The sequence below is a fragment of the Vibrio tubiashii ATCC 19109 genome, from assembly GCF_000772105.1.
Taxonomy (GTDB): Bacteria; Pseudomonadota; Gammaproteobacteria; order Enterobacterales; family Vibrionaceae; genus Vibrio; species Vibrio tubiashii.
This window is the reverse complement of the sequence record NZ_CP009354.1, coordinates 57,672-115,342: the sequence shown is the minus strand read 5'-3', so window position 1 is coordinate 115,342 and position 57,671 is coordinate 57,672. Positions and strand designations below refer to the sequence as shown.

Annotated in this window: 54 protein-coding genes and 1 riboswitch (2 of these 55 cut by a window edge); of the genes, 25 read left to right on the top strand and 29 right to left on the bottom strand. The window is 46.6% G+C overall.

What is annotated here, in order from left to right; all coding sequences use genetic code 11:
• Both rpmB and radC read right to left on the bottom strand, forming a co-directional pair.
• Positions 1 to 189: the 5' portion of a 50S ribosomal protein L28 gene (gene rpmB, locus IX91_RS00540; protein WP_004743834.1), read on the bottom strand. 48 nt of this gene lie to the left of the window's left edge; the window shows 189 of its 237 coding nt (coding positions 1-189); the start codon lies at positions 187 to 189; the stop codon falls past the left edge of the window.
• A 276-nt stretch (positions 190 to 465) separates the two neighbouring features.
• Positions 466 to 1,134, bottom strand: coding sequence for a RadC family protein (radC, locus tag IX91_RS00535; protein ID WP_071881237.1), 669 nt, complete (start codon positions 1,132 to 1,134; stop codon positions 466 to 468).
• Between the two features lie 239 nt (positions 1,135 to 1,373).
• Between radC and coaBC the strand changes: the two genes are divergently transcribed.
• The 4 genes from coaBC (at position 1,374) to lpxM (ending at position 5,256) form a co-directional block, all read left to right on the top strand.
• Entirely contained in the window at positions 1,374 to 2,579 is a 1,206-nt protein-coding gene (gene coaBC / locus IX91_RS00530; RefSeq protein WP_004743838.1) for a bifunctional phosphopantothenoylcysteine decarboxylase/phosphopantothenate--cysteine ligase CoaBC, read from the top strand.
• Positions 2,580 to 2,701: 122 nt separating this feature from the next.
• Positions 2,702 to 3,292, top strand: coding sequence for a nucleoid occlusion factor SlmA (gene slmA, locus IX91_RS00525; RefSeq protein WP_004743839.1), 591 nt, complete (start codon positions 2,702 to 2,704; stop codon positions 3,290 to 3,292).
• Between the two features lie 5 nt (positions 3,293 to 3,297).
• Positions 3,298 to 4,248, top strand: a complete 951-nt coding sequence (locus IX91_RS00520; RefSeq protein WP_004749982.1) for a Kdo(2)-lipid IV(A) acyltransferase — start codon at positions 3,298 to 3,300, stop codon at positions 4,246 to 4,248.
• 15 nt (positions 4,249 to 4,263) lie between these two features.
• Positions 4,264 to 5,256, top strand: coding sequence for a lauroyl-Kdo(2)-lipid IV(A) myristoyltransferase (lpxM, locus tag IX91_RS00515; protein WP_004746067.1), 993 nt, complete (start codon positions 4,264 to 4,266; stop codon positions 5,254 to 5,256).
• A 315-nt stretch (positions 5,257 to 5,571) separates the two neighbouring features.
• Here the strand turns inward: lpxM and pyrE are convergent, their stop codons facing one another.
• Positions 5,572 to 6,213 (bottom strand): orotate phosphoribosyltransferase, encoded by a 642-nt coding sequence (pyrE, locus tag IX91_RS00510; RefSeq protein WP_004746068.1) that lies wholly within the window; start codon positions 6,211 to 6,213, stop codon positions 5,572 to 5,574.
• 229 nt (positions 6,214 to 6,442) lie between these two features.
• On the bottom strand, positions 6,443 to 7,159 hold the full coding sequence (rph, locus tag IX91_RS00505; protein WP_004746069.1) for a ribonuclease PH: 717 nt from the start codon (positions 7,157 to 7,159) through the stop codon (positions 6,443 to 6,445).
• Between the two features lie 169 nt (positions 7,160 to 7,328).
• Between rph and IX91_RS00500 the strand changes: the two genes are divergently transcribed.
• Together IX91_RS00500 and IX91_RS00495 are read left to right on the top strand one after the other, a co-directional pair.
• Complete coding sequence (locus IX91_RS00500; protein WP_004746070.1) at positions 7,329 to 8,195, top strand: YicC/YloC family endoribonuclease; 867 nt, start codon at positions 7,329 to 7,331, stop codon at positions 8,193 to 8,195.
• A gap of 110 nt (positions 8,196 to 8,305) precedes the next feature.
• Positions 8,306 to 10,240: an LTA synthase family protein gene (locus IX91_RS00495; protein WP_236642825.1), complete on the top strand. Its 1,935-nt coding sequence runs from the start codon at positions 8,306 to 8,308 to the stop codon at positions 10,238 to 10,240.
• 62 nt (positions 10,241 to 10,302) lie between these two features.
• Here IX91_RS00495 and IX91_RS00490 read toward each other — a convergent pair whose 3' ends face one another.
• Both IX91_RS00490 and IX91_RS00485 read right to left on the bottom strand, forming a co-directional pair.
• A complete protein-coding gene (locus IX91_RS00490; protein ID WP_004746074.1) occupies positions 10,303 to 10,728 on the bottom strand; it encodes a phosphate-starvation-inducible protein PsiE in 426 nt (141 codons plus the stop codon).
• A gap of 39 nt (positions 10,729 to 10,767) precedes the next feature.
• The gene (locus IX91_RS00485; protein WP_038197970.1) at positions 10,768 to 12,138 is read right to left on the bottom strand and encodes an NCS2 family permease; all 1,371 of its coding nucleotides are present in this window, start codon (positions 12,136 to 12,138) and stop codon (positions 10,768 to 10,770) included.
• Between the two features lie 55 nt (positions 12,139 to 12,193).
• Positions 12,194 to 12,293, bottom strand: a riboswitch (purine riboswitch).
• A gap of 295 nt (positions 12,294 to 12,588) precedes the next feature.
• Between IX91_RS00485 and gmk the strand changes: the two genes are divergently transcribed.
• The 5 genes from gmk (at position 12,589) to recG (ending at position 18,898) form a co-directional block, all read left to right on the top strand.
• The gene (gene gmk / locus IX91_RS00480; protein WP_004746077.1) at positions 12,589 to 13,212 is read left to right on the top strand and encodes a guanylate kinase; all 624 of its coding nucleotides are present in this window, start codon (positions 12,589 to 12,591) and stop codon (positions 13,210 to 13,212) included.
• A gap of 96 nt (positions 13,213 to 13,308) precedes the next feature.
• Positions 13,309 to 13,581, top strand: a complete 273-nt coding sequence (rpoZ, locus tag IX91_RS00475; protein WP_004410883.1) for a DNA-directed RNA polymerase subunit omega — start codon at positions 13,309 to 13,311, stop codon at positions 13,579 to 13,581.
• 42 nt (positions 13,582 to 13,623) lie between these two features.
• Entirely contained in the window at positions 13,624 to 15,741 is a 2,118-nt protein-coding gene (gene spoT, locus IX91_RS00470; protein ID WP_004746079.1) for a bifunctional GTP diphosphokinase/guanosine-3',5'-bis pyrophosphate 3'-pyrophosphohydrolase, read from the top strand.
• A gap of 68 nt (positions 15,742 to 15,809) precedes the next feature.
• Positions 15,810 to 16,493, top strand: a complete 684-nt coding sequence (trmH, locus tag IX91_RS00465) for a tRNA (guanosine(18)-2'-O)-methyltransferase TrmH (RefSeq protein WP_004746080.1) — start codon at positions 15,810 to 15,812, stop codon at positions 16,491 to 16,493.
• Positions 16,494 to 16,819: 326 nt separating this feature from the next.
• Positions 16,820 to 18,898, top strand: coding sequence for an ATP-dependent DNA helicase RecG (gene recG / locus IX91_RS00460; RefSeq protein ID WP_004746081.1), 2,079 nt, complete (start codon positions 16,820 to 16,822; stop codon positions 18,896 to 18,898).
• Between the two features lie 265 nt (positions 18,899 to 19,163).
• Here recG and cysQ read toward each other — a convergent pair whose 3' ends face one another.
• The 4 genes from cysQ to IX91_RS00440 form a co-directional block, all read right to left on the bottom strand.
• On the bottom strand, positions 19,164 to 19,991 hold the full coding sequence (gene cysQ, locus IX91_RS00455; RefSeq protein WP_004746085.1) for a 3'(2'),5'-bisphosphate nucleotidase CysQ: 828 nt from the start codon (positions 19,989 to 19,991) through the stop codon (positions 19,164 to 19,166).
• A gap of 60 nt (positions 19,992 to 20,051) precedes the next feature.
• The gene (gene nudE, locus IX91_RS00450; protein ID WP_004746086.1) at positions 20,052 to 20,597 is read right to left on the bottom strand and encodes an ADP compounds hydrolase NudE; all 546 of its coding nucleotides are present in this window, start codon (positions 20,595 to 20,597) and stop codon (positions 20,052 to 20,054) included.
• A 171-nt stretch (positions 20,598 to 20,768) separates the two neighbouring features.
• A complete protein-coding gene (gene nfuA, locus IX91_RS00445; RefSeq protein WP_004746088.1) occupies positions 20,769 to 21,356 on the bottom strand; it encodes a Fe-S biogenesis protein NfuA in 588 nt (195 codons plus the stop codon).
• Positions 21,357 to 21,568: 212 nt separating this feature from the next.
• Positions 21,569 to 22,270 carry an amidophosphoribosyltransferase gene (locus tag IX91_RS00440; RefSeq protein WP_004746089.1) on the bottom strand — a complete coding sequence of 234 codons (702 nt, stop codon included), beginning with the start codon at positions 22,268 to 22,270 and terminating at the stop codon, positions 21,569 to 21,571.
• 59 nt (positions 22,271 to 22,329) lie between these two features.
• Between IX91_RS00440 and bioH the strand changes: the two genes are divergently transcribed.
• Positions 22,330 to 23,124 (top strand): pimeloyl-ACP methyl ester esterase BioH, encoded by a 795-nt coding sequence (gene bioH / locus IX91_RS00435; protein ID WP_004746090.1) that lies wholly within the window; start codon positions 22,330 to 22,332, stop codon positions 23,122 to 23,124.
• Between the two features lie 121 nt (positions 23,125 to 23,245).
• On the top strand, positions 23,246 to 23,716 hold the full coding sequence (locus tag IX91_RS00430) for a hypothetical protein (protein WP_004746091.1): 471 nt from the start codon (positions 23,246 to 23,248) through the stop codon (positions 23,714 to 23,716).
• Positions 23,717 to 23,808: 92 nt separating this feature from the next.
• On the opposite strand, the gene IX91_RS00425 is transcribed toward IX91_RS00430, so the two are convergent.
• Positions 23,809 to 26,133, bottom strand: coding sequence for a Tex family protein (locus IX91_RS00425; protein ID WP_004746092.1), 2,325 nt, complete (start codon positions 26,131 to 26,133; stop codon positions 23,809 to 23,811).
• Between the two features lie 224 nt (positions 26,134 to 26,357).
• Between IX91_RS00425 and IX91_RS00420 the strand changes: the two genes are divergently transcribed.
• On the top strand, positions 26,358 to 28,250 hold the full coding sequence (locus IX91_RS00420; protein ID WP_004746093.1) for a putative ATP-dependent zinc protease: 1,893 nt from the start codon (positions 26,358 to 26,360) through the stop codon (positions 28,248 to 28,250).
• A gap of 35 nt (positions 28,251 to 28,285) precedes the next feature.
• On the opposite strand, the gene greB is transcribed toward IX91_RS00420, so the two are convergent.
• Complete coding sequence (greB, locus tag IX91_RS00415; protein ID WP_004746094.1) at positions 28,286 to 28,765, bottom strand: transcription elongation factor GreB; 480 nt, start codon at positions 28,763 to 28,765, stop codon at positions 28,286 to 28,288.
• Positions 28,766 to 28,940: 175 nt separating this feature from the next.
• Between greB and ompR the strand changes: the two genes are divergently transcribed.
• Positions 28,941 to 29,660: an osmolarity response regulator transcription factor OmpR gene (gene ompR, locus IX91_RS00410; protein WP_004746095.1), complete on the top strand. Its 720-nt coding sequence runs from the start codon at positions 28,941 to 28,943 to the stop codon at positions 29,658 to 29,660.
• Positions 29,661 to 29,740: 80 nt separating this feature from the next.
• Complete coding sequence (gene envZ / locus IX91_RS00405) at positions 29,741 to 31,048, top strand: two-component system sensor histidine kinase EnvZ (protein WP_004746096.1); 1,308 nt, start codon at positions 29,741 to 29,743, stop codon at positions 31,046 to 31,048.
• Between the two features lie 62 nt (positions 31,049 to 31,110).
• Here the strand turns inward: envZ and IX91_RS00400 are convergent, their stop codons facing one another.
• The 12 genes from IX91_RS00400 to gspC are packed head-to-tail and all read right to left on the bottom strand — an operon-like array spanning position 31,111 to position 42,300.
• Positions 31,111 to 31,875 carry a type II secretion system protein N gene (locus IX91_RS00400; protein ID WP_004746097.1) on the bottom strand — a complete coding sequence of 255 codons (765 nt, stop codon included), beginning with the start codon at positions 31,873 to 31,875 and terminating at the stop codon, positions 31,111 to 31,113.
• A 4-nt stretch (positions 31,876 to 31,879) separates the two neighbouring features.
• The gene (locus IX91_RS00395) at positions 31,880 to 32,371 is read right to left on the bottom strand and encodes a type II secretion system protein M (protein ID WP_004746098.1); all 492 of its coding nucleotides are present in this window, start codon (positions 32,369 to 32,371) and stop codon (positions 31,880 to 31,882) included.
• Positions 32,372 to 32,381: 10 nt separating this feature from the next.
• Positions 32,382 to 33,596, bottom strand: a complete 1,215-nt coding sequence (gene gspL, locus IX91_RS00390; RefSeq protein WP_004746099.1) for a type II secretion system protein GspL — start codon at positions 33,594 to 33,596, stop codon at positions 32,382 to 32,384.
• Positions 33,562 to 34,575: a type II secretion system minor pseudopilin GspK gene (gene gspK, locus IX91_RS00385; protein ID WP_004746100.1), complete on the bottom strand. Its 1,014-nt coding sequence runs from the start codon at positions 34,573 to 34,575 to the stop codon at positions 33,562 to 33,564. The genes gspL and gspK overlap by 35 nt, the downstream gene beginning before the upstream one ends.
• Positions 34,568 to 35,218 (bottom strand): type II secretion system minor pseudopilin GspJ, encoded by a 651-nt coding sequence (gspJ, locus tag IX91_RS00380; RefSeq protein WP_004746101.1) that lies wholly within the window; start codon positions 35,216 to 35,218, stop codon positions 34,568 to 34,570. The genes gspK and gspJ overlap by 8 nt, the downstream gene beginning before the upstream one ends.
• Complete coding sequence (gene gspI, locus IX91_RS00375; protein ID WP_004746102.1) at positions 35,205 to 35,561, bottom strand: type II secretion system minor pseudopilin GspI; 357 nt, start codon at positions 35,559 to 35,561, stop codon at positions 35,205 to 35,207. The genes gspJ and gspI overlap by 14 nt, the downstream gene beginning before the upstream one ends.
• Positions 35,548 to 36,135, bottom strand: coding sequence for a type II secretion system minor pseudopilin GspH (gspH, locus tag IX91_RS00370; RefSeq protein WP_004746103.1), 588 nt, complete (start codon positions 36,133 to 36,135; stop codon positions 35,548 to 35,550). Before gspH ends, gspI begins: the two co-directional genes overlap by 14 nt.
• Positions 36,136 to 36,158: 23 nt before the next feature.
• Positions 36,159 to 36,602 (bottom strand): type II secretion system major pseudopilin GspG, encoded by a 444-nt coding sequence (gspG, locus tag IX91_RS00365; protein ID WP_004746104.1) that lies wholly within the window; start codon positions 36,600 to 36,602, stop codon positions 36,159 to 36,161.
• Between the two features lie 40 nt (positions 36,603 to 36,642).
• The gene (gspF, locus tag IX91_RS00360) at positions 36,643 to 37,866 is read right to left on the bottom strand and encodes a type II secretion system inner membrane protein GspF (protein ID WP_004746105.1); all 1,224 of its coding nucleotides are present in this window, start codon (positions 37,864 to 37,866) and stop codon (positions 36,643 to 36,645) included.
• Positions 37,866 to 39,356, bottom strand: coding sequence for a type II secretion system ATPase GspE (gene gspE, locus IX91_RS00355; protein ID WP_004746106.1), 1,491 nt, complete (start codon positions 39,354 to 39,356; stop codon positions 37,866 to 37,868). The genes gspF and gspE overlap by 1 nt, the downstream gene beginning before the upstream one ends.
• Positions 39,356 to 41,386 carry a type II secretion system secretin GspD gene (gene gspD, locus IX91_RS00350; protein ID WP_004746107.1) on the bottom strand — a complete coding sequence of 677 codons (2,031 nt, stop codon included), beginning with the start codon at positions 41,384 to 41,386 and terminating at the stop codon, positions 39,356 to 39,358. The genes gspE and gspD overlap by 1 nt, the downstream gene beginning before the upstream one ends.
• Before the next feature lie 38 nt (positions 41,387 to 41,424).
• Positions 41,425 to 42,300, bottom strand: coding sequence for a type II secretion system protein GspC (gspC, locus tag IX91_RS00345; protein ID WP_004746108.1), 876 nt, complete (start codon positions 42,298 to 42,300; stop codon positions 41,425 to 41,427).
• A gap of 286 nt (positions 42,301 to 42,586) precedes the next feature.
• On the opposite strand from gspC, the gene hslR reads away from it, so the two are divergent.
• The 4 genes from hslR (at position 42,587) to IX91_RS00325 (ending at position 48,062) form a co-directional block, all read left to right on the top strand.
• Positions 42,587 to 42,973, top strand: a complete 387-nt coding sequence (gene hslR / locus IX91_RS00340; RefSeq protein ID WP_004746109.1) for a ribosome-associated heat shock protein Hsp15 — start codon at positions 42,587 to 42,589, stop codon at positions 42,971 to 42,973.
• A gap of 29 nt (positions 42,974 to 43,002) precedes the next feature.
• Positions 43,003 to 43,878, top strand: coding sequence for an Hsp33 family molecular chaperone HslO (gene hslO, locus IX91_RS00335; protein ID WP_004746110.1), 876 nt, complete (start codon positions 43,003 to 43,005; stop codon positions 43,876 to 43,878).
• A gap of 338 nt (positions 43,879 to 44,216) precedes the next feature.
• Positions 44,217 to 45,848 (top strand): phosphoenolpyruvate carboxykinase (ATP), encoded by a 1,632-nt coding sequence (pckA, locus tag IX91_RS00330; RefSeq protein WP_004746111.1) that lies wholly within the window; start codon positions 44,217 to 44,219, stop codon positions 45,846 to 45,848.
• A 255-nt stretch (positions 45,849 to 46,103) separates the two neighbouring features.
• A complete protein-coding gene (locus tag IX91_RS00325) occupies positions 46,104 to 48,062 on the top strand; it encodes an AsmA family protein (protein WP_004749129.1) in 1,959 nt (652 codons plus the stop codon).
• On the opposite strand, the gene IX91_RS00320 is transcribed toward IX91_RS00325, so the two are convergent.
• Genes IX91_RS00320 through IX91_RS00310 form a run of 3 tightly spaced genes read right to left on the bottom strand, consistent with a single transcriptional unit; the run spans position 48,020 to position 50,351 of the window.
• Entirely contained in the window at positions 48,020 to 48,955 is a 936-nt protein-coding gene (locus IX91_RS00320) for a bifunctional GNAT family N-acetyltransferase/hotdog fold thioesterase (RefSeq protein WP_004749017.1), read from the bottom strand. The genes IX91_RS00325 and IX91_RS00320 overlap by 43 nt on opposite strands.
• A 48-nt stretch (positions 48,956 to 49,003) precedes the next feature.
• Positions 49,004 to 49,438 carry a D-aminoacyl-tRNA deacylase gene (gene dtd, locus IX91_RS00315; RefSeq protein WP_004749016.1) on the bottom strand — a complete coding sequence of 145 codons (435 nt, stop codon included), beginning with the start codon at positions 49,436 to 49,438 and terminating at the stop codon, positions 49,004 to 49,006.
• A complete protein-coding gene (locus IX91_RS00310) occupies positions 49,410 to 50,351 on the bottom strand; it encodes a virulence factor BrkB family protein (protein ID WP_408068350.1) in 942 nt (313 codons plus the stop codon). The genes dtd and IX91_RS00310 overlap by 29 nt, the downstream gene beginning before the upstream one ends.
• Positions 50,352 to 50,386: 35 nt before the next feature.
• On the opposite strand from IX91_RS00310, the gene IX91_RS00305 reads away from it, so the two are divergent.
• Positions 50,387 to 51,028: a DUF2959 domain-containing protein gene (locus tag IX91_RS00305; RefSeq protein WP_004749014.1), complete on the top strand. Its 642-nt coding sequence runs from the start codon at positions 50,387 to 50,389 to the stop codon at positions 51,026 to 51,028.
• 30 nt (positions 51,029 to 51,058) lie between these two features.
• Here the strand turns inward: IX91_RS00305 and IX91_RS00300 are convergent, their stop codons facing one another.
• Both IX91_RS00300 and typA read right to left on the bottom strand, forming a co-directional pair.
• Entirely contained in the window at positions 51,059 to 51,601 is a 543-nt protein-coding gene (locus IX91_RS00300) for an AAA family ATPase (RefSeq protein WP_004749013.1), read from the bottom strand.
• 78 nt (positions 51,602 to 51,679) lie between these two features.
• Positions 51,680 to 53,509 carry a translational GTPase TypA gene (gene typA / locus IX91_RS00295; RefSeq protein WP_004749012.1) on the bottom strand — a complete coding sequence of 610 codons (1,830 nt, stop codon included), beginning with the start codon at positions 53,507 to 53,509 and terminating at the stop codon, positions 51,680 to 51,682.
• A 491-nt stretch (positions 53,510 to 54,000) separates the two neighbouring features.
• On the opposite strand from typA, the gene glnA reads away from it, so the two are divergent.
• From glnA to glnG, 4 genes are all read left to right on the top strand, one after another.
• Positions 54,001 to 55,410: a glutamate--ammonia ligase gene (gene glnA / locus IX91_RS00290; RefSeq protein WP_004749011.1), complete on the top strand. Its 1,410-nt coding sequence runs from the start codon at positions 54,001 to 54,003 to the stop codon at positions 55,408 to 55,410.
• 128 nt (positions 55,411 to 55,538) lie between these two features.
• Complete coding sequence (locus tag IX91_RS00285; protein WP_004749010.1) at positions 55,539 to 56,111, top strand: DUF4124 domain-containing protein; 573 nt, start codon at positions 55,539 to 55,541, stop codon at positions 56,109 to 56,111.
• Between the two features lie 169 nt (positions 56,112 to 56,280).
• Positions 56,281 to 57,270, top strand: a complete 990-nt coding sequence (glnL, locus tag IX91_RS00280) for a nitrogen regulation protein NR(II) (RefSeq protein WP_408068351.1) — start codon at positions 56,281 to 56,283, stop codon at positions 57,268 to 57,270.
• A gap of 34 nt (positions 57,271 to 57,304) precedes the next feature.
• On the top strand, positions 57,305 to 57,671 hold the beginning of the coding sequence (gene glnG, locus IX91_RS00275; protein WP_004749008.1) for a nitrogen regulation protein NR(I). 1,037 nt of this gene lie beyond the right edge of the window; the window shows 367 of its 1,404 coding nt (coding positions 1-367); the start codon lies at positions 57,305 to 57,307; its stop codon lies off the right edge, out of view.

Sequence of the window (57,671 nt, the reverse complement as noted above, 5' to 3'; positions counted from 1 at the left end):
GCCTTTCTTATCGATGATACGCATACCTTTAGCAGATAGACGTAGTTTAACAAAACGTTTTTCGCTCTCTACCCAGAAACGATGAGTTTGTAGGTTCGGCAGAAAACGACGCTTAGTAGCATTGCGTGCGTGTGAACGGTTGTTACCCGTTACTGGACGCTTACCAGTTACTTGGCATACTCGTGACATGAATGTCTTCTCCAAAATCGTTTCAGCTCGATATCAACCTTGGTGGCCGAACCTCTCAGTTTCTAAATTAGAAGTTTGAGGTCTTATACCGCTATGGAAACCCATACAAGGCTATCAAAGGTCGCGCATTATACTAACTTGAGTAGCATTGCTCAAGACCCGAACAGATCCTTTTTACAGGTTTTCGTGATCTTTTTTAGGCAGAGCTGATTTATGTGCTAAAAAATGTCGGGGGATTGTAGCAGAAATCAGCGAACTCACAACTAAAAATGTGATTTAAATCCAACCGCGCTCCGCAAAGGAAACAATCTCTCCATCGCCAACCACAAAGTGGTCTAGTACGCGGATGTCCACCAGCGCTAACGCATCACTGATTCGGCGGGTTATTCGTCGATCGCTTTGGCTAGGCTCTGCAACACCTGACGGGTGATTATGGGCCAAAATCAGAGCCGCTGAATTGTGCTCTAAAGCGCGCTTAACGACTTCTCTTGGGTACACAGAGGCAGCATCTATCGTTCCTTGAAACAGAGGCTCTCCACATATAACCCGATGTTGATTGTCTAAAAAGAGCACAAAGAATTCTTCTCTCTGCTTATCTCTGAGTAGTCCAGATAGATAGAGTTTCGTTTGTTCAGGGCTGGTTAAGGCATCACCACGCTTTAGCGTCTCAGCTAAGTAGCGTTGGGTCATTTCTAGTACCGCTTGCAGTTGAACATATTTAGCGACACCGAGCCCTTTATGGCGACAAAAATGGTCTAAGTCAGCAGAAAAAAGCGCTCTGAGTGAGCCAAATTCCTTAATCAAATGGTCTGATAGAGCCAGAACATTCATTCCTTGAGTACCCGTTCTTAAAAATATCGCCAGCAGCTCGGCGTCCGTTAGCGATTGCGGGCCATGTGATAGCAGCTTTTCTCTAGGCATGGATTCTTTTGGTAAAGCGTTCATCTATATCCCATCAGTAGTGAACTCAGCAAAAGTTAGAGTAATTAAAGAAGGCATCATAGATAAAACCGAGCAAGAGACAGTGCGATTAACTAAGCGCAGAGCTTGAAACACTGTAGCTATAGAGGTGTGGCAAACTTTGCACCAAATCAACTTTCAAATTTAATAACTCAGATAGCGACCCTAGGCACGTAAATATCAGCCGTGGTATCTTACGGGCAGAAATTTTAAGGAAGATCATCATGCAAACATTCGCAGGTAAAAAGATCCTATTAGGTATTAGTGGTGGTATCGCTGCTTACAAATGTGCTGAACTGACTCGCCGCCTTATTGAACGTGGCGCGCAGGTTCAAGTGGTTATGACCAAAGCAGCTAAAGAATTTATTACCCCACTTACCATGCAGGCCGTCTCTGGCAGACCTGTCTCTGATAGCCTACTCGATCCTGCTGCAGAAGCCTCTATGGGGCATATCGAGCTTGCCAAGTGGGCTGATCTTGTCCTACTTGCACCGGCAACCGCGGATTTAATTGCCCGCATGAGCGCAGGTATGGGTAACGATTTGCTCACGACATTAGTGCTTGCCACCGACTCACCCATTGCCATCTCGCCAGCGATGAATCAGCAGATGTATCGCAATATCGCCACCCAAGAGAATATCTCTACCCTAGCGCGTCGTGGTATGCATGTTTGGGGCCCTGCGGCAGGCGAACAAGCGTGTGGGGATGTGGGCCCTGGGCGCATGTTAGAACCAATGCAGCTCGTCGAGCGTTGTGAACAGTTTTTTGCTGATAAGCCACTGAAAGGCAAATCCGTGGTGATTACGGCAGGCCCAACCCGTGAAGCGATCGATCCAGTGCGCTACATCTCTAACCACAGTTCTGGAAAAATGGGCTTTGCATTGGCGCAAGCTGCAGTGGCACAGGGAGCAAAAGTAACACTCGTTTCTGGCCCAGTATCCCTAACGACACCAGCAGGTGTAGAGCGTATTGATGTCGACAGTGCGCAAAGCATGTATAACGCTGCGATAGAGCAAGCAAAAACTCATGACATCTTTATCGGCTGTGCCGCGGTTGCTGACTATCGCCCTGAATCCATCGCCGAGCAAAAAATCAAAAAGACCGATGATAGCGATCAAATGACCATCACTATGGTGAAAAATCCCGATATTATCGCTTCTGTCGCTGCTCTCAGTGAATCTCGACCATTTACTGTTGGGTTTGCTGCCGAAACTCAAGACGTAGAACACTACGCTCGTACAAAGCTCAGCAAGAAGAATCTTGATATGATTTGTGCTAACGATGTCTCTGTCGAAGGACAAGGCTTCAATAGCAACGACAACGCAATCACCGTATACTGGAAAGATGGTAAGCAATCACTTACCCTTGCGTCGAAGCAACAAATTGCCTCGCAAATCATCACGACAATCGCGAAAAAACTAGAAGCGTAAAGCTCATATTTATTCTCAAGAAGAACAAACCTTCGCGATAAATGGAATCGTCATAAGTTGTTGGCTTTGAGCTTTTTTGCTCAAAGCTTTATTCAGAATGGTAACAATAAGGAAAAAGGTTCATGGCCGGAACAAGAAAAACCAACCGCCGAGATGAAATTTTGCAAGCATTGGCTGAAATGCTGGAGTCCAACGAAGGCGCTTCACGCATTACAACCGCAAAACTCGCTAAGCAAGTTGGCGTTTCAGAAGCCGCGCTGTATAGACACTTTCCAAGTAAAGCGCGCATGTTCGAAGGCTTAATCGAGTTTATCGAAGAGTCTCTAATGTCGCGCATCAACCGTATTCTGGATGAAGAGAAAGACACTCTGACTCGAATTCGACTCGTACTGCAATTGATTCTAGCCTTTGCTGAGCGTAATCCAGGTCTGAGCCGTATTTTGTCTGGTCACGCACTAATGTTTGAAAATGAACGCTTGCGCGACCGTATCAATCAACTATTTGAGCGTATTGAAACCTCTATCCGTCAGATCCTGCGTGAGCGTATGCTGCGTGAAGGAAAAGCATTTCCTGTTGATGAGAAAGTATTAGCCGCCCAACTGCTTGGTCAGGTAGAAGGAAGCTTAAACCGATTCGTTCGCTCTGATTTTAAATACCAACCGACTGCAAACTTTGAAGAATACTGGGCACTGTTAAGCGCACAAATTAAGTAAACACTATGAGTAAAGATAAATACAATCAACCGCCTCCATTTACCCTTTCCTTACTACACCCGAGAAACTGGGGAGTTTGGCTCGGCTTTGGACTGCTCGCATTGATTGTTAATGTTCTCCCTTACCCGCTATTACTGCGTTTGGGGCAAAGCATAGGTCGTTTAGGGATGCGCTTTGGCAAATCCCGTGTACATGTCGCGAGAAGAAACTTCGAACTCGCTTTTCCAGACATGTCACAAAGTGAGATCGACAAAAGCGTTGCAGAAAACTTCAAAAATACCGGTATGGCCTTAATTGAAACAGGGATTACCTGGTTTTGGCCGACGTGGCGCTTTAAACGTATTTTACAGACTAAAGACGTTGAAGAGCTCAAGCGCTTAGGTAAAGAAGGCAAAGGTGTCTTGCTTTGTTGTGTTCATGCCCTCAACCTTGAGATCACCGCACGAGCCTTTGGAGTATTGGGTTTACAAGGCTATGGCGCTTACCGCCCGCATAGCAACCCAGCCTATGAATTCATTCAATATCGTGGTCGCACACGTAATGGCAACAAACTTATCTACCGTACCGACCTTAAGCAGATGATTCGCGTGTTGCGTCAGGGACATCGCCTTTTCTATCTGCCAGATCAAGATTACGGTCATAACAAATCCGTGTTTGTGCCATTCTTTGCCGTTGAAGAGGCCTGCACCACAACAGGGACGAGCATTCTTGCCTACACCAGTAAGTGTGCCATTATCCCGGGCTCTGGCTTTAGAAACAGCCAAGGTAAGTACGAAATTATCGCTGATAAGAATATTGAGCCTGACTACCCGAAAAAAGATGAAACCGCCGCTGCGGCATATATGAATAAATTTGTCGAAGAGATTATTATGCGTGCTCCAGAGCAGTGGATGTGGCTACACAAACGCTTCAAATCGCAGCCAGATGAAACGCTAACCAACTCTCGTTATCAATAGAATAGGCCCTGCTGAATGAGCACCAATGAAAAAAACAGCATAGACAAACACCTGCACAACCCAACTTTTGAGTGGTCTTTCCTCCACCCTAAACATTGGGGCACTTGGTTAGGTATCTTGTTTGCTGGGTTATTTGCTTTTATTCCATATCGCTGGCGTGATGCGCTTGCACGCAAGTTATCCGTCTTTGCCGTGCGCAAAAATGGTCGTGTGGTGCGACGGGCTCGCGTCAACCTAAGATACTGTTTCCCTGAAAAGTCTGAGCAAGAACGTCAAGAGATCCTTGAAGAGACTTTCGTCAAGGCTGCGCAATACCTGTTGGGTTACTCTGAATTTTTAGTGCGCTCAACCAAACACAACCAAAGCCGTGGCGTGATGATCGGTGAGGAAAACATCTTACCGCTGCTAGATGCTGGTGAGAACGTCATCATCCTAGCGCCTCATGCGTGGGCGGTTGACTACCCTGCGGTTATGCTTGCCGCGAAAGGTTATAAAGTCACCACCATTATGAAGCCACAGCGCAATCCAATTGGTGACTGGCTAATGCAGGTTCAGCGCATGCAGTATGGTGGCCGTATCTTTGCTCGTGAAGCAGGGGTGAAACCTTTTGTGCGCTCAATTAAGGACGGTTATCTGGGTTATTGGTTACCAGACGAAGACTTTGGCCCTGCCAACTCAGTGTTTGTTCCTTTCTTTGGTACAGAGAAAGCCACGCTCAAAGGTTTTGGTAAAATGGCTCGTCTATCTAAAGCGAAAGTCGTCCCTGTTCTGCCTGCCTACAACGATAAAACCGGTAAGTATGAAGTGCATATCTTGCCTGCGCTTGAAAACTTCCCAACAGGCGATGAAGAGACCGATGCTCGCGCGATGAACCAAGCGATTGAGGATTTAGTCCGTCCACATCCAGAGCAATATATGTGGAACCTTTCGCTGCTGAAAACCCAACGCGATGGTCGTGAGATTTACGATAACTCACACCACGGTGATCGGGATGATATAGAGAGCTAGAGAGCTGGAGAGCTGGAGAGCTGGAGAGCTGGAGAGCTGGAGAGCTGGAGAGCTGGAGAGCTGGAGAGCTGGAGAGCTGGAGAGCTTCAAAAATGAAGGGTTGACGTGAAAGCGTCAACCCTTCATTTCAATAGGTTAATCCCGTCATCCTCAAGAACGAGGAACGAGTGAGTTGGGGATCTCTTGAAGCAAATCGAACTCTTAATGAGATTCCCTACTCGCTCCTTCGTCACTCTATGGAATGACAGTTAACTTCTCGAAGAGCAAAGCACGTTCCCGATTCGAGCAAAGCGTTCTAACGGACGAAATCCGGTCTTAGATGCCGTACTCAGCACGGTAAGCCTTCACCGCTTCTAGATGCTCGGCGTCAGTACCTTTCTCTTCTAAGAAAGTCACTAGGTCAGTCAGGCTAACAATTGAGATGATTGCACAATCAAAGTCGCGCTCAACTTCTTGAATCGCTGACAATTCACCTTTACCTTTCTCTTGGCGGTCGATAGCAACCAAAACACCCGCTAGATCCGCGCCATTGGCTTTAATGATTTCCATTGATTCACGAATAGCCGTGCCCGCGGTAATTACATCATCCACCAGCATGATACGACCTTCTAGCGCGCTACCGACAAGATTACCGCCTTCACCATGGTCTTTCGCTTCTTTACGGTTAAAGCAGTAAGGCGTATCAATGTCATGATGATCCGCTAGCGCTACTGCTGTCGTCGTTGCAATTGGGATGCCCTTGTAAGCTGGGCCAAATAGCACGTCAAATTCAATGCCTGAATCAGCCAGTGCCGCAGCATAAAAACGACCTAAGCGAGCCAAGTCACGGCCTGTATTGAAAAGACCAGCGTTAAAGAAGTACGGGCTCTTACGGCCAGACTTTAAAGTAAACTCGCCAAATTTTAGGACTTCTTTCTCTAGTGCAAACTCAATAAATTCACGCTGGTATGCTTTCATTACTTTCTCCGTTTATAAGTTTCTAGTTCCTAGCCTCTAGTCCCTAGAAAAGATAACTCAATTTATTAAGAGTGTTTTCAAAGTAGATAGCTTTACAGCTAGGCAGCGAAACTTTTCAGCTCCTGAGCATAGTGCGCTATGTGATGGAGTGAAAAGTTGAAGCTAACAACGCTGTTAAGTTATCTAAGAAGAAAACAAAAAAATAGCTCCCAATTGGGAGCTATCTAAATCAATTTTCTAACGCCGCTTTCTGCGCCGCTACAATTTCGGTAATACCTTTAGTCGCCGACTCCAGTAACTTCATCAGCTCAGCGTGAGTGAAGGGTTCGCCCTCTGCCGTTCCTTGAACTTCGATCATGCGACCATCTTCCGTCATCACAACATTCATATCGGTATCAGCTGCTGAATCTTCTGTGTACTCAAGGTCACACAGAATATCTTCACCTAGAATGCCCACAGAAACCGCCGCTACGTGACTTTTCATAGGATTCGCTTTTAGCTTGCCTTTCTCTACTAGGTGTTGGAAGGCATCCGCCATCGCTACGCTTGCACCCGAAATAGATGCCGTGCGTGTACCGCCGTCTGCCTGAATCACGTCACAGTCAACGGTCACCATGATTTCGCCCATTGCTTCTAGATCAACAACAGCACGTAAACTACGAGCAATCAGACGCTGAATTTCCATCGTACGACCACCTTGTTTGCCGCTCGCTGCTTCACGACGCATACGCGAGTGAGTCGAACGCGGTAGCATGCCGTACTCAGCCGTTACCCAGCCTTTACCTTGACCTTTTAGCCAACGTGGTACGTTTTCTTCAACGGTCGCATTACACAGCACTTTCGTGTTGCCGAATTCAACAAGCACAGAGCCTTCTGCATACGCAGTGTAGTTACGAGTAATTTTGATTGGGCGAACTTGATCCGCCTTGCGATCGTTTGGACGCATGGGCATCTACCTTATATGAAGGGGGAGACGAATTTGGTTGGAGCAGGATTATAGCGAAGTTTGGCAAACAAAGCTATTTGGATTGCGATGTCAAACTATCCTCCTTTGGCCAACCTTTGTGCTACTATTGCCTCGCGTTATTTTCAAAGATGATATACAGGAAAATTCGATGATCTACAGTATGACAGCCTACGCTCGTAAAGAAGTCAAAGGTGATTGGGGCACAGCCGTGTGGGAAATCCGTAGCGTAAACCAACGCTACCTTGAAACCTACTTCCGCTTACCAGAGCAGTTCCGTGGCCTAGAGCCCGTGCTACGCGAGCGTTTTCGTAAACGTCTTGCGCGCGGCAAAGTGGAATGTGCACTGCGCTTTGAAGCTAACCCAGCGGCGAAAGGCGAGTTAAGCATCAACGAAAATCTAGCACAGCAAGTGATCAACGCCGCTAACCAAGTAATGCAGATGACGGGCGAAGAAAGCCGTCTAAACCCATTCCAAGTCATGAACTGGCCGGGTGTTATGGAAACCTCTGAGCAAGATATGGATGCGGTAAACAAAGATCTGCTAGGTGCATTTGATGACGCTGTGAGCGAATTTATTGAAGCGCGTGGCCGTGAAGGCGAGAACATGAAGGCACTAATCGTCCAGCGCTTAGATGCGATCACTGACGAAGTGGTTAAAGTACGTGCACGTATGCCTGAAATTTTGGAGTGGCAACGTGAGCGTCTGTTCTCGAAGTTTGAAGAAGCGAAAATTGAGCTTGATTCATCACGCGTTGAGCAAGAGCTGATCCTTCTAGCGCAAAAATCTGACGTCGCAGAAGAGCTAGACCGCTTAGACTCGCACGTAAAAGAAGCAACTAACATTCTTAAGAAAGGTGGTGCTTGTGGCCGCCGTCTAGACTTCATGATGCAAGAGTTCAACCGTGAGTCAAACACGCTTGCCTCTAAATCAATAAGCACAGATATCACTGCGTCGGGTGTTGAGCTGAAAGTGCTTATTGAACAGATGCGCGAGCAGATCCAAAACATTGAATAAACGTAATTGAATAAATCGCGTACATTGCTCCTAGTCGAACATTTTCACTAGGAGCTCTTTAGCTCAACGAGGTTTGTAAAGCCGAAACCACCACCACGATAAATAGAACTATGCTCAGTACCATACTACGAATTATTTTGCCCTTGATTGGCATTGCTTTCACATCTAAGGTCATTTTCCTTAGTATTGCTTCAAGCTCAAACATCCCACTTCTTTCCTCTGACGGAGTTTATAGCCTTTTATATGGTTTGAGATTCGATGCGACAGCTGGGGCTGCACTCGCGGCTCCGATTATCATCGCAGCACTTATCCTGCACTACACCAAAATCAATGGCAGCCGACTTGTCAAAGCACTGGTTATCGCCGGCTCTATTTGGCTGATCGGCACCACGATGTCCGATACCATCTACTCCCTAGATGCAAACAAGCATGTCACCTTTGAGCTGTTTACCTCCAAAGACTTAGAGTTAGAGCTCATTCAAACCGCGTTTTCTTTGCACTGGCATCTGATCTTAATCGGTATCGCTTTAATGCTGCTAACAAGTATTGCGATTTGGAAATCTAACCTTGTTCGCTGCGTCCAAACTCGCTCTACAAAATTGAGTTTCTCTCTAAGCATTATCGTATGGCTCCTGTTTACGGTAACGGCTATCCGCGGCGGGTGGATGGATCATCCTCAGTCTCCAATGAGTGCTTACAATATCGGCGATAATGACCGCGCCTTTATTGCTTGGAGCGCCCCTTACAGCGTGACTTACCATCTCGCTAAAGGCGCAAAGAAATCAGCCAGCAATGTCACTCAACCAGCTAGTAGTGAGTTACACCAAGAGTTAGCTCAAACCACGGCGTCTCCAGCCGTACTCGACAACCTCAAAGATGCCAATATTGTCTTTGTTCTGCTGGAAAGCTGGGTCTCTATCGATATGAAGAGCTACGGTTCTGATATTGACTCTAGCCCTTTCTTCGACGCTCTACGTGAAAAGTCCCTCACCTCACACGCCATGTACGCAGACGGTTACCGCACCGTACAAGGCATGTTTGCTAGCATGTGCTCATTCCCCAACCCAAATGGCGGAATCGTGGCAAGCACTCAACTGCAAAACAACCAGTACTACTGCTTGCCTCATATGCTGAAAGATCGTGGCTGGGACACTCGATTCATTCAAGGTAGCGGTAAAGGCATTGTCGGCGCATTTGCCAAAACCCTCGGATTTACTGAGTCATACGGAAAAATGGACTATGACTTCGATGATGAGACGAATGAATGGGGATACATGGATGGTGGTATCTACCGTTACTCGCTCGATCGTTTAGATGAAATGCAAGCGGAGAATCCAGACAAGCCATTCTTTATGATGATCAATACAGGTACCACACACAGCGTTTACCTACCTGAGTCATTTGGTTATCCGTTTGGTGATGACAACATGTCGCAGATCCGTGCAAGTGTACAAAACCATGCCGATATCGCTTTGCATGAGTTCCTTGCTCAACTTGAGGGGCGTTTCGATAAACCAACACTGGTTGTCCTTATGTCTGACCATACGGCTAAGGTATCTGAACCGGATCTAGCGAAAAACTCAATTCCGTTCCTTATTTATGCAACAGATGGCTCCATCCCTACTAAACAGATCGATACTGCGGTTTCACAGCGTGATATTGGGGTCACTATCTTAGACTGGATGGGCGGCTACGCTCCTTGGTTTACCGGGCAATCGCTGCTAGAAGAGCAAGAGTATTATCGCAGTAGTTTCTCCGATGGTAGCTTGTTCTATTGGGTTGATAATCGCCATGCCGTCACTATTAACTCACCGGATGGTCAACTTAAGCAGTGCTTTACCATTGAGGACAATACTATCAGCCTAATCAAGACCGATTGTAATGCTGAGTGGGTGCAGCCTCTTTACCAGCAAGGTAGAGATTTTAACAACCTCACCCAACAGCTACTGTTTGATGGAAAAACTCTAGACTACCGCCATCTCGCGTCTATTTTCCCTCAATCATCTACAGAGCTTGAAGACGACAGCCAACTTGTCAGTGACTAATCCGTCAGTGCCTCTAAAACAAAATGCCCCGCTTCACTCGCGGGGCATTTTAGTCTAAATAGCTACTCATCTTTCTCTAAGGTGTTTCTATCCACGTAAGGCCAGTAATGGTGCCCAACTCGAATCACCATAGTAGCGACGGCCAGAATCAATGCCGCGACAGACAACCACACCACCAAGGTCGCATCCATCTCTTTCATTCCTAGAGTGATGTAACGAGCAATAGCCATCATGGCGATATAGATCGGGTATCTCACTGGAATCTTACCGTTCATCACAAACTGCTTAACCATGGCAAGCACTTCGAGATAGATAAACATCAGCAGAATATCGGTAAGAAGGACACGCTTCTCAGTAAACACATGCAAAAACTCTTCAACCATGGCGTACAAAGTAGCGAGCGTAATCGCCACCAAGAGCACAGCCTCTAGAGCATAAAAGATCTTAAGAAACGGTTTATCACGAGGAAGATGAAAAAGAGTTGGCAAACATTCATCCTTTAGTCGATGTGCCAACTCTTCTAACAATTAAAGTAGCAGCAAGTAGGCTAAGAAAATAGCAGACAGAGCGTAAATCACTGGGTGAACCTGCTTACCCTTACCAGCAACAACCATAGTGAAGGCGTAGCTGATAAAGCCCATCGCCATACCATTGGCTGGCGAGAAGCTCAGTACGGTGAACATAATGGTAAAGAATGAAGCAATGCGAGACTCTTTCTTCTCCCAATCAATCTGGCCTAAGCGACCAATCATGTAGATGCCTACCACGACCATAGCCGGAGCAACCATAGCTGCAGAAAAAATAGAGAACAGAGGGTATAAAAACAGTGAAACAAGGAACAAACCCGACACCACAACCGCCGCTAGACCTGTTTTCGCACCTTGAGACGAAGCAATACCCGACTCAGAGAACGCAGTAATCGAGGTTGTACCTAGCACCGAACCAATCACAGTTCCCCCTGCATCCGCAACTAGGGCTGAACGAGCGTTAGGTACTTTGCCATCTTTGTCGATAATACCTGCATCACGGCCAACACCTACTATCGTGCTCATGCCATCAAAGAAATCGACAATCAGGAAGATAACCACAACAAACAGCAGATCGAACATCTTGTCTGCGGTTAGGCCAGAGAAATCAAACACAGCACCGAACGTACTCGCCATGCTTGGCGGTGCCGTCACGATTTGCTCAGGGATTGGTGCGTTGCTTGTTCCCATCACCATATCAGCGATAACAGTTAGTAATATCGCACTGACAAACGAGATAAAGGTCGCCAGCTTGATGTCACGAACCATGCAGCCCAAAGCAATAAAAATACTGATGTAGGCAATGATAACTTGAGGGTCAGTAATATTACCCATACCGACCAAAACAAACTTGTTTTCGACGATGATGCCCGCGTTCTTCAAGCCTAAAAAGGCGATAAACAGACCAAGCGATACCGTAATTGCATTCTTCAGATCGTTAGGAATCGACTCTATCAAGGATTTACGGATATTGGTCAGGGAGAGGAGCAGATAAAGCACACCTGATAAAAAGATGCCAAATAGGGCTTCGTTCCACACGAGCGCAACCGAGCCGCTGAGTAGCATCCCTTTAAAGAAACCATTCATACTCATGCCTGGCGCAAGCATAACTGGGTAATTACCCCAAACACCCATAATGAAAGTCGCGATTGCCGCAGCCAGTGCAGTTGCTGTAAACACTGCGCCTTTATCCATCCCAGGAATACCGCCCAAAATGGCAGGGTTAACCGCCAAAATATAGCTCATTGCCAAAAAGGTAATAAAGCCAGCGTATAGCTCGGTACCTAAGGTTGTTTTACGCTCAGTAATTTTAAATACTGAATTCAGCACACCAGACTGACTCTGGGCTTTTAGAGTTGATTCGAGACTCACAATGAAACCTTTACAAGTAGGGTAAACAGTAAACGGATTCAATGCTGCAAAAAGGGATAGGCGCATAAGCTACTGTAGTCACTAAGGTAGGCTCAGTGGTAGAAACGTCCAATCCGTTTTATTAGACATATACAGCATTTAATCGTTTGCGCGGATTGTAAGGATCTCGAATAAAAACTCAACGCTTTTCTCTGCTAAATATACAAAAATAGCAAACGATTGCTTTGGGCGATAAATATGTTGAATATCCCCTTAGTTCTCAACGCGTGAAAACGGTGACAATTAAGCAGTTATTGCAAGTTGTCCTAAATAGGCGATTTATGCTACTCTTCGCCTCCATTTTTCTGGCCTAAATTTCACCACTTCGGTGTTTCTATGTGGTCAGTGCTATCTTTAAACATGTCGGTATTATCTACCGGCAGTTATCAAACCAAATGTGGGATCGTACCTATGGGTAAAGGCACTCTATATATCGTATCTGCACCAAGTGGTGCTGGAAAATCTAGTCTGATTTCAGCCATGCTAGAAACTAACCCAACCTACGCGATGAAAGTGTCGGTCTCTCATACCACTCGCGGTATGCGCCCTGGCGAGCAAGATGGTGTTCATTACCACTTCGTACAAAAAGAGCACTTTGAAGAGCTGATTGAGAAAAGTGAATTCCTTGAATATGCCGAAGTGTTTGGCAACTACTACGGCACGTCTCGTGTTTGGATTGAAGAAAACCTCGATAAGGGGATTGATGTGTTCCTAGATATTGACTGGCAAGGCGCTCGTCAGATCCGTGAACAAATGCCTTTGGCAAAAAGCCTGTTTATCCTGCCGCCTTCAAATGGTGAGCTAGAGCGTCGCCTTAACGCTCGTGGACAAGACAGCGATGCAGTGATTGCTAAGCGTATGGCTGAAGCAAAATCAGAAATCTCACACTACAGTGAGTACGACTACGTGATCATCAACGATGATTTCGACACTGCTCTGATGGACTTTAAAGCCATCATCCGCGCAGAAAGATTGAAGCAAGACAAGCAAGCTGCTAAATATAAAGGCATGCTTGATGCGCTTTTAGCTGAGTAAATAGCAGGAAACACAAACAGATCCTAGACACTAGGAACTGTCAGCCTGTATAATTTCTCGTCATTCAAAATTTTAGTTAACTAATTTGGAGTTCTCATGGCACGCGTAACTGTTCAAGACGCTGTTGAAAAAGTTGGCAACCGTTTCGACCTAGTTCTAATTGCGGCACGCCGCGCTCGTCAAATGCAAACTGGTGGCAAAGATTCACTAGTGCCAGAAGAGAATGATAAGCAAACGGTTATCGCTCTACGCGAAATCGAAGAAGGTCTTATCACTAAAGAGATTCTTGATGCACGTGAGCGTCAAGAGCAGCAAGAGCAAGAAGCCGCTGAACTAGCAGCTGTAAGCAGCATTGCTCACAGCCGTTAATTAGACCTTCTCGTCACTACAACTATCTTCCGGGCCTAAAGTTTGTATCTATTCGATAGCCTAAAAGACGTTGCCCAAGAATACCTAACAGAGCCTCAAATTGAGGCTCTGCGTCAATCTTATGTGGTAGCGAAAGATGCCCATGAAGGGCAAACCCGCTCTAGCGGTGAACCTTATATCATCCACCCTGTTGCTGTTGCTCGTATCTTGGCTGAAATGCGCCTTGATATTGAAACCCTGCAAGCAGCCCTACTTCACGACGTTATTGAAGATACTGAAGTCACCAAAGAAGAGCTTGAAGCCCAATTTGGCAATACCGTTGCAGAACTGGTGGATGGCGTTTCTAAGCTTGATAAGCTTAAGTTTCGCGATCGCAAGGAAGCTCAGGCAGAAAACTTCCGCAAGATGGTTCTTGCCATGGTGCAAGACATCCGCGTTATTCTGATTAAGCTTGCTGACCGTACGCACAACATGCGCACGCTTGGCGCTCTTCGTCCAGACAAGAAGCGTCGTATCGCTCGTGAAACCTTAGAAATCTATTCTCCATTGGCGCACCGCCTTGGTATCCACAACATTAAAACTGAGCTAGAAGAACTTGGTTTTGAAGCGCTCTACCCGAACCGTTATCGCGTTCTTAAAGAGGTAGTTAAAGCCGCGCGTGGTAACCGTAAAGAGATGATTCAACGTATCCATGATGAGATTGAAGGTCGCCTTGAAGAAGTCGGTCTTAAAGCGCGTGTTTTTGGTCGTGAGAAAAACCTCTTCTCCATCTACAACAAGATGAAGACCAAAGAGCAGCGCTTCCATACCATCATGGATATCTACGCTTTCCGTGTCGTGGTCGACAATGCCGATACTTGTTATCGCGTGCTTGGTCAGGTGCATAGCCTATACAAGCCACGTCCTGGTCGGATGAAAGACTACATCGCAGTACCGAAAGCGAACGGCTATCAATCTATCCATACTTCAATGGTTGGCCCTCATGGTGTACCGGTTGAAGTTCAGATCCGTACCGAAGATATGGATCAAATGGCGGATAAAGGGGTTGCGGCTCACTGGTCTTACAAAGGCAACGGTGAGCGAACAGGCACTACGGCGCAAGTCAAAGCTCAGCGCTGGATGCAAAGCCTGCTTGAGCTACAACAAAGCGCGGGGAACTCATTCGAATTCATCGAAAACGTTAAGTCAGATCTGTTCCCAGATGAGATTTACGTCTTTACGCCGAAAGGCCGTATTGTTGAGCTGCCAGTGGGTGCTACCGCAGTAGACTTCGCTTATGCTGTACATACTGATGTCGGTAATACCTGTGTTGGTGCTCGTGTTGATCGCAACCCTTATCCACTGAGTAAATCGCTGAAAAACGGTCAGACGATTGAAATCATCAGTGCTCCGGGTGCGCGTCCAAATGCTGCATGGCTCAACTACGTGGTGACGTCTCGTGCGCGTACTAAGATCCGTCAGGTTCTGAAAACCATGCGCCGCGAAGAGTCGATTACCTTAGGTCGCCGCCTGCTTAACCATGCCTTAGGTGAGCTTTCTCTATCAGATATCGATGAAGAGAACATCAATCATGTTCTGACCGACCTAAAAGTAGAGTCAATCGACGATCTACTGGCAGATATTGGTCTAGGCGAGCTGATGAGCATCGTCATTGCGCGCCGCTTATTAGGCGATGCAGATGAGCTGACCGAAGTTGAGAGTAATAACGAAGGTAAGAAGAAACTACCGATCCGTGGTGCGGAAGGTATTTTGCTGACGTTCGCCAACTGTTGTCACCCGATCCCAGACGACCATATCATCGCTCATGTTTCACCGGGCCGAGGCTTAGTTGTTCACCGCGAGATGTGTCCAAATGTACGCGGTTATCAGAAAGAACCTGATAAGTACATGGCGGTGGAATGGTCTGATGATTACGACAAAGAGTTCATCACCGAAGTCACTGTTGACGTACAAAATCGTCAAGGTGCGCTCGCAGAGCTGACCAATGTTATTTCAAAGACGGGTTCCAACATTCACGGACTTTCAACAGAAGAGCGTGATGGTCGCTTGTACACAGTAACAGTACTGCTAACGACCAAAGATCGTGTTCACCTTGCTGGCATTATGCGTAAGATTAAAGCTATGCCACAGACGCTTAAAGTTCGTCGCCGCAAGAACTAACCGTTTGATTTGAATATCTAACTGCCCTTGAAACCACCATTTCAAGGGCTTTTCTTTTGTATAAGATTATGAATTTAGAACGCTACAATCGAATCCAAGAAGTGTTAAAAGCACGCCAAGCTGACTTAACCCTTTGCCTAGAAGAAGTTCACAAGCCAAATAACGTATCTGCTGTTATCCGCACCGCCGATGCTACGGGTATTCACAAGATTCACGCAGTATGGCCAAATGAGATGCGCACACTGAGCCATACTTCTGCAGGTGCTCGTAACTGGGTTGACGTTGAAACCCATGACTCTATCGACGAGGCGATTACTGAGCTCAAAGCGCAAGGTATGCAGGTACTTGTGACTAATCTGTCTGAAACTGCAGTAGACTTCCGCGACATCGACTACACCAAACCGACAGCCATTATTCTCGGTAGTGAAAAAGTAGGCGCATCTGAGCAAGCCAAAAAGCTCGCTGACCAAGATATTATCGTCCCTATGGTCGGAATGGTGCAGTCTCTCAACGTCTCTGTAGCCAGTGCCGTCATCCTTTATGAAGCGCAACGCCAACGCGAAGCCGCTGGCATGTACGACAATGAAGTCAGTTCTGTACCAGAAGAAACCATCCACCGCCTACTGTTCGAACGCGGTCATCCGGTGCTAGCCAAAGTCGCCAAGCGTAAAAAGCTTCCTTACCCACCACTAGACGAACAAGGCCAGATCATCGCCGATGATGAATGGTGGGCAGAGATGCAGAAGAAGTAAAAGAGCTAGAAAGCTGGAGAGCTGGAGAGCTGGAGAGCTGGAGAGCTGGAGAGCTGGAGAGCTGGAGAGCTGGAGAAATTATGTAGGGTTGACTCTTAGGGTCAACCCTTTGTCATTTGGATGAACTAGAACTGCCCGCCATACACATTAGAGCCAACACTAGTTTTCCAGCAGGGCTTTCCATAGCGCAGCGTTCCATAGGACGCAGTCCGTTCCCGGTATCTCACTCCAATTTTTCCTGTACAAAAACACAGCCCAATGGTTAACTAACAAGGTCTTATCTAACTCACTGAGTCACTTACTCAAAATAACGAGCGAGCTGTGTCATGTCCCAACTGCTATCTGCGATTCCTCTCACTTCTTTGACTGGCGTTGGTGCCAAAGTCGCCGAGAAGTTAGCCAAAGTTGGGCTCAATAGCGTTCAAGATATACTGTTTCACCTTCCTCTGCGTTATGAAGACCGTACTCGTATCTACCCGATAGTAAAACTGCATGCTGGCCTATGGGCAGCGGTGCAAGGCAAGGTGATGAGTGTTGATACCTTGTTTGGTAAACGCAAAATGCTGTCGGTGAAAATCAGTGATGGTAACGGCACCATCACGTTGCGTTTTTTCAATTTTACCGCCGGAATGAAGAACAACTTCGCCGAAGGTAAAACTGTTCACGCTTATGGTGAAATTAAGCGTGGTGGCTACGGACTGGAGATTGTCCACCCAGACTACAAGTTCTATGCTCCGAACCAAAAAGCTGATATAGAACAGACATTAACTCCTGTTTACCCAACGACAGATGGTCTGCGTCAAGTTACGCTACGTAATCTTACTGACCAAGCGCTTGAGTTACTCGACAAAGCAGCCGTGCAAGAACTGCTACCTAATGGTCTGTATGATCACCAAATCACCCTAGCGCAAGCGTTGCACACAATTCATCGTCCACCACCGAATATCAATTTAGAGCAGTTTGATGAAGGCAAACACCCGGCGCAGATCCGTTTGATTATGGAAGAGCTACTGGCACAAAACCTATCGATGTTGGCGGTGCGTAGTAAAGGTCAGCAAGACACAGCATTACCGCTGCCCGTTAGCAACAAACTTAAGCAACAACTGCTCGAGCAACTTCCCTTTTCACCAACCAATGCACAAGCACGCGTAGTGGGTGAAATCGAACAAGATCTAGAAAAGCCACACCCTATGATGCGCCTAGTTCAAGGGGACGTAGGTTCAGGCAAAACCCTAGTCGCAGCGCTTGCTGCTCTGCGCGCCCTTGAGCATGGCTACCAAGTCGCCCTGATGGCTCCTACAGAACTGCTCGCTGAACAACACGCAATTAATTTCTCGGCTTGGCTCGAACCTATGGGCATCAAGGTAGGTTGGCTCGCTGGCAAACTGAAAGGTAAAGCCAAAGAAGCAGAGCTGGCTCAAATCGCAAATGGTGAAGCGCAAATGGTGGTCGGAACCCATGCTCTGTTCCAAGAGCATGTCGAGTTTCATCACTTAGCTTTAGTCATCATTGATGAGCAGCATCGATTTGGTGTCCACCAACGGTTAGAGCTGCGTGAAAAAGGGGCCAAGCAAGGCGCTTATCCGCATCAGCTGATTATGACTGCAACTCCAATACCTCGAACACTGGCAATGACCGCCTACGCTGACCTAGAGACGTCAGTGATCGATGAGCTCCCACCGGGGAGAACGCCGATTCAAACCGTTGCCATTCCGGATACTAAGCGGGACGATATTGTTGAGCGAGTCAGAAACGCTTGCCTCAATGAGGGGAAACAAGCCTATTGGGTGTGTACTCTGATTGATGAATCTGAGGTGCTCGAAGCTCAAGCGGCAGCGGATACGGCTGAAGAACTGCAACGCAAACTGCCAGACGTCAAGATTGGCTTAGTCCACGGTCGAATGAAACCCGCTGAGAAGCAAGCGGTGATGCAAGACTTCAAAGACAATAAACTCCATCTATTGGTCGCGACCACCGTGATTGAAGTAGGTGTAGATGTGCCTAACTCAAGCTTAATGATTATCGAAAACCCTGAGCGTTTAGGTTTAGCTCAGCTCCACCAGCTACGAGGCCGTGTAGGTCGAGGCAGTGTCGCCAGTCATTGTGTGCTGCTCTACCATTCGCCCCTGTCGAAAACCGCCCAAAAGCGCTTAGGCGTTTTACGTGAAAGCAACGATGGATTTGTGATTGCACAGCGAGACTTAGAAATCCGTGGACCAGGTGAGCTATTAGGCACCAAGCAAACCGGTATGGCTGACTTTAAGATTGCAGATTTAGTCCGTGATCAGCGCTTAATCCCCGAAGTTCAGCGCATCGCTCGACATATTCATGACAACTATTCAGATAATGCAGTCGCGATTATCGACCGCTGGTTGGGTGATAGAGATGTGTATTCGAAGGCTTAAACTGGATAACTGGATAACTGGATAACTGGATAACTGGATAACTGGATAACTGGATAACTGGATAACTGGATAACTGGATAACTGGATAACAAAAAAGAGGATTGGCGTGAAAACGTCAACCCTCTTAGTTTGATTAAACAATTCATCATCCTCAAGAGTGAGGAATGACCAAAATCAGAGCCAGCAATCCAGCAGCGTAGCGATCCCGCTTTCCATAGGGCGAAGCCCGTTCTGAAGCGAAGCGTTCTTAAGGACGGAGTCCGCTTCAATCCTTAACCTTTAAAATCTCATCCCAAGGCAAGCTCTCATCACCCAAGACAATAAAATTCGGGTTTTCTAACGTATCGCGCTCATTGTAAGAAAGCGGCTCTAGCAAGGTACTTAGAATACGCCCACCGGCTTCTTCAACAATACATTGTGTTGCGGCGGTATCCCATTCCCCGGTAGGGCCAAGTCGTAGGTAGCAATCGACTGCACCTTCCGCGACTAAACAGGCTTTCAGCGCTGCTGAGCCAAGTGGGACTAAATCATAATTCCAACCGCTGCTCATTCGGCTCGTGATGCGATTAATATCTTGGCGACGGCTAATCGCAATAGCGATTGGGCTTTGCTTGCCATCATGTTGATGGGTTTTGATACGCACGCTTTCGCTTAAGTCTGGAATTTTCCACGCCCCTTTACCTTGGTAAGCGTAGTACGTCACTCCAGAAACCGGACCATATACCACTCCCATCACGGGTTTATTGTTTTCTACGAGAGCGATAATGGTAGCAAAGTCGCCACTGCGGGCAATAAACTCTTGGGTACCATCCAGTGGATCAACTAGCCAGTAGCGATCCCACTGTGAGCGTTTATCTAAACTGATATCGGCCGCTTCTTCTGATAACACCGGGATATCTGGAGTCAGCTCGGTGAGTCTTTCCACAATCAGTTTGTGCGCGGCGATATCAGCACTGGTCACGGGTGTTTCATCACTTTTGGTGAACGCTTGGTACTCTTTTTTCTCGTAAATATCGAGAATCAACTGCCCAGCACTACGGGCAATTTCAATCACTGCGGGCAAATGATGAGAAAGGTCTTCTGTCATTGGCATAAAAAATCCTTACGCTCTACCTACTCTTTCCTCAGACGACATCGCAGAGGAAAACGTTAATTATTTTAAGATTCGTAGAGCGAGTAATAACGCAGTAATACTGCGCGCTTCACTAAAATCGAGGTGTGTTAATAGCTCTTCAGCTTGCGCTAAAGGCCAACGAACCACTTCTAACGGTTCTGGTTCATCACCTTCCAATTGCTCTGAGTATAGTTGCTCCGCAATGAACAGGGTCATTTTGCTAGAGAAATAAGAAGGGGCAAGAACGACTTCTTTCAAAGGCGTTAACTTATGAGCGCCAAAGCCAATCTCTTCTTTCAGTTCACGCTCAGCCGCTTGCTGAGGAGTTTCACCTGGATCGATTAACCCCTTAGGAAAACCCAGCTCATACCTCTCAGTGCCCGCGGCATATTCTCTGACTAACAAAATGTCACCTTGCTCGGTAACAGGAACCATCATGACTGCATTTCGCCCACTGGGTTTCATGCGCTCATAAGTCCGCTGTTCACCATTGCTAAAGCGTAAATCCAACGCTTCAATAGAGAACAGTCGAGATTGCGCGACAGTCTGTTTCGCCAGAATTTCTGGTGGGTTCCGTTTGGCCACGAGCTTACTCCTTTGCATCAAGGGAAGGTTCTAGAATCTGTCGCTCTTTCGTAACCATATTGTTCGAAAGTTCAACACTCCTAATATATGAGAAATTTATCAGCTTTGAAAACAAAAAAAGGGCTGACATTGCTGCCAACCCTATGTATTTCATTCGGTTAAATGCATTTCTTAGTAGTAAGAGTGCTCACCACGATCGTGCTCAGTTGCATCGCGTACCGCAGACAGCTCACCTTCGAATTGCTGAAGAAGCTCTTTCTCGATGCCTTCTTTCAGTGTTACATCAACCATAGAACAGCCGTTACAGCCGCCACCAAAGGCAACAATTGCAATGCCTTCGTCTGTGATTTCAACTAGGTTTACATGACCACCGTGACCCGCAAGCTGAGGGTTAACCTGAGTCTGAATCACGTACTCAACACGCTCTACTAGAGGCGCGTCATCAGAAACCTTACGCATTTTCGCGTTTGGTGCTTTCAAAGTTAGCTGAGAGCCCATTTTGTCAGTTACAAAATCAATTTCAGCGTCTTCAAGGAACGGCAGGCTTAGCTCATCAACAAATGCTGAGAAGAACTCAAACGCCAATTCAGTATCGGCAGACTCTACCGCTTCTGGCGGGCAGTAAGACACGCCACACTCTGCGTTTTGAGTGCCAGGGTTTACCACGAATACACGAATATTAGTGCCTTCTGGCTGCTGACCTAATAGGTTAGCAAAGTGTTTTTGGGCAGTTTCTGTAATAGTAATTGTATTTGACACGACGAATACCTGAGTAATTTTGTAGGCTATTAGTTGACCATTTTACTCCTGAATAGCAAGAGGTCTAGCCTTTTAGTCAATTTATATACCCAAAATAATTGAAGTTGCAGCGCGGCAACAAGACAATTCAGCCCTATGAGCATAGGTGTACTATGTGATTAGGGTGAATTGGCGCAGTGAACAACGCTGCAGATTCTAGAATGAAGGGTATACTAACTTGCTGGCTCAGGAGTACGGCATATACAGTAAATATCAACGCTTTTCACCCCCGCTTCAAGCAGTAATTCACATAAATGCTGCACCGTACTACCAGTAGTGAGAACATCATCAACAATCGCGATATGGTCAGCAACAATCTCTCCATTGAGTAAGAAAGCACGGTCTAGATTTCGCTTTCGCTCCACCTTAGTTAAACCTTGCTGCTGAGGTGTTGCTCTCACTCTTTTGAACAGGGGCTGACACGGTACGTTGAGTTGCCGCGCCAGTGAACGTGCTATCAACTCACTTTGATTAAATCCGCGCCTTAGATACCGCCCCCAGTGCAAGGGCACAAAAGTAATCACCTGTGCGGGCGTTTCTATTCTTGGGGCGAGCAGGCTCGCGAGCTTACTCGCCTGCCAAAATTGCCGCTCGTACTTAAGCCTATGAACATATTGCGCAAGTGGTAGTTGATAGTCAGCAACGCAATAAAGCCGCCGCCATTTAGGTGGATGTTTAAGACATTCTCCGCACTCTGCAATATCAAAAGGAGTAGGCAAACCACAGCGCTGACAACGAGGTAAAGGCGCGAAGTAGCGCGAGCAATGGTCACATATGCCACTTTGTGAATGGGGCCTGGTCAACGCGAGATGGCAAACCTCGCAATGCATAGGCAACAGGTCGGCGATGTGTTTCACTACCTTTTGAGTTAACATAACCCCACTCCATTGAAACAGTATTTGATGATTGTCTAGACAGGACTGAGAGCGAGAGGATGGAAAAAGTGCTACAAACTGAGAACAACCGTGAATCTTTGTATTGGCAATCCCAAGGTCAAGGTGATGACCTAGTGCTACTCCATGGTTGGGGAATGAATGGCGCGGTTTGGCAGCAGACAGTTGAAGTTCTTAGCCAGCATTTTTGTGTCCATGTGGTCGACCTACCAGGGTTTGGTCATAGCCATCAGTCTAGTTTCGAGAATATGCATGATCTCGCTGAGCAAGTCTTGCTGCACGCACCTGAGAAAGCGATCTGGCTTGGCTGGTCACTAGGCGGTTTACTGGCAACCCATATTGCACTTAATGCCCCACAACGAGTCGAAAAGCTGATTACTGTCGCAAGCTCACCCAAATTTGCCGCCGAGAGACCCTGGCGCGGCATTCAACCGAATGTGTTAAGTGCGTTTACCGAACAATTGGTTGATGATTTCCAACTGACTATCGAACGTTTTATGGCCTTGCAGGCGATGGGGAGCCCTTCAGCAAGACAAGATGTCAAACAGCTGAAAAAAGCCGTTCTCTCAAGACCAACACCAAACCCAACCTCTCTGTTAGCAGGTTTACAACTGTTAGCCGATATCGACTATCGTGCTGAGCTAGAAAGCCTAACCATTCCGATGCTACGTCTCTATGGCCGCTTAGATGGCCTTGTGCCTGCTAAAGTCGCCAGTGATGTCGATAGCCTCGCGCCAAACAGCGATAGCTACATTTTCACCGACTCTTCTCATGCGCCGTTTATGACTGAATTCGAGTCATTTTGTCAGCAAGTACACCAATTCCTTGATCGCTAAAGCATTAAATGAACAATGTACAAAAAATAAAAATCTGCGCTAAACCTTTGCCCTAACTGGTCGATAAATAAACTAACCGAAAGAGTTACCACTCTCAGGTTGGGCGTGAGGAGGTTAATGAATGCTCGTATCACCTACGAACGTAAGCGTTCCACTCATCGCCCCATCGGTTAATGTGCAAACGGAGCAAGCGGCGCGCGACAATAAAGTCCGAGAGCCAATTGCACCAACGATTGCATTGACCAAGAGCAACGCAGAACGAAAGGTAACAGCAGACGATAAACGGCGAAAGCAATCCTCATGGGATCCCTCAGAGCACCCAAGCTATGAGACGGAAGAAAGTGGGAGTGTGGTTGCAGTTTCTCAGGAAGAACCTAAAGATACCCTCGAAAGGCTATTCCAACTGTTGGCACTGGAAAGTTATAGCGAACATCAAGGTAAAGGCTATGCCATGCGTTTTCGTTTACCGAGGCGCATAATCGATGCGGCGATAACAGAGGGGATGATGGAAAAACGCAGAACCGTGATTAAATTTCATTACGGAGATGCCGTGGCCCCAAATACCCCTTCTGATGTAATTGCGGTGTTGTAGTACCTTGTCGTTCCCTGGTTCGATAAGGTAATGCCGAAAAAAATCCCCGCTAGTATCGCTACTACGGGGATTTATATTTTTAGCGCAACAACTTAACGCTTAGCTTTTGCAAAGGCAGCTGCGAATGCACCACCCATAGCACTGTTATTGTTCGACGACTCATCACGGCGGCGTTGACCACCTTGCTGTTGACGCTGCTGACCACGTGGAGCACTTGAACGCTGAGTTCGATTGTCCTGCCCTGGCTCATCGGTTAAGCGCATTGAAAGACCAATACGTTTACGCTGCACATCCACTTCCATCACTTTCACCTTGACGATATCGCCCGCTTTAACCACTTCTCGTGGGTCCGAAACGTAACGGTCCGTCAGCGCAGAGATGTGTACTAAACCATCTTGGTGAACGCCGATATCAACAAAGGCACCAAAGTTCGCAACGTTAGACACTACCCCTTCTAACACCATACCAGGTTCAAGATCAGAAACCTGATTTACGCCATCAGCGAATGTGGCTGTCTTAAACTCAGGGCGAGGATCGCGACCCGGCTTATCGAGCTCTTTAATGATGTCGCTCACGGTTGGAACACCAAAGTTCTCATCGGTGTAATCGACAGCGTGAAGTCCGCGTAGGAACTGAGTATCACCAATCAGCGCTTTGACATTTTTGCTGTTTTTCTCAGCAATCGCTTTTACCACAGGGTACGCTTCTGGGTGAACAGAAGAGGCATCAAGGGGGTTCTTACCATCCATAATGCGCAGGAAACCCGCACACTGCTCAAATGCCTTAGGCCCAAGACGCGCGACTTTTTTCAGCGTGGTACGCGCTTCAAAGCGGCCATTCTCATCACGGTAGTCAACAATGTTTTGCGCAATTGTGCTTGATAGGCCAGCTACGCGAGTTAGCAGAGCCGGTGATGCTGTATTCACGTCGACACCAACAGCATTCACACAGTCTTCGACTACCGCATCAAGACGTTTTGCCAACATAGATTGGCTAACATCATGCTGATACTGACCCACACCAATCGATTTAGGGTCAATCTTAACTAATTCAGCCAGTGGATCTTGCAAACGGCGAGCAATCGACACCGCACCACGCAGTGACACATCTAAGTTCGGGAACTCTTTTGCTGCTAGCTCTGACGCCGAGTAAACCGATGCACCCGCTTCGCTAACCATGATTTTCTGCACCTTGAGGTTGCCACGTTTAATCAGGTCAGCGACAAAGCTGTCAGTTTCACGTGAAGCAGTACCATTGCCAATCGCAATCAAATCCACGTTGTACTTACGTACTAAAGCATCAACAATTTGCGCTGATTTATCATATTGCTTTTGTGGCGGATGAGGGTAGATGGTTTCGGTTGCTAGCACTTTACCGGTTGAATCGACCACGGCAATTTTCGAACCAGTACGAAGACCAGGATCAAGGCCAAGTGTGGCACGAGGACCCGCAGGTGCAGCCATCAGCAGATCTTTCAGGTTAGTGGCAAAAACCTCAATCGCTTCAATCTCTGCACGCTCTTTCATCGCACCCATCAATTCAGTTTCCATGTGCATCGAAACTTTGATGCGCCATGCCCAGCTGATCACCTGCTTACGCCAACCATCTGCCGGAGCACTGCTTAGGGATATACCATAGTGGTCACTAATAATCGTCTCACAATGAGACTGACGAACGCCTTCTTCCTGCGCAGGGTCAGCATTCATCGCAAGGGTTAAGAAACCTTCATTTCGACCACGCAACATGGCTAGGGCGCGGTGCGATGGCACTTTACTCAACGCTTCATTGTGCTCAAAGTAATCTTTAAATTTCTCACCTTCGCGCTCTTTGCCGTCGACCACTTTAGCGACGAGTTCCGCGTTGCGATTCAGATAAGCACGAATTTTCTCTAGTAGATTGGCATCCTCAGCGACTCGCTCCATCACGATAGCACGAGCACCATCCAGAGCTGCTTTGGTATCAGCAATGCCTTTGTCTGCATCTAGGTAATTTGCCGCTTCCGCTTCAGGTTCGGTTTGCGGCTGATTCCAAAGCTTATCTGCTAGCGGCTCTAAGCCTGCCTCGATCGCGATTTGGCCTTTAGTACGACGCTTTGGTTTGTATGGCAAGTAAAGGTCTTCAAGACGTGTTTTACTGTCTGCCTGTGCTATCTCAGCTTCAAGTTCAGAGGTTAACTTACCCTGCTCTTGAATCGATTTAAGAATGGTTTGGCGACGCTCATCTAGCTCGCGTAGGTAGGATAAACGGCTATCAAGGTTACGCAGCTGAGTATCATCCAATCCACCCGTGACTTCTTTACGGTAGCGGGCAATAAAAGGGACTGTGTTTCCATCATCAATGAGGTTAACAGCAGCAGTGACCTGCTCAGGTCGAACACTCAGTTCCTGAGCAATCAAATTACAGATAGCTTGGCTCATCCGTTGAATCTCTTGTTGTATTTTAACCTTCTTTATATTGGGATTCTTGATGTAAAACCCAATACTTTTTGTTACCGCGAGCAAGGTTACGCAATTGTTTTGCCAATAGTTTGGCAATTATGTGAAAGTTGTGTCAGAAATAGAGATAAGTCAGAACTTAGATCTGAAAAATGGAACTAATTTCGTTCAAGACCTTGTGCGAATAACGAGTAGTTGGAACCGCTATGAAAAAAATCTTACTGGCCCTTTCTGTACTATCTGTATCCTTAGCTTCTCCTTTGGCCTTAGCTGATCAAGCTAGCGCTGCGATCAATGCTTCTACCCAGTCTCCTGTTTACACCCTTGATGACAAACTTGTCTTAGGGCGGGTAGAAAGCGTTTATCTCGAAGAGATCGAGGCGCTAAAAGGGGTTTCATTTGCTGGTAAGATTGATACTGGCGCAGACACGACATCGATGCATGCTACCAACATTCACGTTTCCAGCTCTGATCCCCAGTTTAGCCAACTCAAAGATCACAAGCTGATGAAAGCGCTGATCGACTTCGCTCCTATTGATGATGTCGATTACGATGATTGGAATGCTGAACTTTTTGCCCCTTACGGTGTTGAAGTGACTTTCACCATTAAGCATCCGCACACGGGTGAGAGCATTAAGGTGACTAGACCAATAGAACGTGTTGGCGTGATTCGCAATCGAACACAAAAAGAACCGATTCTGCGCCCAACCATCACCTTGCCAATGACCATTGCTGGCAAAACCGTCATGACACAAGTTAACTTAACTGATAGAAACCAGTTTTCAGCGCCAATTCTGATTGGCAAAACTTTTCTCGATAACAACGCTTGGGTTTACGCAGGCTACGATTACCTTCAAGAGCAAAAGAACGCGCAACTTGTTGGTAAGAAAGAGTCGGTTGAAATCGCTGGCGTAAAGCAGAAGATTAGCTACTCACTGCAAAACAACTACTCTTCACTGCATGCCACCAATATAAACATCGACTCTAACAAGCAACTGGTCTCTTTCGATGTCGAAGATGGCAATGGCAGCAGCGAGACACTCACACTCCCACTGGTACGTATGTTGAACGTGAGTGGCAAAAAGCGCCCAATGGTGTTCGTTCCAATCGACACTAACGGTGCTGAAACTCAATACTGGTTCGTCTACTTAACTGACCGTAGCAAACTCAATTCACAGCTACGTCTCGGCAAAGGCACGCTCAATCGACGCTTTATGATCGATACTAGCGCGACGTCTTTGTTATCAGGCAAGCCTAAAACCATCAGTAGCAAGTCAAAAGCGATGCAGGTTTCCGGTGAGGAGTCTCTATTGCTTGATGGTATTGAATTAACGGCAGAACCATCACTGGTAGTGAAAACACCGCTGCTAAAAGTCGCAAGCTTCGAGATTTTTGAAAAGAAAGGCAAAGAGTGGGTAACTTACTACCTCACTGACCAAAACGGCGAGGCCAAGCAGTTTTCTAAACCGATCAATAAAACCCTAAAAGTCGGTGACTCCACTCGCCCAGTGGTATTTGGTACCTTCACCCTATACGGCGAGAAAGTTGAACTGCCGTACGCCATTGATGTGCTCGATGAAGACGAGACCAGTGATTACTTCATCATAGGTCAGAAGATGTCCAAAAATGGCGTGCTCATAAACACTCGCACTGATCATCTACTCGATTCCTACCCGCTATTTAAGGCAGGTCATATCGAGGTTGCGCAAGTAGAAGGTCTTAGCTTCCCCGTTAAGCTCGATACTGGTGCAGACGTCAGCTCTATCAATGCGCAGAACATCAAACAGTTTGAAAAAGACGGCAAACCTATGGTCAGTTTTAGCTACCAAAATGATCTCGGTATGGAGAAAGACTTTACCCTAGAGGTCGTCGATAGTATGAAAATCAGGGCGAAAAAAGGTGAGAAACCGACTATTCGCCCAGTCGTTGAAATGCAAGTCAAACTGGGCGAACTCGAGAAGAAGATACGGGTCAACCTGAAAGACCGCAGCCGTTTCCACTACAGCATGATATTAGGTAAAAACTTCCTCAAATACGGCGCAGTGGTGGGCAGTGAACACAATTACATCCTTACTGAAAAACCCGACTACGAAAAATAATCACAGCCAAAAGTCCCGCCCCGCGGGACTTTTTGTTATTCAGCGCTGTAGCGAATAGTGTTAACGAACCACTCTTTGTAACCTTCTGGGGTTTTAACGCTGAATTCGTCATCGACTTCTTTTTTCAATAAGGCGCGCGCCATCGGTGAATCAATCGAAATATAACCTTTGGCGTCACCGTAAATTTCGTCAGGGCCGACAATACGAAAAGCTTTGACTTCCCCTGCTTCGTTCTCGATTTCAACCCAAGCTCCAAAGAACACTTTGCCTTCTTGCTGCGGCGAGTAATCAACCACTTTGACTTGCTCTAGACGCTTACGCAAATAACGTACGCGGCGATCTATCTCTCTTAAACGCTTTTTGTTGTATTGATAGTCAGCGTTTTCACTCCGATCACCGAGACTCGCCGCCCAAGTCACTTTTTTTGTTACTTCCGGACGCTCTTCTTTCCACAAAAAATCGAGCTCTTTTTTAAGTCGATCAAAGCCTTCTCTTGTTATTAGGTTCGTTTTCATATTTCTGACGTTATTAAATTGAAGTTCCGATATACATTAGCTAAAAAGGAAATAAACGTTAACAATTCTTTGCACCAATAGCTTAAGAACAGTGTTACATTTTAAGTTGCGCATAAAGGTGATTGTTTCAACAGCCTGAAGTCGCGCAAGCTTATTAACTAGGTGGACCCATTACATGCAAGAAAATCACAAGATCTTAGTTGTTGATGATGATGCACGACTTCGTGCACTACTAGAGCGTTACTTGTCTGAACAAGGATTCCAAGTTCGTAGTGTTGCAAACAGTGAGCAGATGGACCGCCTGCTAACGCGTGAAACTTTCCATTTGATGGTGCTAGACCTGATGTTACCAGGCGAAGACGGGCTATCGATCTGCCGTCGCCTTCGTAATGCCAACAGCACGTTACCGATTCTGATGCTGACCGCAAAAGGAGACGAGATCGATCGTATCGTCGGCCTAGAGGTAGGGGCAGATGACTACTTACCAAAACCGTTTAACCCACGTGAACTATTAGCACGTATTAAAGCAGTCTTGCGCCGTCAAACGACCGAGCTACCCGGTGCACCAAGTAGTGAAGAGTCAGTGGTTGAGTTTGGTGATTTCCGCTTAAACCTAGGTACGCGTGAAATGTTCCGTGGCGATGAAGCCATGCCGCTAACTTCAGGTGAGTTTGCCGTACTGAAAGCTCTCGTGACCAATGCTCGTGAGCCAATGTCGCGTGATAAGTTAATGAACATGGCCCGCGGCCGCGAATATTCAGCGATGGAACGTTCGATTGACGTGCAAATCTCTCGCCTACGTCGTATGCTCGAAGTCGATCCAAGTAAACCTCGTTACATCCAAACTGTATGGGGCCTAGGTTATGTTTTTGTCCCAGATGGCAAAGAAGCGTAACCAAAAATATGATTTGATAGAGTGCGAGACTTAGTCTCGCACTCTTTGTTTTAGACTAACCTTTTCTCAAGGTAGGTGTTATGCGCATCCGCAGCTCATTTACTCAATCCATTTTTATCTTTCTGACTCTGCTTATTGCCAGCCAAGTCTATTCTTACTACGCCGTGTTTAATTACGCGCTGATGCCAAGCTTGCAGCAGTTTAATAAAATCCTCGGCCACGAAATTAATCTGATGCTGGATGATTCCGCCACCCTAGCAGATGGCCTGGCTATGGATGCACCTCTGCGTAGGCGTGTATTGGAGCAGCTAGGGGTAACCGTTCATGCTGAAGATAGTCCAATGGCAGAAGAGTATTACCATGCGGTGAGCATCGACCTGATGAGTGAAGAGATGACCAATGAACTTGGCTCGCCAACTGATGTTCGTATGATGCTCGGAGAAAATAGCTACATCCTGTGGATGAAGATTGACTCCCTACCTGACTCCCTCTTACGCATTCCTCTCTCTGAACTGCAAGAAGAAGATTTTACGCCACTGTTTCGCAATAGCCTGATCATGGCATTGTTGATTGTTGCGGGAGGCTGGTTGTTCATCCGTTTGCAAAACCGTCCTCTCATTGCGTTGGAAAAAGCGGCCAAAGGGGTTGGTCGTGGTGAGATTCCACCACCATTACCTGAAAAAGGCGCTTCAGAAATTCGCTCAGTAACGCGCGCTTTCAACCAGATGTCTAAAGGTATCCAAGCACTTGAGGAGGACAGAGCCCTACTGATGGCGGGCATTAGCCACGACCTGCGAACTCCGTTAACCAGAATTCGTCTTGCGACAGAAATGATGTCCCCTGAAGACAGCTATCTAGCTGAGGGCATTATTAGCGATACTGAAGAGTGCAACGAGATCATCAGCCAATTTATGGATTACCTTAAACCGGTAAACAAGCAATCTTTTATTGAGGTTGACCTTAATGAAATCGCTAACGATGTCGCTTCATCTGAAGGCGGCTATGAGGTGCAAATTGATACCGAACTCCACCAGCCAATCAAGGAGACCTTAGGCAGCCCAATTGCTATCAAGCGCGCGGTGAGCAATTTAGTCGTCAACGCAATTCGCTATGGTAATGGCTGGACTAAAGTGAGCACCGGCATTACCGCAGATAACAAGTTGGTTTGGGTGTGCGTTGAAGATAATGGACCTGGGATAGAACAGAGCCAGATCGCCAAACTGTTTGAACCCTTCACTCGGGGCGATACCGCGCGAGGAAGCGAAGGAACAGGGCTTGGCTTAGCGATTGTTAAACGCATTGTCAGCCAGCACAATGGTTCAGTCATCGTCAATAATCGCAGTGGCGGTGGCTTAAAAGTACAAATCAGTTTCCCAGCGACAAAGTAACAGGGAATAAATCCAACAAGGGCAGCTTAATCGCTGCCCTTGTTCGTTTTTAGATCTAATGTTTAGAGTCGACCTTGGTAACTAAACTGGAACTTACCTTCGCGGTCTGCGGGGGTTGGTAACCATTTTAACTGCTGCTGAAATGCACTCGGAAACTCAGCCTGAGGCTTAAACCAAGCACTTGAGGTGTAACTCTGATCCGAATTCAGCTTAGCAGTGAAGCCACTTTCGACTTGATTACTCTTCTGCTCGCCAACCACATCGAAGCTGCTCGACTGACAGCTAAAGTTAGCAATCACAGGGCCCACTTCTAAGTCAGACATTGGCGTGCCGACAGTATCAGTATTCCACACCACACTTCCTTGGGCGCTCTCACAATAAGGAGACGCGTAAGCGTATGAGCGCAGGCTAAGCTCTACCTGCCCGTTCAGTTCTAAAGGAACCGGAAGAGAAGGCGCAAACTGCATCACTTTTTCAACGGGCAACGAAGCAATTAAATTCTCAGCATATAAGCCATTTGGCGAATAGCCAACAATTCCGCGACCTTGAAGCGATAGATCACTACCACGACCGAAACGCACTTGAGCCTCTGCAGTCCCAGTTAACAACTTAGCAACGTTAAGCTGCCAGTTTAGCGCGCCATAGTTTTGGTTTTGCCATTTCACTTGGTGAACAGAGCCCTGCCATACCGTACCTTCAACCCCAATCAAGCTGAGTTGATTAGGCAGAGGCGCATATTGCACTACGAACTGAGCGGGTAAATGCACCATAGCGCTAGCGACAAATACGGAGCTAAGAAACACACCCGATAACACTGTTTTCTTCACTCAATTACCCTCTACCAAGCTGAAGTCGATTAACTTCAATCATACCGTCTTGGTTTCCTTTATCGATATCAAGAAATACCACCTTGATTCCATGCGTCTCTTGCAAAAAGGTTATCCAGTTTAAGAACTGATTGAACGGCATAGGCGCAACCCACACCTGAAACTGCTCGCCACGCGGTTGGACACGAATCAACTCAACTTTAAAGCGCCCAACACTTGAAGAAACCGCTTGGTTGATAGGTAGGCTAGAAACCGCTCTGCCACCCTGCCCTTGGGACTGACTGATCTGATCCGCTTTGTCTTTCACCCAAGAAAGCAGTTGCTTCTCGCTTTGAATGCGCATTTGAGCGTTATTTGCTCGCTCGGCGACAGGTTGAACGACGCCCCAATACAGGCCGCCAATGACCACCAATAGAGAGCAAGCAACCACTAAGCGCTGCTCACGTTGTGAAATACTCAACCACCAAGTTTGTAAGGTATTGACCAACTTATTCATGCTTAATCCCTCACAACGGCTTTAGAACAAAAGAGCCATTGACTAGGCTCCCTGAGCGGTTAAGTTGCCCCTGCTCGACCGCAAAATTAGAGCCCATCAGCTCTGCAGCCTTTTCAAAGGTTTGGAAATCTTTGCTTTGCGCTTGTAAGCGAACTTCATTACGTCCACTGTCATACTTAAAACTGGTGAGATCTAAACCAGGCACTTGATTGAGTAAAGGAGGCAGCTTCACCATCAGACTAATGAGTTCATTGCCATCAGAGCCACCAGACAAACGACTCGCTTCACGCTCCATTTCACGCTTTAAATAGCTCACGGTCGGTATCTTGGTTTTACCCGGTAAGGACTGGCGGAAAATACGCTCACTTTCCGTACGATAAGCACTCGCCTTCGCTTCATACTTTTGAATTTTAAGCACATTATCGACAACCACCACCGCCAATAGCAGCACCGCCGCAACAGCGACTTTCTGCCATATTTTCCAATAGCGACTGAAAGACGATTTAGGCTTAAATTGCCCAGTCAGAAGATTAATTTTGCTTATGATCGCTTGTTCAGCGAGTAACTGCATCACTAACTTAGGCTCGCCGTTCAGCCACTGCTGCTGTTCAGCAAGCTCAAGAGAAGTCGGCAAAGCCGAATATGAAGTTAGCGGTAGGAATTCTTCGTCTTGCTGTACCCATTCAGACTGAGCCACCAGCGATAGCCAATCACTCTCAACCGACATACCTTGGTAGCTAGACTTCTTCAATAGCCATTGCTGACCAATCTCAACCGCAGACAATCCTTCACTATCTGGAAGCGCCAATACGTCGGGCATGACCTTTTGGATCTGACAACCAATATCGCCAAGCTCCATGAGGACTTTTTCTAGCCACTGTGAATCCACCGCACACACCTGCGCTTGACCTTGCGATTTGTTTAGAATGGTAAAATGCAGTTGATCGACATCCTGCGCTAAATCATCTTCAAGCACATAGGGCAACATAGATTCAAGCTGGCGACTTGCACCCGCGGGAATTTCTACATCGGTTAGAACCAAGCTTTCTGCTGACAACAAAACAATCGTGCGACGCCCTTCCGCGTATGTCGCGATCTCTGGCAGTGCCTGATAACTGTCTAGCTCTCCGCTCGCAATCACTTCCTTTTGCGACTCCGACCAGACTAACCACTGGATAGCCTGAGCGGTATTATTTGTCAGTCGAACGATCAGAAACTCGTTCACCGATACCTCCGAAGCGACGGCTAATGACCGTCGCAGTTTGTTTATCACTACTAAATAGCAAGCTGCGTACTCTCACGCGAGAGTCCCCAACTAATAATTCAACATCCAACTCAAAATAGGCACTGGTTACAGCCAAATAGCCTTTGCCCTCTTTACGTGCATCAGCCGTTACGTTGGCAAACTCTTTCTCATTTAAAAAGTCGTCAACACTCGCCCAGCCGTCAAAAGGGCGATTTTCTAAAACCTGCTTAGCTTGAGTAACACTAAGAGCAGGTTGAAACAAAGCTGCCAACAATGCAGCATGCTCTGGCTTGATCGTATTTACATTTAATCTCAAATCGGTGGTTGGAATAGCACACACGTAAGGCAGTACTTTTTCCATCACTTCACCCGAAACCTGGTTGACTGCACGTAACTCAGAGCTATCCGCCATCAGGCTATTTGCCGCCATATAGGCGGGAGACATCGACTCATAGAAGCTGTCTTCAACCCCAACCGTCGAGTTAACCGAGTTATTGCTGTCGACGTATTCCCAAGTAGATTGAGCAACTGTTTCCGCTTGGTAATTTTCAATTTGCAACTCTTCGAGCAAGTTTTGAAAGACATCGACCAAGTATGGAGACTTATCCGACCCAGCTGTCGAAGCTAAGCTCGACAGTGCATTGAGGTTAAAGCAGGACTGCTGATCAACTAAGCGGCCTTTTAACGTACCGTAGTCCAACGGGTAAGTTTGCTCTTCTAATGCCCATGGCTGCGAAAGATTAATCGTATCTGAGTCTTTAAAGCTTTGTTCAAGACCTGCCTGCGCCAATGCTTCAGCCCCGACGCTATACCAATAAGCTTGCTGATAATTGATCTGGTTAGTCGCTCGTTTAAACTGACTAAACAGACGGTCTGCCATGCTTGCAGCGATACTGACCATGACCGCTAATAACAACAGCACGATGATAAGTGCGACGCCGCGCTGCTTTCTAACCATCTTGTTTCTGCTCCTCAGACAGCTCTAGAGTGCCCCCTGATGTCAGATAGATGCGCTCAATCTTGCCATAATCCTCTAGCTCTAAACTCAACGCTACGGCTTGTGGTAGAGCAAACTTAGTTTGCCACTCTTTCTGCCACTGCTTGCCATCGAAAAAACGCATCTCAAAATCTTCCACACCATCGAGCAATGGCATCACAATGCCTTCTTGCCCAGCGGGTGTGTCCGCATAACGCCACCATACTCGTTGCAACTGCTGGTCTTTAATCCGATAACCGACTTTACTTATTTCACCACGCGGAAACTGTTGCTGCGGATTGTGCCAACCAGCGCGAACGAACATCACCCCTTTTGCATCAGAGTCGAGTAAATAGTCTTTCCATTGCAACAACAAAGGAGAAGGCTCTTCGCCATTGGTACGAGCTTGACGCAGCGCCATTTGGCGAAAGTCATTGTCCATAAACACTAAGGCTCGTTGTAGCGTTTTTAAACGCTCACTACGCTCCATCGAAATTTCATTGCTGCGCTGAACCTGATTGAGAACCTGATAAGCCCCGACACTCAAGCTAGCAAAAATCGCAATCGCCACCAGCACTTCGATCAGGGTAAAGCCCTGTGACCGATTAAGACTATTTCGGTACATAGCTTCTCACCGTGACCACTGGCGATCCTTTTTCACTGGTCGCAACTTTAACATCAAAGGCTTGTAGCATATCCCCAGCGGTGGAAACGGGTTCCACTGTCCAGAACCAATCTCGCTGTGCGAGTGTTTCTTTGCCTTTTTTCTTACTTGGCTTACTGCCAGATAAAATCACCTTCGCCATTTGATTGTCTGCCACCATAGCCGCAAAAGTTTTCTCTTCGAGAAAGTTAAGCGTATTAATATGTTGGCTAACCGAGCGAATGGTCGCAATCGCTGCAGTGGCAAAAATCGCTAACGCGACCAACACCTCAAGAAGCGTAAAGCCTTGCTTAGCTTTCTTCATCACTTTCTCCAGGTGCTAACAAGATGATCTGACCATTTTCTTTTGCCACTATTCGCCATGCATCGTCTTCAGCACTGCGCTCCTGCGGGTAAATGGCAATAGAAAATGGTGTCACTTCACCGCTCGACATAATGAAAACTTGCGGTGGTGGCAGCTTTTTCTTCTCTTGTTCAAACTCAGCGAACATATCTTCATCAAAGAGAGAGCCGGGTTTAAACAAGCGCTCTTGATCACTCCAGACGCTGCCTCCCAGCGTTAACATGATAGATAGGTTATTCGCTAGCTCAGTCTCAGGCGGTATATGGTGTTGCTCGAGCTTTTGCCAACCTTCCGATTTTAGTCGCATAAAGTGGTACGTTGATTTCTTCTCATCAACGCGCAGACCGAAGTCATTACCACTCAACATCGCCTCTTCATTAAGAAGCTGAACCCGATAAAACAAAGATTGAGCCTGTTTCTTTGCGCCGTCTTCTGCACTAACTGGTAAAGTAGAAATCACCGCTACGGATGCGAGTGAAATCAGCACCAATACCAGTAAAATCTCAAGCAGAGTAAATCCAGAATGACGACGCATAAAGGCTAAGCGTTAACTACTAATTACTGAAAATCTTGAATATTCCAGTTGCCGATATCAGCGTTGGCACCTTCGCCACCTTCCTGACCATCTGCACCTAGCGTAAAGATATCCACATTGCCATTGTCACCTGGGCTTAGGTATTGGTAGTCATTGCCCCATGGATCGGAAGGTAGACGCTTAATGTAGCCACCGTCACGGTAGTTGCGCGGCTCTGGGCTAGAAGGCTTCGTCACTAACGCTTCTAAACCTTGGTCTGTTGACGGATAAACGCTGTTATCGAGCTTGTACATATCAAGCGCATTCTCTAGCGCAACGATATCGGTAATCGCTTTCTGTTGATCCGCTTTTTCTTTGTTGCCAAGTAGGTTAGGTACGACAAAGCTTGCCAAAATACCTAAGATCACCACCACAACCATAACTTCTAACAAGGTAAAGCCAGACTGTTTCTTCATTTTTTTGTTCATTTTATTCTCCACAAAAGCAGCTTAGATTTGCTAAAAGCTGTTATGAACTCATTAAGTTATTCATTTCTAAAATTGGCATTAGCGTCGCCATAACAATAAACAGCACCAACCCCGCCATTAAAGCAATCAAAGCCGGAGTAAAGATGCCCAGTGCGATATTGATTGTCGATTCAAAGTTTGAGTCTTGGTTGTCCGCAGCACGAGTCAGCATGCCTTCTAGCTCACCACTCTGTTCACCACTGGCTATCATGTGCAGCATCATGGGTGGGAACAATTTGGTTTGCTCAAGAGCGCGGCGTAAGCTGGCACCTTCACGAACATTATCTGTCGCGATTAAGACCTGCTGTTTAACGTAATGGTTCGACATAACGTCCACTGCAACGCGCATTCCTTCCAAAATTGGAATCGCGCTCGAAGTACAGATAGATAATGTACGCGCAAAGCGCGAAGTGTTTAGGCCGCGGGCAATTTTGCCAACCAATGGCATAGAGATAACTTTGCGATCCCAACTCAAACGTAACTTAGGCTTACTGAGCGCAAACTTAACTAGGTAGATAACCACAATCAAAGCAACAAGCAGGGTAAGCCCCCAGTTTTGGATAAAGTCACTGGCAGCAAGTAAAAACTGAGTGGATTGAGGCAACTCTTGACCCATTTGGACAAACTGGCCCACAATTTTCGGAACAACAGCGGCAAGCAAGAACGCCACAATACCGACCGCGAAAACCACCAGCACGACTGGATAAATCATCGCTTGCTGCAATTTAGAACGTAATTTTTGGCGGTTTTCAGCATAATCCGCGAGACGTTCTAGCACTGAGTCCAAATGCCCTGACTTTTCGCCCGCTGAAACCATCGAACGAAACAGCTCGTCGAATACATGGGGAAAATCGGCCAAGCTGTCGGCTAAGGTATAGCCTTCCGTCACCTTGGAACGGACAGCAAGCAACATAGTACGGATGCGCGGTTTTTCTGACTGTTCAGAAACGGCTTTTAAACACTCTTCGAGCGGCATACCGGACTGAACCAAGGTCGCCAATTGACGAGTGATTAAGGCTAAATCAGGCGTGCTTAAACCCCGTTTAAACTGAAACGTCGCTTGGTTAGTCTGCTTTTTCGCTTTCTGCCTTGTTTCGCTCACTTCAACCGGTATTAGGCCTTGTTCTTTAAGTCTGGCACGCACCTGACGAGCATTATCACCTTCGATAACGCCTTTTTTGGTCTTACCTTTCGCATCGAGCGCTTTATATTCAAATGCCGCCATTAGCCTTCCTTGGTCACCCGCATCACTTCTTCAAGCGAGGTGATACCTGCACGCACTTTACTTAGACCATCATCGCGAATGCTCGGAGTATGCTCGCGAATCTGCTTTTCAATCGCCTGCTCTCCTGACTCGCTGTGAATCAAGGTCTGAACATCTTCATCAATCACGAGCAGTTCATGAATGCCTGTACGTCCGCGGTAGCCTTTATAATTACATGCTTCACAGCCACATGCGCGATAGAGAGTTAAGTCCTCTTTCTTCTTCAAACCAAACAGTTTTTTGGTTTCTTTATCTGCTTCATAAGGCTCTTTACAATCGGAGCATAGCGTACGCACTAATCGCTGAGCCAAAACACCCAGCAAAGAGGAAGAAATAAGGAAAGGCTCAATGCCCATATCACGTAGACGTGTAATCGCACCGACGGCTGTATTGGTGTGCAGCGTCGACATCACTAAGTGACCAGTCAAAGAAGCCTGAACTGCGATTTGCGCTGTTTCTAGGTCACGAATCTCACCCACCATGACCACATCCGGATCTTGGCGCAAAATTGCACGTAAACCACGAGCAAAAGTCATATCCACTTTGGGATTAACCTGAGTTTGGCCGATACCATCGATATCAAATTCAATCGGATCTTCGACCGTCAGAATATTGCGTTCATTGCTGTTAATCTCTGTCAGGCCAGCATACAGGGTGGTTGACTTACCAGAACCTGTAGGGCCCGTGACCAAAATGATGCCGTGCGGACGAGCGATCATCTGGCGGAACGCGTTGTGGTTGGTTTCTGTCATGCCAAGACTATGTAAGTCCAAACGCGTCGCATTTTTATCTAACAGACGCATTACTACCCGTTCGCCGTGTGAAGACGGCATCGTTGAAACACGAACATCAACAGCGCGTCCACCAATACGCAACGAGATACGACCATCCTGTGGTACACGCTTTTCAGCGATATCAAGCTTGGCCATGACCTTAACACGCGATACAAGCAATGGGGCTAACTTACGGCTCGGTGAAAGAACATCACGCAGCACGCCATCAATCCGGAAACGAATGGAGAGGCTTTTCTCAAACGTCTCGATATGAATATCCGACGCCCCTTCTTTGATTGCCTCGCCCAACATCGCGTTGATAAGCTTGATGATCGGTGCGTCATCTTCTGACTCAAGCAAATCTTCATCTTGCGGTAAGTCTTCCGCCAAAGAGAAGAAATCATCATTGTCGGCACCGATGTCTTCCATCAGTTGGCGCGCTTCCGAAGAATCACGCTGATAAGCTTCAGTTAACTTACCATCAAATGCCTCTTTGCTTAGCGCTTGCAAGGTAAAAGACTGACCACACACGCGCTTCACTTCAATCAAAGCCTGCACTGAAATCGGCGCGATATAGTAAAGCACTAAACCACTGTCAGAAGACTCTAAAACAAGCTTAAAGCGATTGGCAAAACTAAACGGCAAGCGTTTAAAGCTTGGATTTAACTCGACGTCCATTACTTAGCGCTCATCTGATCAATAAATGCTTGGATCTCGACTGGATGGCCTATCTCTTCACCATACTCTGGCAATACCGGAATATGACCGTCATCCATCAGCTTCAAACCCTGATCAGCTCTGTAGAGCTGCTCGGCACGAATAAAGTTGTATTTACGTTGAGTAATACCATCTGCCGTCATGCCATCCCGAATGATGGTTGGCTTGATAAATACCATGAGGTTTTTCTTTTCAACCTGAGTACTGGTTGATTTAAATAGATGGCCTAGATACGGAATATCGCCCAGTAGTGGCACTTTAGATTCACTTTCGAGTGCACGCTCATCAATAAGACCACCAAGGACAATCATCTGACCGTCTTCTACCATCACTGAGGTATTCAGTTGACGCTTGGCAAAACGCACATCGACCGCACCGTTAGCGCCCAATACGTTAGAGACTTCTTGCTCAATCTTTAACTGTACTGAGTTACCTTCGTTGATTTGCGGTACCACTTTAAGCTTGATACCGACCTCTTTACGCTCAACGGTCTGGAATGGGTTGTCATTATTTGAGCCAGTCTGAGAACCAGTAATGACAGGAACTTCTTCACCAACAATAAATGACGCTTCACCATTATCCATTACGGTAATGCTAGGCGAAGATAGAATGTTTGAGTTGGAGTCGGTCGATACTGCACTGATCAATGCTGTCCAGTCGCCCATAACGACACTCAATGCCGCACCATTTACACCACCTAGAGCAGAAGCCAGTTTACTGTAATCACCCTTAGTGGTCGTTTCCTCGTAATATTTAATTTCACCTGTATTAGAGTCTCGGATTGGTTTCTTTTCTACAGTATCCTTAGCTTCTTCTAGACCAATCATCACACTACCAATTGGTGCGCCAGCATTAGAGTGCTGAATCACGGCACCAGTATCTAGTGAACCCCATTGAATACCAAAGTTAAGGCCATCACCTTCAGACATCTCCACAATTAGCGCTTCGATTAACACTTGGGCACGGCGAATATCGAGCTGAGCAATCACATCCTGCAGCGCATTCATGATATCAGGCGGAGCGGTTACCACTAATGCGTTGGTATCTGGGTGGGCGGCAATCATCACTTCACCACGTTTAGCGCTACTCGCCTGTTTCGAACCGGATGATTTCTCTGCTTGCAGGTTATCAGACACACCTTTTAGCACATCAACTAAGTCTTCGGCTTTGGCATATTTAAGGTAAACCACGCGATTATTACCTTTTGATGCCATCTCAATATCGAGCTGTTTGATTAACTTACGTAGGCGTTCACGTACCTGCGGATCACCAGAGATCAGAATCGAGTTGGTTCGATCATCAGCAACCAATTTAGGTTGAAGGAAGGCAGGAGTGTTTTTGGCATCGGTGGTCTTGTTCAGAGCTTCGACAATACGCACCATTTCTGCAGCTGAAGCATTATCTAGTTCAACCACTTCAATTTCTTTGTCACCCGCTTGGTCAACACGCTTGATAATGTCCGCCAGACGATTCACCACAGCCGCGCGACCCGTAATTAGGATAATGTTTGCTGGGTCATAGTGAACCACGTTACCCGCACCCGCATTGTCATTAAGCTGACGTAGTAGAGGGGATAATTCGCGCACTGAGACATTTCGTACTGCGACAACTCGAGTGACAACTTCATCACCATTGATACTGCCATCACCGACAACAGGCACTGCCGATGTTTTCGCATCTTTGTCTTTGATGACTTTTAAGATGCCATTATCCATTTCCACCACAGCAAAACCGTACACTTCCAGCACATTGAGGAAAAAGCTGTAGTACTGCTCCTCAGTCAACATGTCGTAGCTACGCACGTCGACTTTACCTCTAACCGAAGGGTCAACAATGATGGTTTTTTCTAGGTTACGGCCAACAATATTGATAAATTCTTGAATATCTGTGCCTTTAAAGCTGGCACTAAAATCATTTGCTACTACCACTGCAGGTGACGTTAATAAGCTTCCTGCTAAAAGCCATGCGCTTTTTTTAAGCCAATGGTTCACTCTGTACTCCTCGGATCGCTGACGCTGCTGCGACAACCTTATAATTCAATGTATATTTCGTGTGGTTGACCGTTTCGTTCTACTGTTAGATTGAGTTCGGTCAACTGGGATAAGCTTCTAAATACTTCACCCATTGCCGCAGAATCTTTGAGATCCAGTCCATTTATTGAAATTGCGATATCACCCGGTTTAAGACCAACAGCGTCAAACAACGCTCTATCTTTACCCGGAGAAAGGCGGTAGCCAACCACCTCTCCATCTTGTTTTACTTGCGACATCCGCACATATTGGAAGATCTGTTTAGCATCTTGGCGGATTTCTTCGCGAATTTTATTTAATGAGTCTGGTGAAACCTGACTGCGTGTCACACTTTCTGGCACTTTAACTGCCGTTACTGATGGTTTTGTATATTTCAGACCTTCTAGCATAACGGTCTCATTGCGGCCTGAATTGTCGATGATGACTCGATCAGGCTGAACTTGGACAAGTTTAGCGCGAGTGCCTTCAATCACTTCATTTATGCCATACGTAGCCTGCTGACCGCGATTAGCAATCACCGCTAAGCTTTTTTCTGGATTTGAACTAGTGACCACGCCAACTAAAACCACATTCAAGCGACTTTTCGGCGCATCTTGAACTTTAGGTTGCTCGACAACTGGTGCACTTTCTTGATACTTGCCAAAAAGATTGCTGTTCTGCAGCTCTGAAATATCGAGTTGCGATGCACTAGACGAGCCTGCACTCACCACGCCACTCGGCTGCCATTGCGATACGGAAGATGCGCTCCACGGTTGCCAAAGCATCTGCCCACCAATCCAAGCACTGATTGTGAGTAGAAGCATCATTACTATGTAGCTGATACGCTGCTGCATAGTCACGTCTTTGAGCGCCTCACCGAATTTAAGTAGTGCCATTACACTGTTTTGCTTCACTCGCTGTCCCTATCTCGCTAGCTTGGAGCTTTGTTACACCCGTTAAGAATATGGTACTAAGCCCTGTATAACGGAAGTTAATATTAGTTATCAAAGATGTAGCCGTTCATTGTATCAAAATATGAAACAAGCTAAACATAAAACCATCGAACGTCACTTTCTTAGAGCTTAATTTTTATGATCTCGCTTGAAAAATGCCACATTCGTCACCATTGTTACTGCATCTGAATGGAACAAACATTCACCACCTTAGAGGGCAAGAAACACAATGGGTTCCCAAACCGAAGCAGTTAGACTCGATAAATGGCTATGGGCTGCACGATTTTATAAAACTCGCTCCATCGCGCGCAACATGGTCGATGGCGGCAAAGTCCATTATAATGGCCAGCGCAGCAAGCCAAGTAAGGCTGTCGAACTCGGTGCGGTGATTACATTGAGACAAGGGCACGAAGAAAAGACTGTGGTCATAGAGAAAATTTCTGACCAACGTCGCGGAGCCCCAGAAGCGCAAACGCTCTACTCTGAAACAGCAGAGAGTCTAAGTAAACGTGAAGAGAATGCAGCACGTCGCAAACTTCACGCCCATAACCCTAGCCCAGATCGCCGCCCTGATAAAAAGCAGCGCCGCGATATTATTAAATTTAAACACCAATAAGCTCTACCAGATTTACGAGGAATCGCCACATGGCAAGCAATGTTTTGAACCGCTACTTATTTGAAGATCTTTCAGTTCGTGGTGAGTTGGTACAATTGGATGACGCTTACCAACGTATTATTTCTAGCAAGGAATACCCAGCACCACTACAAAAGCTGCTTGGTGAGCTATTGGTTTCAACCACCCTATTAACAGCAACGTTGAAGTTTGAAGGTTCTATCACTATGCAATTGCAAGGTGATGGCCCTGTATCACTGGCTGTCATCAATGGCGATCACGATCAGAAAATCCGTGGTGTTGCTCGCTGGGAAGGTGATATCGCAGATAACGCGACTATTCATGACATGATGGGTAAAGGCCATCTTGTGATTACCATCGACCCTAAGAAAGGTGAACGTTACCAAGGTATTGTTGGTCTAGACGGCGACAACTTATCTGAAATCTTAGAAAGCTACTTTGCCAACTCAGAGCAGCTTAAAACTCGCATCTGGTTACGCACTGGTGAGCACGAAGACCAACAACGTGCGGCTGGCATGCTAATTCAGGTTATGCCTGATGGTACTGGAACACCTGAAGATTTCGAGCACCTTGAGCAACTAACAGATACTGTAAAAGATGAAGAGCTATTTAGCCTAGAGGCGAATGAACTGCTCTACCGCCTCTACAACCAAGAAAAAGTTCGTTTATTTGATCCACAAGCCGTTGAGTTTTTCTGTGGCTGTTCTCGTGAACGTAGTGGTGCAGCTATCGTGACCATCGATCGAGCAGAAGTGAACGACATTTTGGCTGAGGTTGGTTCAATTTCTTTACATTGTGATTACTGCGGCACGAACTATTCGTTCGACGAAGCACAGGTATCTGAGCTGTTCAATCAAACGGATTCAGGCAACAAAACACTGCATTAATTTTTACAGCATAGCAAGACTGTAATTTACCCTTCAAAAGGCCAGCACACGCTGGCCTTTTTTGTGATCACTCCCCCGTAATACCTAGCCTCATCCGTAATAAATTAACCTGTTAATTTTTATCAATTAATAATGATTTTGCTCTAGCGCAAAGCTTTGCGCACACGATAAACTAACTCCACCAATATGTGATGTGTCGCTTAAAACCCCACCAAAAATACGGATATTTTTTGAGCTATATCCCTGTTTTCTACGAGGCCCATTGCTAGCATGGTGAGCAGATAAAAATTAAAAGATTATTACAAAATCCCTACAAAATATTCCTATAAGGAGCACCTATGACCGTTATGGAACATACAAAGGCTGCAACAATTGATCTTACCAAACACGGGCTTCAAAACGTTAAAGAGGTTATTCGTAACCCAAGCTACGAAATGTTGTTCGAAGAAGAAACTCGCGCGGATCTGGAAGGCTATGAAAAAGGCGTGGTCACCGAGCTAGGCGCAGTCGCTGTAGATACCGGTATTTTTACTGGACGCTCACCAAAAGATAAGTACATCGTAAAAGACGCGACCACAGAAGAGCACATGTGGTGGACATCAGATGCGGTGAAAAATGACAACAAGCCGATTGATCAAGCGGTATGGAATGATCTTAAACAGCTCGTCACAAATCAGCTATCTGGAAAACGTGTTTTCGTCATTGATGGCTACTGTGGTGCCAACCCGGACACTCGTTTAAGCATTCGAGTCATCACTGAAGTAGCGTGGCAAGCGCACTTCGTGAAAAACATGTTCATCCGCCCATCGGAAAAAGAGCTAGCCACCTTCGAACCGGATTTCGTGGTAATGAACGGTGCTAAGTGTACTAACCAGAAATGGGAAGAGCACGGCCTCAACTCTGAAAACTTCACGGTATTTAACCTAACTGAACGCATGCAGCTTATTGGCGGTACTTGGTACGGCGGTGAGATGAAGAAAGGTATGTTCGCAATGATGAACTACTTCCTTCCTCTTAAAGATATTGCTTCTATGCACTGTAGCGCCAACAAGTGTAAAGAAAATGGCGATGTTGCCGTGTTCTTTGGCCTGTCTGGTACAGGTAAAACCACGCTATCTACCGATCCTAAACGCGAGTTAATCGGCGATGATGAGCACGGCTGGGATGACGACGGTATCTTCAACTTCGAAGGCGGTTGTTACGCTAAGACTATCAAGCTATCTAAAGAAGCTGAGCCAGACATCTACAACGCGATTCGCCGCGACGCACTACTAGAAAACGTCACTGTACGTAGCGACGGCTCTATCGACTTCGATGACGGTTCTAAAACCGAAAACACCCGTGTTTCTTACCCAATCGAACACATTGAGAATATCGTTAAGCCAGTGTCGAAAGCGGGCCATGCAAACAAGGTCATCTTCCTATCTGCTGATGCGTTTGGCGTTCTACCGCCAGTGTCTAAGCTGACTCCAGAGCAAACTAAGTACCACTTCCTATCTGGCTTTACCGCCAAACTAGCGGGTACAGAGCGCGGCATTACTGAACCGACGCCAACTTTCTCAGCCTGTTTTGGTGCTGCGTTCCTAACACTACACCCAACAAAATATGCGGAAGTACTGGTTAAGCGTATGGAAGCAGCGGGGGCTGAAGCTTACCTAGTCAATACAGGCTGGAATGGCAGCGGTAAACGTATCTCAATTCAAGATACTCGCGGCATCATTGATGCAATTCTAGATGGCTCAATTGAGAATGCGGAAACCAAGCATATTCCAATCTTTAACCTAGAAGTGCCAACGGCATTGCATGACGTTGATCCTGCAATCCTAGATCCTCGTGATACTTACACTGACCCACTACAATGGGAAAGCAAAGCGAAAGATCTAGCTGAGCGCTTCATCAACAACTTTGATAAGTACACTGACAATGACGAAGGTAAATCGCTGGTTGCGGCTGGACCTCAGCTAGATTAGTCACGTATACCCAAAATAATTGGAGTTGCAGCGCGGCAACAAGACAATTCAGCCCTATGAGCATAGGTATTCTATGTGATTAGGGCGGCCGGCGCTCCGGAGAATTGGCGCAGTGAACAAAGCTGCAGATTCAAGTATGAAGGGTATGATTGGAAATTGTGTAGCTAAGCCCCTAAGTTGAGGGGCTTTTTGTTGCCTGAAAAGAAAAAGTGTTCCAAGCTAGTAGCATCTATAGACGAGGGAAAGTGATTCAACGTGAAAAAAGCACTCTTGCTGCTTACTATTCTAGTGGTCAGTACCATCACTCTATCCTTACTTGCGTTGTATACGGTCATGCAAACTAGCTATGCCGCAAAACTCGTCACCACTTTTATTAATACCCTGACACCTTATCAACTCGAAACCACCCACGCTGAATATTCTCCACCATTCCAACTGACGTTAAACGACGTTGAGCTGCAACATGACGACAAGGCGATCCAGCTCCCTAAGCTCACTTTATGGCTGAGCCAATTCCCTTGGCAGCAAGGCAAATTAAGCTTCGACTCTATTTTAGTCGAAGGCGCAAGTTTAGACCTGAATGAACTTGAATCTCCCCTTTTCGAACAAGTTAAGCTCCACCAGCTAGCTTTTAAACATGTCGATATCAGTGCTAACAAATGGTCGGCTCGTGGCGTGAATATGCAGATAGAAAACCCAGTGTGGCACAGCTATCAACACGGGCTACCTTATGGCGATATCCAGCTATCTGTTGAACAACTTTACATGCAAGGAGAGGCTCTCGATAACGTGCTCGTCGATATGCGTTACCAAGCCGCCAACAGCACAATATTTGGCAGTTCTTTTAATTGGCGCGGAGCGAATATTTCCGGACAAGCAGAGCAGTACCCGCAAGGTTGGTCTTTAATTAACGTCACCATCGACCAACTGAAGCTGCCACTTTCGAGCCAGATAGAAACGCTTTCAACCACATTTCGTAACCTCAACCTGCCGATCTACCACATCAACAGCTTAGACATTCTTAATAGTTCATTTAACTATCGCCATTGGCGCTTTGAACACCTTGATGCCTCACTAGAGGATCTCGACCTAACCCAGCCAGTGTGGCAACAACAGTCTGGTTATGCGTCATTTAACGCCGAAAACATTGGCAACGGAGAGCTACAGCTTTTCTCTCCAAGAGCAAAGCTCGCATTCGCTTCCAACCAGATCAGGATTGAGGAGTTTGACGCAGACTTCAAACAGGGACGAGTGCAGCTACAAGGCACAGTTTCACCACAAACTATCTCACTGTCGCAACTCAAGCTGGCAGGGATTAAGTGGTTAGAACAAACCGAGCAGCTAATACCTAATCTCAAAAAGGCCACAGCGGCAGTAAAGCATTTAGCAATTGATCAACTTGAAGTGGAAAACTCTCAGTTTATCCAAGTTGAAAAGCAGCCATATTGGCAAGTTTCAGGTTTGAATATTGAAGGCTCTGACCTGACGCTGATTGATCAAGACAAACACGGCCTGCTAGAAGGCAAGCTAGAGATAAGCGCCAATGCCGCTAGTATAGATAAGCTACTCACCACTCAGGCTCATTTGACTGCGCATGCCAGTAACAACAAACTCACCTTAGATCGCGCCTTCATTCCGCTAGAACAAGGTTACATTGAAGCTAATGGTATTTGGGACAGAAGCACATTGAGTGCCCCTTGGCAGCTGACACTTCATGCCGATGGCCTACCCTTAGAACATTATTTGCTACAACAAACACTGCCATTTTCTCTCACCGGGCTGGCAGAAGTAGAGGTTGAAGTTAAAGGTCTATCGGGTGACTACTCAATGCTATCACATAGCTTGTCTGGAAAAATAACGACCTATTTGCACCAAACCATACTAGAAGCGAAAAGTGTCGATGGCGAGCAAGAATATCGTCACCCATTAGACTTGGGAGCCATAGAAATGATTGCCGATCGAGGAAGAATCTCTGTGAGTAGCTCAACTAACCACTCACAGGTTGCTGGTGAAATGGATTTGACCAAACCTCAGTTTGCGACCTTGCTGTTTAAGTCGCAACAAGAATGTTTAGAGCTTTGGTCAGATATCCTCAATGGTGCCAACGTGATTAAGCAGACTTGCCAGGCCGATAAGCCTAAACCTGAATCGGCCGCACAAGAAGCGAACGCTTACACCGACGCTGAAGAGTCATCACCAAGCACAGACTTATAGTCGGGGATCAGCATATAGGTGCCGATGAATTCTACCGCGGCCTGATCGCCACTCTGAATCGTGACATGAATGACAATTCGCGCTTTGCGTCCTGACGCCAAACGATCTAAGTCACCACTAATACCATCTAATGAAGTTGAAGCGACTGGGTTTTGCGTCACTGGATGTCGGTAACGAATCTGGCTATCGGCCAACACAATATCGCCGCTTAAGCCACGCTCTTTCATCAGTAGCCAAGTCATTCCCCAACCAGTCAGCGTTGCCAAAGTAAACGCTGAGCCAGCAAACATAGTATTATGCGGGTTGAGGTTCGGGTTAAGCTGCGCACCACACTCAAACTGATAGCCAGTGTATTGGTTTATCTTAATGCCCATCTTGTCACTGATCGGGATTTGATGCTCCCATCGCTCTTGAAGCTCAGTACACCACTCTGGTTTACGCAGTACATTCGCCATCGGATCAAGCTGCTTGACCATTTGCTGGTGTCTCACCGGGCCACGCTCGTCGGTCAGTTCACCGCGTCGCTCAAAACCATTCTTCTCATAAAAGGAGATCGCATCCTCACGAGCATTACACACTAAGCGCTTTGCCCCCTCCTGACGCGCCAAAGATTCAAGCGCCACCAAGACAAGTGAGCCCATGCCTTTACTACGACGAGAACCTTTAACCGCCATGTAGCGGATTTGACCTTCACTGTCTGGCGTAATGTACAGACGCCCGATTGCCATTGGTCTGCCACGACCATCAACAATCATGCGGTGGTGACTCATCGGATCGTATTCATCGCGCTCTGAACCAATCGGCATTCGCCACGGTTCGCGCAACATTTGCCAACGAAAGTGATAGTACTTATTCAGTTGGTTATCTGTTTTTGGCGTGATCAGCTTAAACATAAAAATCCTTTTTATAGAGACGAGATCGCCTCTCTACTAGCCTTATAATTATACTTGCAACCAGAAGGTTACGGGGCCGTCATTAACTAACGACACTTTCATATCTGCCGCAAAGCGTCCTCGCTCTGTCGGTAATACTTCTGCGCAGCGATCCGCAAAGTATTCATACAATCGCTCAGCGTCCGTTGGGTGTGCACCACGAGAAAATCCGGCTCTTGTGCCTTTCTTAGTGTCAGCGGGTAACGTAAATTGGGAGACCACCAGCACTTTACCATCGACTTGTTTCACGTTGAGGTTCATCTTGTCCTCATCGTCACCAAACACACGGTAAGTGGTTACGCGCTCCATCAAACGTTTTGCTTTCGCTTCATCATCGTCTTTTTCTACGCCTAGCAACACAAGTAGACCTTTGTCGATCTCTCCGACCACTTCACCATCTACGCGTACGGCTGCCTCACTTACTCTCTGGATCAGTGCTATCACTCTGCTTTCCTTTGACTGGCTCAATATTAGATTGGGTTGAGTTTACCATTTCTTGCTGCTCACTCCACTGCTCTCTTTCACCCAGAGCAGCCGTCACTTCAGCGCCCACTAAAACAATTAACCAACATAAGTAGACCCAAACAAACAGGATAGGAATTGCAGCTAAAGCGCCGTAAATCAACTGATAAGAAGGAAACTCGGTAATATAAGCAGCGAACCCTTTCTTACTTGCTTCAAACAGCAGTGCAGCGACAATCGCGCCAATAACCGCATGGGGGAATCGCACCTTCTTGTTTGGCACTAACAGATATAAACCGACGAAAGCGAAGAATGACAGTAAGAAGGGTAGCCAGCGCAATAACAGGTTGTAGACACCTGATATCGTCTCACTCTCAAGGATTTTCAGAGAAGTGACATAGGAAGTCGCAGCAATACTGGCGCCAACAAGTATTGGCCCAAGCGTCAGTACCATCCAGTACATTGAAAAGGAAAACACAGCACGGCGCTTTTCTGTTACGCGCCAAATATAATTAAGGTTTTTGTCGATGTTCGAGATCAGCATCAAAGCCGCAACAAACAAGAAGGCACCACCGACAGCACTCATTTTTCCTGTGTTGGCGACAAACTCCAGCAGAGCGTTCTTAACCGCATCTCCTGCGGCTGGCACAAAATGAGTAATCACAAAGTCTTGCAACGCAGTGCCAGCATTTTCAAAAATCGCAAAAGAGGATAAGACTGATAGCAGTACGGTTAGCATAGGTACAATTGACAGCAGGGTAATGTACGCCAGATAGCCAGCATTAACATTGACTCTATCGTGACCCATTCTGGTCAGCAGATAGCGCGCAAATAATACGGTTTGCTTAATCACTGGCTCAATTTTCAACTTGTAACTCCCTACTATCTCAGTCATCCTAACAGTCTAATTCTAAAGGAAAGGAAACCATCATGCCGTACTTACTGGCTATTGTATTGTCGATTTTTGCCCTAACAGGGTGTCAATCAGCCTATTACTCTGCAATGGAACAAGTAGGCTACCATAAACGAGACATCATGGTGGATCGCGTTGAAGACGCTAAACAATCACAACAAGACGCGCAGCAAGAATTTACAAGTGCACTGGAAGCGCTTTCGGCACTAACCAACTTCGACGGTGGAGAACTAGAAACCGTCTACAACCAGATCAACGACAAATACCAAGACAGTGAAAAAGCCGCGCAAGATGTCAGTGACCGCATTGCTGCGATTGAAGATGTGTCTGATGCGCTATTTGCCGAATGGCAAGAAGAGCTAAAGCTATACACTAGTACCAAGCTTAAGCGTTCGAGTGAACAAAAACTTAAAGAGACTCAGCGCTCATACAATACTATGTTGTCAGCGATGAAGCGCGCAGAAGACAAAATGACCCCAGTACTCAATACACTGCGCGACAATACTCTTTATCTAAAGCACAACCTTAACGCGAGCGCGATTGGCTCTCTACAGGGTGAGTTTGCAAGCTTGGAACAAGATATCCAATACGCAATACAAGATATGAATGCAGCGATTGCAGAATCTGATAAGTTCCTGCAAAAGCTAAGTCAAAAGTAATATTTAAAACCTCCTCCTTATGAGGAGGTTTTAGCTTACTGCCTCTGTAGCTAAATCCACTACTTGGCGAACAAAAGCAACCCTTTCATCGACAGCCCCCCATGGCACCTCAACCACTTGATAACCTAGCTCCGAATAGGTTTCGACAAGCACTTGGTGGATTTGAAGCGCTTCTTCAAAGCTATGTGGGCGCACCTCATCTTGAACATAAATCGAGGTTTCAGGTCGGCAGACAAACACCTGACTATGGTATTCAGCACTTTGGCCTAGGAACTCTTGCACCACCTCACAGCCGCCCACTTTAAGATAGCCAACAATATCAGGGATAGCTCGATCCATAAAAGCCACCTGTGATTGCTGCGCGGTGAGCTTTTGGTCACCCATAAACCTTAAGCATAAACGCGCGAAATTAGGCAAGTCTGTCCATGGCAAAATACCATCGGGCAGTTGGCTCTGCTGCTCAATCAACGCGCGAGAGCCTTCAGCAAATGTGGCATAGCCATATTCTGCCAAAGCATCAAGCAAGGTTGTTTTACCTGCGCCCGGGCCACCTGTAATAACGATAGGTTTCATTTTCATACCCCAAAAAAACAAAAGCCCCAAGTTGGCATCAACTCAGGGCTTTAAAGCTTGAACAACAACTAAGTGATATTACTTAGCGTTACGTGCTTCACGCTTACGATCACTTTCCGTTAGGAATTTCTTACGGATACGGATGCTTTCTGGCGTAACTTCTACTAGCTCGTCGTCATCGATGAATTCTAGCGCTTGCTCTAGAGTCATGATGATTGGCGGAGTCAGTACCTGTGCGTCATCTGTACCAGATGCACGTACGTTAGTTAGCTGCTTACCCTTTAGTGCGTTTACTGTTAGGTCGTTATCACGGCTGTGAATACCGATAACCATGCCTTCGTATACTTCAACACCGTGACCAATGAACATGCGACCACGTTCTTGAAGGTTAAACAGTGCGTTAGTTAGTGCTTTACCTGCCGCGTTAGCGATCAGTACGCCGTTGATACGTTGACCAATGTTACCGCCTTTGTGAGGGCCGTAGTGATCAAACGTATGGTATAGAAGACCAGAACCAGACGTCAGTGTCATGAACTCAGTTTGGAAACCAATCAGACCACGAGATGGCATTACGAAGTCCATACGTACACGGCCTTTGCCATCTGGAGACATATCTTTCAGCTCACCTTTACGTAGGCCGATGTTCTCCATGATGCCGCCTTGGTGCTCTTCCATCACGTCGATAGTTACCGTTTCAAACGGTTCCATTAGCTGACCATCTTCTTCTTTGATGATTACTTCTGGACGAGATACTGCTAGCTCGAAACCTTCACGACGCATGTTTTCGATCAGGATAGATAGGTGAAGTTCACCACGACCTGATACACGGAATTTGTCTGGATCGTCAGTCTGTTCTACACGTAGTGCAACGTTGTGTACCAGTTCCTTCTCTAGGCGCTCAAGAATGTTACGCGAAGTCACGAACTTACCTTCTTTACCCGCAAACGGAGAAGTGTTTACTTGGAACGTCATTGTTACTGTTGGCTCATCAACAGATAGCGCAGGTAGCGCTTCAACTTGGTTCTGTGCACAGATAGTGTCAGAGATCTTCAGCTCACCAAGACCTGTGATCGCGATGATGTCACCCGCGTTTGCTTGATCTACGTCGTGACGCTCTAGACCTAGGTAACCCATTACCGTACCGACTTTACCGTTGCGAGTCTTACCATCAGCACCGATAACTGTCACTTGTTGGTTTGGTTTAACGCTACCACGAGTTACACGAGCAACACCGATAACACCAACGTAAGAGCTGTAATCTAGCTGAGAAACTTGCATCTGTAGTGGACCTTCTAGGTCAACTTGTGGTGCAGATACTTCTTCAACGATAGTTTGGAACAGTGGTTCCATGTCTTCGCCAGTTTCGCCTTCTTCTAGAGATGCCCAACCGTTTAGTGCAGAAGCGTAAACCACTTTAAAGTCTAGCTGTTCGTCAGTTGCACCTAGGTTGTCGAATAGGTCGAATACTTGATCCATAACCCAATCAGGGCGCGCACCTGGGCGGTCAATCTTGTTGATTACAACAATTGGCTTAAGGCCGTGAGCAAAGGCTTTTTGCGTTACGAAACGCGTTTGCGGCATTGGGCCGTCAACCGCGTCAACGATAAGTAGCACTGAGTCTACCATCGACATGATACGTTCTACTTCACCACCGAAGTCCGCGTGTCCCGGAGTATCTACGATGTTGATGCGGTAATCATTCCAGTTAATTGCTGTGTTTTTAGCAAGAATGGTAATACCACGCTCTTTCTCGATGTCGTTCGAGTCCATGACTCGCTCTTCAGCTTCACCGCGAGACTCTAAAGTACCTGATTGCTGTAGTAGTTTATCAACCAGTGTAGTTTTACCGTGGTCAACGTGCGCGATGATCGCGATATTTCTTAAATTATCAATCTGTGGAGTAGCCATGGATTTTGATTCACTTATAAAAGAAGCAACCCTCTTAAATTGAACATTTAATGAGCACTGCCTATTTGATTAAAAAAACGACCGTAATGTACCAGATTCTAGCGAAAAACCCAGAAATATGTGATCTGATTCGCTCCATTTCGACGAATTTTTTATTGATGAAACGCAAGCTCACTCCGAGTAAAGGGAAATCCCCATTGACATGCGGTCGAAAACTCGGCTGAATGAATATCGATTTTGTCTTATCTTGGTGCAACACACACCAAACGCACCAATTAAGTGCAAACAAAGATCATTTTGGTGCAAAGAGCTGCACCAAATTAACACCAAAACCGCTAATTTATTGAAATTAATGGATTAATTTTTTTGGCACGCTTTTGGCTTTAAGAGAAATAGCATCGATTAATACGATTGAAATGAAATTAATCAATGCTGGATTTCATAAACCGAATCGAGCTAAACCGCTTTAATAACACTGGAGGTTATCCAAGATGTCAGTAGAAAACGTTCTATCTCTGATCCAAGAAAACGAAGTTAAGTTTGTTGACCTACGCTTTACCGACACTAAAGGTAAAGAGCAGCACGTATCTATCCCTGCTCACCAAGTTGACGCAGACTTCTTCGAAGAAGGTAAAATGTTTGACGGTTCATCAGTTGCTGGCTGGAAAGGCATCAACGAATCAGACATGGTAATGATGCCTGACGCATCATCTGCTGTACTAGACCCGTTCACTGAAGATGCAACGCTAAACGTTCGTTGTGACATCCTAGAGCCTGCAACAATGCAAGGCTACGACCGTGACCCTCGCTCAATCGCAAAACGCGCTGAAGACTACCTACGCGCTACTGGTATCGCTGATACAGTACTTGTTGGTCCAGAGCCAGAATTCTTCCTATTTGATGATGTGAAGTTCGCAACTGACATGTCTGGTTCTTTCTTCAAGATTGACGATATCGAAGCAGCTTGGAACACAGGTTCAGACATCGAAGGCGGTAACAAAGGTCACCGTCCAGGCGTTAAAGGTGGTTACTTCCCAGTAGCACCAGTGGATTCTTCTCAAGACATCCGTAGCGCAATGTGTCTAATCCTAGAAGAGATGGGCCAAGTAGTAGAAGCGCACCACCACGAAGTAGCAACTGCGGGTCAAAACGAAATCGCAACTCGCTTTAACACGCTAACAGCGAAAGCGGACGAAATCCAAGTTTACAAGTACGTGGTACACAACGTTGCTCACGCATTTGGTAAAACAGCGACATTCATGCCTAAGCCACTTGTTGGTGACAACGGCTCTGGTATGCACGTTCACCAATCTCTAGCGAAAGACGGTGTTAACCTATTCGCTGGTGACAAGTACGGCGGCCTATCTGAAATGGCGCTTTACTACATCGGTGGTGTTATCAAGCACGCTAAAGCAATCAACGCATTTGCTAACGCATCAACTAACTCGTACAAGCGTCTTGTACCGGGCTTCGAAGCACCTGTTATGCTTGCTTACTCAGCACGTAACCGTTCTGCTTCTATCCGTATCCCTGTGGTACCAAGCCCTAAAGCACGTCGTATCGAGCTACGCTTCGGTGATCCATCTGCGAACCCATACCTATGTTTCGCTGCAATGCTTATGGCTGGTCTTGACGGTATCAAGAACAAGATCCACCCAGGTGAAGCAATGGATAAAGACCTTTACGACCTACCAGCAGAAGAAGCAGCTGAAATCCCAACTGTTGCTTACTCACTAAAAGAAGCCCTAGAGTGTCTAGACGCTGACCGTGAGTTCCTAACAGCTGGCGGCGTATTCTCTGACGACTTCATCGACTCTTACATCGATCTTAAGTCTCAAGACGTAGAGAAAGTAAACATGACAACTCACCCACTAGAGTTCGAATTGTACTACTCTGTATAATCAACTTTAGTACGCGCTAGCGCGTCGGGTTACATAAAAATAAGGCTCACCTCGCAGGTGAGCCTTTTTGTTTCTATACCGTTTGATGCGCCTGATACCATGATTGTGACATGCAATCAGGACCTGTTATGCGCCGACTTCAACTCGCTCTCACAACTAGTCTGTTCTTCACTGCCATAGCAACAGCTCAAACTGTATATACCTGGGTTGATGACGATGGTACTCGTCATTTCAGTGACTCACAGCCCGAAAGCACGGCCAGTGCAATTACCTTGCCTCAGCATGAACCAATAAATGCTCCTTTACATCAACAAGGAGAAAGCCAAACTTTGGATCAGCACGATATTGAGCAACAGCAAGTTCCCTTTTCCTCACCCGCACTAACGATACCACTGGAAGTAAACATTACCGTACCGGAGCCAGACTCCGCGGTAAGAAGCAATAACGGCTCGCTACAGGTTAAAGCGACGCTCAACCGCAAGCTTGCCCCTAATGAGCAACTACAACTTATTGTCAACGGGGTTAATTATGGCGACCTTAATACTCAGCCCAATTGGCAGTTACAGAACCTCGATCGAGGTCAACACTCATTGAGCATTCAAGCATTTAGAGACGGCAAGCTTATTGCATCGTCTCAACCTATAACGGTGCATTTACTGCGAGCAACCATCAAATCAGTGAAACCAAGCCCTAATTCCTAGGACTTTCACCTGTTTTCACTTCAGTTCTCACATTCAATGCGCCATACTTGAATTACTTAACGCACCATATTGGTGCATTGCACAATTCAAGTTCAAGGATGGGGCAAAAGCAGTGGATAGCGAACTCAACGACATTATTTTAAATCATCAAGTAACGGCGATTTTGATCATGAACGAATCGCTGTTGGTCAAATACGCCAACCCAGCCGCAGAGCAGCTTTTTTCCCAGAGCGCTAAGCGCATCGTTGACCACCCTCTTTCCCACTTAATTCAGCACGCCTCAATGGATCTGGCATTGCTCTCTCAGCCTTTGCAAAGCGGTCAAAGCATCACAGATAGTGACGTAACTTTCGTGGTTGATGGTAAACCTCTGATGTTAGAAGTCACCGTTAGCCCTATCTCATGGAAAAAAGAGTTAATGCTGCTAGTCGAGATGAGAAAGATTGGCCAACAGCGTCGTTTATCTCAAGAGCTCAATCAGCATGCGCAGCAACAAGCAGCCAAGCTCCTGGTGCGCGGATTAGCCCATGAAATTAAGAATCCTCTAGGAGGGTTGAGAGGAGCGGCACAACTGCTTGAGCGGACCTTGCCAGACCCAAGCTTAGCGGAATATACCCAGATCATTATTGAGCAAGCAGACCGGCTTCGCGCGTTAGTCGACAGGTTGTTGGGCCCGCAAAAACCCGGTAAGAAGCAACCCGAGAATCTGCATCTGATTTTGGAAAAAGTTCGCCAACTTGTCGACCTTGAAGTCAATCAAAGTGTCACGATTGAACGAGACTATGATCCGAGCTTGCCAGAAATCTTAATGGATGCGGATCAGATAGAACAAGCACTGCTTAACATTGTTAGTAATGCTGGGCACATATTAAAAAACCAATCGAATAGCCAAATCACCATTCGCACCAGAACAGTGCATCAAGCCAATATACATGGTCAGAGATGCAAGTTAGCTGCTCGGATCGAAATTATCGACAATGGACCGGGTATTCCAGCCGACCTACAAGACACGCTGTTTTACCCAATGGTCAGTGGCCGTGAGGGGGGAACAGGACTTGGGCTTTCAATTGCACAAAATTTGATCGACCAACATCAAGGTAAAATTGATGTAGAGAGTTGGCCAGGTAGAACAACATTTACGATTTATTTACCTATTTAAACAACATTAGTGGCATTGCTGTAAGGAAAACAATATGAGTAAAGGATATGTTTGGGTGGTCGATGACGACAGCTCCATTCGCTGGGTCATGGAGAAGACCCTATCATCTGCCAATATCAAGTGTGAAACCTTTGCTGATGCAGAGAGCGTGCTGATGGCGCTTGAACGTGAAACACCTGATGTGCTTGTTTCCGACATACGCATGCCTGGTATTGACGGCATTGAGCTCCTTAAGCAAGTCCATGAACGCTCGCCTGAATTACCCGTGATCATTATGACTGCCCACTCCGATCTTGATGCAGCTGTGAATGCTTATCAGAAAGGGGCGTTTGAGTATTTGCCTAAACCATTTGATGTTGATGAAACGCTGACTTTAGTTGAGCGCGCCATTACCCATAGCC

What these genes read in the sequence shown, in the direction of transcription:
- IX91_RS00420 (WP_004746093.1), top strand. Translation starts at nt 26,358, where the DNA reads ATGAAAAAAATCTTACTGGCCCTTTCTGTACTATCTGTATCCTTAGCT.
- slmA (WP_004743839.1), top strand. Translation starts at nt 2,702, where the DNA reads ATGGCCGGAACAAGAAAAACCAACCGCCGAGATGAAATTTTGCAAGCA.
- gspK (WP_004746100.1), bottom strand. Translation starts at nt 34,575, where the DNA reads ATGGTTAGAAAGCAGCGCGGCGTCGCACTTATCATCGTGCTGTTGTTA.
- IX91_RS00500 (WP_004746070.1), top strand. Translation starts at nt 7,329, where the DNA reads ATGATCTACAGTATGACAGCCTACGCTCGTAAAGAAGTCAAAGGTGAT.
- gspJ (WP_004746101.1), bottom strand. Translation starts at nt 35,218, where the DNA reads ATGTACCGAAATAGTCTTAATCGGTCACAGGGCTTTACCCTGATCGAA.
- coaBC (WP_004743838.1), top strand. Translation starts at nt 1,374, where the DNA reads ATGCAAACATTCGCAGGTAAAAAGATCCTATTAGGTATTAGTGGTGGT.
- envZ (WP_004746096.1), top strand. Translation starts at nt 29,741, where the DNA reads ATGCGCATCCGCAGCTCATTTACTCAATCCATTTTTATCTTTCTGACT.
- IX91_RS00285 (WP_004749010.1), top strand. Translation starts at nt 55,539, where the DNA reads ATGCGCCGACTTCAACTCGCTCTCACAACTAGTCTGTTCTTCACTGCC.
- bioH (WP_004746090.1), top strand. Translation starts at nt 22,330, where the DNA reads ATGGAAAAAGTGCTACAAACTGAGAACAACCGTGAATCTTTGTATTGG.
- gspF (WP_004746105.1), bottom strand. Translation starts at nt 37,866, where the DNA reads ATGGCGGCATTTGAATATAAAGCGCTCGATGCGAAAGGTAAGACCAAA.
- hslO (WP_004746110.1), top strand. Translation starts at nt 43,003, where the DNA reads ATGGCAAGCAATGTTTTGAACCGCTACTTATTTGAAGATCTTTCAGTT.
- gspC (WP_004746108.1), bottom strand. Translation starts at nt 42,300, where the DNA reads ATGGCACTACTTAAATTCGGTGAGGCGCTCAAAGACGTGACTATGCAG.
- IX91_RS00305 (WP_004749014.1), top strand. Translation starts at nt 50,387, where the DNA reads ATGCCGTACTTACTGGCTATTGTATTGTCGATTTTTGCCCTAACAGGG.
- lpxM (WP_004746067.1), top strand. Translation starts at nt 4,264, where the DNA reads ATGAGCACCAATGAAAAAAACAGCATAGACAAACACCTGCACAACCCA.
- gspG (WP_004746104.1), bottom strand. Translation starts at nt 36,602, where the DNA reads ATGAACAAAAAAATGAAGAAACAGTCTGGCTTTACCTTGTTAGAAGTT.
- IX91_RS00520 (WP_004749982.1), top strand. Translation starts at nt 3,298, where the DNA reads ATGAGTAAAGATAAATACAATCAACCGCCTCCATTTACCCTTTCCTTA.
- gspE (WP_004746106.1), bottom strand. Translation starts at nt 39,356, where the DNA reads ATGGACGTCGAGTTAAATCCAAGCTTTAAACGCTTGCCGTTTAGTTTT.
- IX91_RS00320 (WP_004749017.1), bottom strand. Translation starts at nt 48,955, where the DNA reads ATGTTTAAGCTGATCACGCCAAAAACAGATAACCAACTGAATAAGTAC.
- glnL (WP_408068351.1), top strand. Translation starts at nt 56,281, where the DNA reads ATGAACGAATCGCTGTTGGTCAAATACGCCAACCCAGCCGCAGAGCAG.
- ompR (WP_004746095.1), top strand. Translation starts at nt 28,941, where the DNA reads ATGCAAGAAAATCACAAGATCTTAGTTGTTGATGATGATGCACGACTT.
- gspH (WP_004746103.1), bottom strand. Translation starts at nt 36,135, where the DNA reads ATGCGTCGTCATTCTGGATTTACTCTGCTTGAGATTTTACTGGTATTG.
- pckA (WP_004746111.1), top strand. Translation starts at nt 44,217, where the DNA reads ATGACCGTTATGGAACATACAAAGGCTGCAACAATTGATCTTACCAAA.
- gmk (WP_004746077.1), top strand. Translation starts at nt 12,589, where the DNA reads ATGGGTAAAGGCACTCTATATATCGTATCTGCACCAAGTGGTGCTGGA.
- IX91_RS00395 (WP_004746098.1), bottom strand. Translation starts at nt 32,371, where the DNA reads ATGAATAAGTTGGTCAATACCTTACAAACTTGGTGGTTGAGTATTTCA.
- IX91_RS00430 (WP_004746091.1), top strand. Translation starts at nt 23,246, where the DNA reads ATGCTCGTATCACCTACGAACGTAAGCGTTCCACTCATCGCCCCATCG.
- gspI (WP_004746102.1), bottom strand. Translation starts at nt 35,561, where the DNA reads ATGAAGAAAGCTAAGCAAGGCTTTACGCTTCTTGAGGTGTTGGTCGCG.
- IX91_RS00300 (WP_004749013.1), bottom strand. Translation starts at nt 51,601, where the DNA reads ATGAAACCTATCGTTATTACAGGTGGCCCGGGCGCAGGTAAAACAACC.
- hslR (WP_004746109.1), top strand. Translation starts at nt 42,587, where the DNA reads ATGGGTTCCCAAACCGAAGCAGTTAGACTCGATAAATGGCTATGGGCT.
- cysQ (WP_004746085.1), bottom strand. Translation starts at nt 19,991, where the DNA reads ATGCCAATGACAGAAGACCTTTCTCATCATTTGCCCGCAGTGATTGAA.
- rpoZ (WP_004410883.1), top strand. Translation starts at nt 13,309, where the DNA reads ATGGCACGCGTAACTGTTCAAGACGCTGTTGAAAAAGTTGGCAACCGT.
- trmH (WP_004746080.1), top strand. Translation starts at nt 15,810, where the DNA reads ATGAATTTAGAACGCTACAATCGAATCCAAGAAGTGTTAAAAGCACGC.
- radC (WP_071881237.1), bottom strand. Translation starts at nt 1,134, where the DNA reads ATGAACGCTTTACCAAAAGAATCCATGCCTAGAGAAAAGCTGCTATCA.
- rph (WP_004746069.1), bottom strand. Translation starts at nt 7,159, where the DNA reads ATGCGTCCAAACGATCGCAAGGCGGATCAAGTTCGCCCAATCAAAATT.
- greB (WP_004746094.1), bottom strand. Translation starts at nt 28,765, where the DNA reads ATGAAAACGAACCTAATAACAAGAGAAGGCTTTGATCGACTTAAAAAA.
- IX91_RS00310 (WP_408068350.1), bottom strand. Translation starts at nt 50,351, where the DNA reads ATGACTGAGATAGTAGGGAGTTACAAGTTGAAAATTGAGCCAGTGATT.
- recG (WP_004746081.1), top strand. Translation starts at nt 16,820, where the DNA reads ATGTCCCAACTGCTATCTGCGATTCCTCTCACTTCTTTGACTGGCGTT.
- IX91_RS00440 (WP_004746089.1), bottom strand. Translation starts at nt 22,270, where the DNA reads ATGTTAACTCAAAAGGTAGTGAAACACATCGCCGACCTGTTGCCTATG.
- glnA (WP_004749011.1), top strand. Translation starts at nt 54,001, where the DNA reads ATGTCAGTAGAAAACGTTCTATCTCTGATCCAAGAAAACGAAGTTAAG.
- IX91_RS00425 (WP_004746092.1), bottom strand. Translation starts at nt 26,133, where the DNA reads ATGAGCCAAGCTATCTGTAATTTGATTGCTCAGGAACTGAGTGTTCGA.
- typA (WP_004749012.1), bottom strand. Translation starts at nt 53,509, where the DNA reads ATGGCTACTCCACAGATTGATAATTTAAGAAATATCGCGATCATCGCG.
- pyrE (WP_004746068.1), bottom strand. Translation starts at nt 6,213, where the DNA reads ATGAAAGCATACCAGCGTGAATTTATTGAGTTTGCACTAGAGAAAGAA.
- IX91_RS00495 (WP_236642825.1), top strand. Translation starts at nt 8,306, where the DNA reads ATGCTCAGTACCATACTACGAATTATTTTGCCCTTGATTGGCATTGCT.